This is a genomic window from Salegentibacter sediminis (assembly GCF_002078605.1).
In the GTDB taxonomy this organism is placed as follows: Bacteria; Bacteroidota; Bacteroidia; order Flavobacteriales; family Flavobacteriaceae; genus Salegentibacter; species Salegentibacter sediminis.
Map to the genome: position 1 here is coordinate 1 of NZ_MSJR01000001.1, position 56,604 is coordinate 56,604.

At 40.5% G+C, this 56,604-nt stretch carries 61 protein-coding genes and 1 tRNA gene (1 of these 62 only partly in view); 30 read left to right on the forward strand and 32 right to left on the reverse strand.

Annotated features, from left to right (window positions below; translation table 11 throughout):
* From BUW93_RS00005 to rseP, 9 genes are all read right to left on the reverse strand, one after another.
* Positions 1-503, reverse strand: a 503-nt coding sequence (locus tag BUW93_RS00005; protein ID WP_157893265.1) for a DUF3871 family protein, incomplete at its 3' end; no start/stop codon positions are given.
* Positions 484-1,344, reverse strand: coding sequence for an ATP-binding protein (locus BUW93_RS00010; protein WP_232778292.1), 861 nt, complete (start codon positions 1,342-1,344; stop codon positions 484-486). The genes BUW93_RS00010 and BUW93_RS00005, both read right to left, overlap by 20 nt.
* Before the next feature lie 104 nt (positions 1,345-1,448).
* Positions 1,449-1,760, reverse strand: a complete 312-nt coding sequence (locus BUW93_RS00015) for a hypothetical protein (RefSeq protein WP_081207972.1) — start codon at positions 1,758-1,760, stop codon at positions 1,449-1,451.
* Positions 1,757-2,947: a tyrosine-type recombinase/integrase gene (locus tag BUW93_RS00020; RefSeq protein WP_081207974.1), complete on the reverse strand. Its 1,191-nt coding sequence runs from the start codon at positions 2,945-2,947 to the stop codon at positions 1,757-1,759. The genes BUW93_RS00015 and BUW93_RS00020 overlap by 4 nt, the downstream gene beginning before the upstream one ends.
* Before the next feature lie 82 nt (positions 2,948-3,029).
* Entirely contained in the window at positions 3,030-4,307 is a 1,278-nt protein-coding gene (locus BUW93_RS00025) for a DUF3987 domain-containing protein (RefSeq protein ID WP_081207976.1), read from the reverse strand.
* 17 nt (positions 4,308-4,324) lie between these two features.
* Positions 4,325-4,573, reverse strand: a complete 249-nt coding sequence (locus BUW93_RS00030) for a helix-turn-helix domain-containing protein (RefSeq protein ID WP_157893266.1) — start codon at positions 4,571-4,573, stop codon at positions 4,325-4,327.
* A 129-nt stretch (positions 4,574-4,702) separates the two neighbouring features.
* Positions 4,703-5,425: a hypothetical protein gene (locus BUW93_RS00035; RefSeq protein WP_157893267.1), complete on the reverse strand. Its 723-nt coding sequence runs from the start codon at positions 5,423-5,425 to the stop codon at positions 4,703-4,705.
* Positions 5,426-5,624: 199 nt separating this feature from the next.
* Positions 5,625-5,698: transfer RNA gene (locus BUW93_RS00040), tRNA-Asn, on the reverse strand.
* Between the two features lie 98 nt (positions 5,699-5,796).
* Positions 5,797-7,113, reverse strand: coding sequence for an RIP metalloprotease RseP (gene rseP / locus BUW93_RS00045; protein WP_081207982.1), 1,317 nt, complete (start codon positions 7,111-7,113; stop codon positions 5,797-5,799).
* A gap of 158 nt (positions 7,114-7,271) precedes the next feature.
* Between rseP and BUW93_RS00050 the strand changes: the two genes are divergently transcribed.
* The 4 genes from BUW93_RS00050 to BUW93_RS14995 all read left to right on the forward strand — a co-directional run bounded on the left by BUW93_RS00050 (position 7,272) and on the right by BUW93_RS14995 (position 10,509).
* Positions 7,272-7,946, forward strand: a complete 675-nt coding sequence (locus tag BUW93_RS00050) for an SCO family protein (RefSeq protein ID WP_081207984.1) — start codon at positions 7,272-7,274, stop codon at positions 7,944-7,946.
* 74 nt (positions 7,947-8,020) lie between these two features.
* Positions 8,021-8,251 carry a FeoA family protein gene (locus tag BUW93_RS00055; protein WP_081209461.1) on the forward strand — a complete coding sequence of 77 codons (231 nt, stop codon included), beginning with the start codon at positions 8,021-8,023 and terminating at the stop codon, positions 8,249-8,251.
* Position 8,252: 1 nt separating this feature from the next.
* A complete protein-coding gene (gene feoB, locus BUW93_RS00060) occupies positions 8,253-10,355 on the forward strand; it encodes a ferrous iron transport protein B (RefSeq protein WP_081207986.1) in 2,103 nt (700 codons plus the stop codon).
* Positions 10,356-10,362: 7 nt separating this feature from the next.
* The gene (locus tag BUW93_RS14995; protein WP_198536964.1) at positions 10,363-10,509 is read left to right on the forward strand and encodes a hypothetical protein; all 147 of its coding nucleotides are present in this window, start codon (positions 10,363-10,365) and stop codon (positions 10,507-10,509) included.
* A 91-nt stretch (positions 10,510-10,600) separates the two neighbouring features.
* Here the strand turns inward: BUW93_RS14995 and BUW93_RS00065 are convergent, their stop codons facing one another.
* Positions 10,601-11,422: a ZIP family metal transporter gene (locus BUW93_RS00065; protein ID WP_081207988.1), complete on the reverse strand. Its 822-nt coding sequence runs from the start codon at positions 11,420-11,422 to the stop codon at positions 10,601-10,603.
* Positions 11,423-11,424: 2 nt separating this feature from the next.
* On the reverse strand, positions 11,425-12,078 hold the full coding sequence (locus BUW93_RS00070) for a metal-dependent transcriptional regulator (protein ID WP_081207990.1): 654 nt from the start codon (positions 12,076-12,078) through the stop codon (positions 11,425-11,427).
* Between the two features lie 99 nt (positions 12,079-12,177).
* Here BUW93_RS00070 and BUW93_RS00075 point away from each other — a divergent pair, with 99 nt between their 5' ends.
* Positions 12,178-14,436, forward strand: coding sequence for a TonB-dependent receptor (locus BUW93_RS00075; protein ID WP_081207992.1), 2,259 nt, complete (start codon positions 12,178-12,180; stop codon positions 14,434-14,436).
* A gap of 2 nt (positions 14,437-14,438) precedes the next feature.
* Here the strand turns inward: BUW93_RS00075 and BUW93_RS00080 are convergent, their stop codons facing one another.
* A complete protein-coding gene (locus BUW93_RS00080) occupies positions 14,439-15,170 on the reverse strand; it encodes a TerB family tellurite resistance protein (protein WP_081207994.1) in 732 nt (243 codons plus the stop codon).
* 178 nt (positions 15,171-15,348) lie between these two features.
* Here BUW93_RS00080 and BUW93_RS00085 point away from each other — a divergent pair, with 178 nt between their 5' ends.
* The 4 genes from BUW93_RS00085 to BUW93_RS00100 all read left to right on the forward strand — a co-directional run bounded on the left by BUW93_RS00085 (position 15,349) and on the right by BUW93_RS00100 (position 17,683).
* Positions 15,349-15,759 (forward strand): BrxA/BrxB family bacilliredoxin, encoded by a 411-nt coding sequence (locus BUW93_RS00085; protein ID WP_081207996.1) that lies wholly within the window; start codon positions 15,349-15,351, stop codon positions 15,757-15,759.
* An 83-nt stretch (positions 15,760-15,842) separates the two neighbouring features.
* Positions 15,843-16,217, forward strand: a complete 375-nt coding sequence (locus BUW93_RS00090; RefSeq protein WP_157893268.1) for a hypothetical protein — start codon at positions 15,843-15,845, stop codon at positions 16,215-16,217.
* 51 nt (positions 16,218-16,268) lie between these two features.
* Positions 16,269-17,000 (forward strand): lysophospholipid acyltransferase family protein, encoded by a 732-nt coding sequence (locus BUW93_RS00095; RefSeq protein ID WP_081208000.1) that lies wholly within the window; start codon positions 16,269-16,271, stop codon positions 16,998-17,000.
* Positions 17,001-17,029: 29 nt separating this feature from the next.
* The gene (locus tag BUW93_RS00100) at positions 17,030-17,683 is read left to right on the forward strand and encodes an HD domain-containing protein (RefSeq protein WP_081208001.1); all 654 of its coding nucleotides are present in this window, start codon (positions 17,030-17,032) and stop codon (positions 17,681-17,683) included.
* Here BUW93_RS00100 and BUW93_RS00105 read toward each other — a convergent pair.
* The 8 genes from BUW93_RS00105 to BUW93_RS00140 form a co-directional block, all read right to left on the reverse strand.
* A complete protein-coding gene (locus BUW93_RS00105; protein WP_081208003.1) occupies positions 17,680-18,756 on the reverse strand; it encodes a PA0069 family radical SAM protein in 1,077 nt (358 codons plus the stop codon). The genes BUW93_RS00100 and BUW93_RS00105 overlap by 4 nt on opposite strands.
* 73 nt (positions 18,757-18,829) lie before the next feature.
* Positions 18,830-19,612: an enoyl-CoA hydratase/isomerase family protein gene (locus tag BUW93_RS00110; protein ID WP_081208005.1), complete on the reverse strand. Its 783-nt coding sequence runs from the start codon at positions 19,610-19,612 to the stop codon at positions 18,830-18,832.
* A gap of 16 nt (positions 19,613-19,628) precedes the next feature.
* On the reverse strand, positions 19,629-21,083 hold the full coding sequence (locus tag BUW93_RS00115) for a sensor histidine kinase (protein ID WP_081208007.1): 1,455 nt from the start codon (positions 21,081-21,083) through the stop codon (positions 19,629-19,631).
* A gap of 21 nt (positions 21,084-21,104) precedes the next feature.
* Positions 21,105-21,656 (reverse strand): CopD family protein, encoded by a 552-nt coding sequence (locus tag BUW93_RS00120; protein ID WP_198536965.1) that lies wholly within the window; start codon positions 21,654-21,656, stop codon positions 21,105-21,107.
* Positions 21,657-21,749: 93 nt separating this feature from the next.
* Positions 21,750-23,096, reverse strand: coding sequence for an MATE family efflux transporter (locus BUW93_RS00125; RefSeq protein ID WP_081208009.1), 1,347 nt, complete (start codon positions 23,094-23,096; stop codon positions 21,750-21,752).
* Positions 23,096-24,130, reverse strand: coding sequence for a ferrochelatase (hemH, locus tag BUW93_RS00130; RefSeq protein WP_081208011.1), 1,035 nt, complete (start codon positions 24,128-24,130; stop codon positions 23,096-23,098). The genes BUW93_RS00125 and hemH overlap by 1 nt, the downstream gene beginning before the upstream one ends.
* A gap of 70 nt (positions 24,131-24,200) precedes the next feature.
* On the reverse strand, positions 24,201-24,974 hold the full coding sequence (locus BUW93_RS00135) for a ThuA domain-containing protein (protein WP_081208013.1): 774 nt from the start codon (positions 24,972-24,974) through the stop codon (positions 24,201-24,203).
* Positions 24,975-24,976: 2 nt separating this feature from the next.
* On the reverse strand, positions 24,977-25,876 hold the full coding sequence (locus BUW93_RS00140) for a helix-turn-helix domain-containing protein (protein WP_081209465.1): 900 nt from the start codon (positions 25,874-25,876) through the stop codon (positions 24,977-24,979).
* Positions 25,877-26,073: 197 nt separating this feature from the next.
* Here BUW93_RS00140 and hemA point away from each other — a divergent pair, with 197 nt between their 5' ends.
* The 14 genes from hemA to BUW93_RS00210 all read left to right on the forward strand — a co-directional run bounded on the left by hemA (position 26,074) and on the right by BUW93_RS00210 (position 37,417).
* A complete protein-coding gene (gene hemA, locus BUW93_RS00145) occupies positions 26,074-27,330 on the forward strand; it encodes a glutamyl-tRNA reductase (RefSeq protein WP_081208015.1) in 1,257 nt (418 codons plus the stop codon).
* Positions 27,327-28,238, forward strand: a complete 912-nt coding sequence (gene hemC, locus BUW93_RS00150; RefSeq protein WP_081208017.1) for a hydroxymethylbilane synthase — start codon at positions 27,327-27,329, stop codon at positions 28,236-28,238. Before hemA ends, hemC begins: the two co-directional genes overlap by 4 nt.
* Complete coding sequence (locus BUW93_RS00155) at positions 28,238-28,891, forward strand: uroporphyrinogen-III synthase (RefSeq protein ID WP_232778293.1); 654 nt, start codon at positions 28,238-28,240, stop codon at positions 28,889-28,891. Before hemC ends, BUW93_RS00155 begins: the two co-directional genes overlap by 1 nt.
* Before the next feature lies 1 nt (position 28,892).
* Positions 28,893-29,915: a uroporphyrinogen decarboxylase gene (hemE, locus tag BUW93_RS00160; RefSeq protein ID WP_081208021.1), complete on the forward strand. Its 1,023-nt coding sequence runs from the start codon at positions 28,893-28,895 to the stop codon at positions 29,913-29,915.
* 4 nt (positions 29,916-29,919) lie between these two features.
* Positions 29,920-30,414, forward strand: coding sequence for a DUF6973 domain-containing protein (locus BUW93_RS00165; RefSeq protein ID WP_081208023.1), 495 nt, complete (start codon positions 29,920-29,922; stop codon positions 30,412-30,414).
* Complete coding sequence (gene hemF, locus BUW93_RS00170; RefSeq protein ID WP_081208025.1) at positions 30,411-31,313, forward strand: oxygen-dependent coproporphyrinogen oxidase; 903 nt, start codon at positions 30,411-30,413, stop codon at positions 31,311-31,313. The genes BUW93_RS00165 and hemF overlap by 4 nt, the downstream gene beginning before the upstream one ends.
* A gap of 57 nt (positions 31,314-31,370) precedes the next feature.
* Positions 31,371-32,360, forward strand: coding sequence for a porphobilinogen synthase (gene hemB, locus BUW93_RS00175; protein ID WP_081208027.1), 990 nt, complete (start codon positions 31,371-31,373; stop codon positions 32,358-32,360).
* Positions 32,361-32,423: 63 nt separating this feature from the next.
* Positions 32,424-32,783 carry a hypothetical protein gene (locus BUW93_RS00180; protein ID WP_081208029.1) on the forward strand — a complete coding sequence of 120 codons (360 nt, stop codon included), beginning with the start codon at positions 32,424-32,426 and terminating at the stop codon, positions 32,781-32,783.
* 116 nt (positions 32,784-32,899) lie between these two features.
* Positions 32,900-33,358 carry a hypothetical protein gene (locus BUW93_RS00185; protein ID WP_157893269.1) on the forward strand — a complete coding sequence of 153 codons (459 nt, stop codon included), beginning with the start codon at positions 32,900-32,902 and terminating at the stop codon, positions 33,356-33,358.
* A gap of 140 nt (positions 33,359-33,498) precedes the next feature.
* Positions 33,499-34,623, forward strand: a complete 1,125-nt coding sequence (locus BUW93_RS00190; RefSeq protein ID WP_081208033.1) for a CNNM domain-containing protein — start codon at positions 33,499-33,501, stop codon at positions 34,621-34,623.
* Positions 34,577-35,050 carry a methylated-DNA--[protein]-cysteine S-methyltransferase gene (locus tag BUW93_RS00195; protein ID WP_081208035.1) on the forward strand — a complete coding sequence of 158 codons (474 nt, stop codon included), beginning with the start codon at positions 34,577-34,579 and terminating at the stop codon, positions 35,048-35,050. The genes BUW93_RS00190 and BUW93_RS00195 overlap by 47 nt, the downstream gene beginning before the upstream one ends.
* A 13-nt stretch (positions 35,051-35,063) precedes the next feature.
* Entirely contained in the window at positions 35,064-36,209 is a 1,146-nt protein-coding gene (locus BUW93_RS00200; RefSeq protein ID WP_081208037.1) for a serine hydrolase domain-containing protein, read from the forward strand.
* The gene (locus BUW93_RS00205; RefSeq protein ID WP_081208039.1) at positions 36,199-36,912 is read left to right on the forward strand and encodes a 3'-5' exonuclease; all 714 of its coding nucleotides are present in this window, start codon (positions 36,199-36,201) and stop codon (positions 36,910-36,912) included. Before BUW93_RS00200 ends, BUW93_RS00205 begins: the two co-directional genes overlap by 11 nt.
* 139 nt (positions 36,913-37,051) lie before the next feature.
* Complete coding sequence (locus BUW93_RS00210) at positions 37,052-37,417, forward strand: DUF6616 family protein (RefSeq protein ID WP_081208041.1); 366 nt, start codon at positions 37,052-37,054, stop codon at positions 37,415-37,417.
* 64 nt (positions 37,418-37,481) lie between these two features.
* Here BUW93_RS00210 and BUW93_RS00215 read toward each other — a convergent pair whose 3' ends face one another.
* The 6 genes from BUW93_RS00215 to trhO all read right to left on the reverse strand — a co-directional run bounded on the left by BUW93_RS00215 (position 37,482) and on the right by trhO (position 44,067).
* Positions 37,482-38,138 (reverse strand): CoA transferase subunit B, encoded by a 657-nt coding sequence (locus tag BUW93_RS00215; RefSeq protein ID WP_081208043.1) that lies wholly within the window; start codon positions 38,136-38,138, stop codon positions 37,482-37,484.
* Positions 38,139-38,140: 2 nt separating this feature from the next.
* On the reverse strand, positions 38,141-38,842 hold the full coding sequence (locus tag BUW93_RS00220) for a CoA transferase subunit A (RefSeq protein WP_081208045.1): 702 nt from the start codon (positions 38,840-38,842) through the stop codon (positions 38,141-38,143).
* 105 nt (positions 38,843-38,947) lie between these two features.
* Positions 38,948-41,260 (reverse strand): transglycosylase domain-containing protein, encoded by a 2,313-nt coding sequence (locus BUW93_RS00225; protein ID WP_081208047.1) that lies wholly within the window; start codon positions 41,258-41,260, stop codon positions 38,948-38,950.
* Between the two features lie 12 nt (positions 41,261-41,272).
* Positions 41,273-41,764, reverse strand: a complete 492-nt coding sequence (locus tag BUW93_RS00230) for a gliding motility lipoprotein GldH (protein ID WP_081208049.1) — start codon at positions 41,762-41,764, stop codon at positions 41,273-41,275.
* Complete coding sequence (locus BUW93_RS00235) at positions 41,757-42,917, reverse strand: PSP1 domain-containing protein (RefSeq protein WP_081208051.1); 1,161 nt, start codon at positions 42,915-42,917, stop codon at positions 41,757-41,759. The genes BUW93_RS00230 and BUW93_RS00235 overlap by 8 nt, the downstream gene beginning before the upstream one ends.
* 118 nt (positions 42,918-43,035) lie before the next feature.
* Positions 43,036-44,067 carry an oxygen-dependent tRNA uridine(34) hydroxylase TrhO gene (gene trhO, locus BUW93_RS00240; RefSeq protein WP_081208053.1) on the reverse strand — a complete coding sequence of 344 codons (1,032 nt, stop codon included), beginning with the start codon at positions 44,065-44,067 and terminating at the stop codon, positions 43,036-43,038.
* A gap of 310 nt (positions 44,068-44,377) precedes the next feature.
* On the opposite strand from trhO, the gene recA reads away from it, so the two are divergent.
* From recA to BUW93_RS00260, 4 genes are all read left to right on the forward strand, one after another.
* A complete protein-coding gene (recA, locus tag BUW93_RS00245; protein WP_081208055.1) occupies positions 44,378-45,391 on the forward strand; it encodes a recombinase RecA in 1,014 nt (337 codons plus the stop codon).
* Positions 45,392-45,511: 120 nt separating this feature from the next.
* Positions 45,512-45,976: a hypothetical protein gene (locus BUW93_RS00250; RefSeq protein ID WP_157893270.1), complete on the forward strand. Its 465-nt coding sequence runs from the start codon at positions 45,512-45,514 to the stop codon at positions 45,974-45,976.
* A gap of 38 nt (positions 45,977-46,014) precedes the next feature.
* Positions 46,015-46,557, forward strand: a complete 543-nt coding sequence (locus tag BUW93_RS00255; protein ID WP_081208059.1) for an RNA polymerase sigma factor — start codon at positions 46,015-46,017, stop codon at positions 46,555-46,557.
* Entirely contained in the window at positions 46,554-47,990 is a 1,437-nt protein-coding gene (locus BUW93_RS00260; RefSeq protein ID WP_081208061.1) for a hypothetical protein, read from the forward strand. The genes BUW93_RS00255 and BUW93_RS00260 overlap by 4 nt, the downstream gene beginning before the upstream one ends.
* 38 nt (positions 47,991-48,028) lie before the next feature.
* On the opposite strand, the gene BUW93_RS00265 is transcribed toward BUW93_RS00260, so the two are convergent.
* The gene (locus BUW93_RS00265) at positions 48,029-48,769 is read right to left on the reverse strand and encodes a lysophospholipid acyltransferase family protein (RefSeq protein ID WP_081208063.1); all 741 of its coding nucleotides are present in this window, start codon (positions 48,767-48,769) and stop codon (positions 48,029-48,031) included.
* Positions 48,770-48,844: 75 nt separating this feature from the next.
* On the opposite strand from BUW93_RS00265, the gene trpS reads away from it, so the two are divergent.
* On the forward strand, positions 48,845-49,813 hold the full coding sequence (trpS, locus tag BUW93_RS00270) for a tryptophan--tRNA ligase (protein WP_081208065.1): 969 nt from the start codon (positions 48,845-48,847) through the stop codon (positions 49,811-49,813).
* Here trpS and dprA read toward each other — a convergent pair.
* Complete coding sequence (gene dprA / locus BUW93_RS00275) at positions 49,810-50,910, reverse strand: DNA-processing protein DprA (protein WP_081208067.1); 1,101 nt, start codon at positions 50,908-50,910, stop codon at positions 49,810-49,812. The two genes, trpS and dprA, sit on opposite strands and share 4 nt — an antisense overlap.
* A 98-nt stretch (positions 50,911-51,008) precedes the next feature.
* Here dprA and BUW93_RS00280 point away from each other — a divergent pair, with 98 nt between their 5' ends.
* Together BUW93_RS00280 and BUW93_RS00285 are read left to right on the forward strand one after the other, a co-directional pair.
* Complete coding sequence (locus tag BUW93_RS00280; RefSeq protein ID WP_081208069.1) at positions 51,009-51,941, forward strand: HU domain-containing protein; 933 nt, start codon at positions 51,009-51,011, stop codon at positions 51,939-51,941.
* Positions 51,942-51,998: 57 nt separating this feature from the next.
* The gene (locus BUW93_RS00285) at positions 51,999-52,517 is read left to right on the forward strand and encodes an acyl-CoA thioesterase (protein WP_081208071.1); all 519 of its coding nucleotides are present in this window, start codon (positions 51,999-52,001) and stop codon (positions 52,515-52,517) included.
* Positions 52,518-52,526: 9 nt separating this feature from the next.
* Here the strand turns inward: BUW93_RS00285 and BUW93_RS00290 are convergent, their stop codons facing one another.
* The 4 genes in view from BUW93_RS00290 to BUW93_RS00305 are tightly spaced (at most 36 nt apart) and all read right to left on the reverse strand, a layout consistent with a single transcriptional unit that may run on beyond the window.
* A complete protein-coding gene (locus tag BUW93_RS00290; protein WP_081208073.1) occupies positions 52,527-53,750 on the reverse strand; it encodes a murein hydrolase activator EnvC family protein in 1,224 nt (407 codons plus the stop codon).
* Positions 53,747-54,517 (reverse strand): DUF4292 domain-containing protein, encoded by a 771-nt coding sequence (locus BUW93_RS00295; RefSeq protein WP_081208075.1) that lies wholly within the window; start codon positions 54,515-54,517, stop codon positions 53,747-53,749. The genes BUW93_RS00290 and BUW93_RS00295 overlap by 4 nt, the downstream gene beginning before the upstream one ends.
* Positions 54,518-55,882 carry a tetratricopeptide repeat protein gene (locus BUW93_RS00300; RefSeq protein ID WP_081208077.1) on the reverse strand — a complete coding sequence of 455 codons (1,365 nt, stop codon included), beginning with the start codon at positions 55,880-55,882 and terminating at the stop codon, positions 54,518-54,520. It abuts the gene before it with no gap.
* A 36-nt stretch (positions 55,883-55,918) separates the two neighbouring features.
* Positions 55,919-56,604: the 3' portion of a sugar phosphate nucleotidyltransferase gene (locus BUW93_RS00305; protein WP_081208079.1), read on the reverse strand. The gene runs 325 nt beyond the window's last position; only the last 686 of its 1,011 coding nucleotides appear in the window; its start codon lies beyond the right edge, outside the window; the stop codon is at positions 55,919-55,921.

The window sequence follows — 56,604 nt, forward strand, 5'->3', positions numbered from 1 at the left end:
ACCATCTTCTTTTTACTAAACAGATTTTCTCTATTGTAAGCTCTTACACCACCTATAGATAGAGATAGTTCATTCCCGTTAATGGTACTGGTTACACTGGGAATTCTAACCAAGAAAGCCATGCGCTCATAGTAGATGGTCTTCTGATGGTTCATGAGTTCCTTGGCGGGAATATGAATTGCATCTGGAGTCCTGCCTTTAATCTGGTGGCTTACCCTTATTTCTGGAATATCAATATTTTCACTGGGAAAAATACTTGAAGCGCATTCCAAAGCAACATCAATAAATTCCTGATGTGCTATTGTTTGCTCATTATCCTTTGCAAATACTGGAATTATGCAATCCTCCTTTAAATGAGAGAGGCTAACATCTGTTGTGTTAGCCTCTATAAATGGGGTTGTTCGGTTTTCCTCTCTCTCCCTGGTACCGGAGGAAGTGAGGGAATTAGTTGAGATATTACTTTCCCTCCGATGAGGTTGGTTGTTAATTACTTGTAGTTCCATTTTTGCTATGATTTTGAAGGTTAATAAAATTTTGATTTTTAATAAGGTTTTGCTGTTGAACAAAATCTGGGTTTAAATCATCTGCGTAGGCTGAAAGCTTTGCATATAATTCATTTAGTTGTTTATGGGTATTGCAACTTTTTATTTGCTCTCTCATTCTGCTAAAATTTACGCCAGAATTACACCAATCATATAGCTGTTTCCCAACTCCCGAAGTAATTTTAAATTCAGGCTTATCCATAAATAACCCCGTTCTATCCTTACTGGAATTAGCAAAATGTTTGATGTCCAGATCTAATATTAAAGTGAATTCATATTCCACTCCATCACGTTGAACAGCTTTTAGTCCCACCTTCTCAGGCACGTATTTACCTTCTTTTTGATTGAGCACATAATCCTGTTTTGTTCGCATAGTTGCAATGATGTGAGCATCACTATTGAGGATTTTATCCATAAAAGCTCGTTGACGAGGAGTTACTTTGTTCCAGTTGGTAAAGGAGTTTCCTGCAAGAGATCCGTGATAATGCAAGAGGAATTCCCAGGCGTGGGTAATGGAATCAATTATAATAACCTCCATGCCTTCCTTTTCGCAAAGTTCAATAGCCTGAATGTATGTTTCAGGACTAAAATTCTCCAGGGCAACAACATTATAATTACCCAGGTCTGCATATAGATCACTACTCCCCTTTTCACTATCAATAACGGCTACTTTTTCAAAATTTTCATTTACAAGGCCTTTTGCAATAAGCAGAGAGCTATAAGTTTTCCCACTTCCCGCTGGTCCCTGGAGAGCCATTTTAATTCTTGCCTGTCTCCTACTTGATTTTCTTAATTTCATCATTTATTATTTTTAAGTTAGAATTGAAGGTTTATTCATTTTAAAATGAAAGAGGCAGATATATTACCCGCCTCTTTTAAAAATTTTATATTTCTAATTATATCAGGTTATGATTCTGGAGGTAGAAGGTCATATGCCTCCAAAAGATCTCCAATCATCATTGTGCCAGGATAACTTACTACTATCTCTCCTTTACTTGATTCGGGCCATTTAATTAATCCTGCCATAAAAGATAAATAAGAGGGTTCTAGATCGGAATTAATTATTCCGTGCTTAATAAGAGTGGTATAGAAAAGGGTTTTTGCAGTATCGGTTACAAATCCTAATTTTTCTGCTACTGCATCTATACTGTATTCTCTTCCGTATTCAAAATCACAAATCTTTCTATTTTTCTGTGCTTCTTTGTAATACATTTTCATAATTCCAAAAGTTTTTTATGTTCATTGTCTATCAATTTATTACTGAATTCGTTCAAATAATTTTGCGTCACTCGGGGATTAGAGTGCCCCATTGATTCAGATATGATTTCCGTGGAAACCCCACTGTACTTCAAAATAGTAGCATAGGTATGTCGGATTGTATAACTTGTAATAGGTTTGTCTATTTCTGCAATTTTTGCAATTTCCTTTAGGTCAGAATTATATTTCCTCAGCATCTTATGCCTTCTATTTTCAATCTGCTGAGGTGAATTCAATCCTTCTGTTAAGATTGGAAAGAGATACCCCTTAGACCTATCCTCATATATTTTCACAATCTTTTTTGCTGGCTCAAGCAATTCCATTACATACTGCTTCTGAGTTTTTGATCTTGTATAAATCAGAATTTCCCCATCTACATTTTCTTGTCTTAGCAGCATCAAGTCAATAAAGTTGATTCCTCGACAGAAAAATGAAAACAATGCGTAATTATGTGAATCCTGAAGATCTGGCCGGTCTTCTAGGTTTACTTGTATAAAAGCCTTCATTTCCTCTTTCTTTAGGGCCTTTTTAATTGGTTTAGCTCGGAATCTGGAAAATTTAAAATGATTAAATGGATTTTTCTCTTTAGGGACAATTCCCCTTTTTGATGCTTCGTTCCAAACTGCCTTTAAATGGGTCATAAAGAATTTTATACCACCATCATTACTTCCTCGGTTCCTTAAATAAACGGAATACCGCTCCAGAAATTCAGTGTCAACTTTCTCGACAGGAAGTTTTTCTTGGTGAAATTTTTGAAGGGATCTTTTAGTATCCCGATATGCTTTTGCAGTCTTTAGTTTAATAAGTGACGAGTTGGCTTTATCATCAAATAACTCATAGATCGATAGAACCTTAGCGCCTTTCTTCTTATAAGCCTTTTCTAAATCGTCAAGACTGAAATCATATCCATTAGCTTCGAAGTCATCAATAATATCGTTAATCCGATTTTCATAGGATTCCAACAACTTATTTCTTTTTTTGTAAGCCCGATGTTTTCTTTTGAATCTCCCAATGTCAAATTCATCCTTTTTACATTTAAGGTTTAGAGTAATTATCTTTTTCTTTTTATCCTTAATCAACCTCATCAGAACACGATGATTTCCATCCGCCAGGGGTGTGTTTTTTAATATGAACTTTATGCTTATCATTTAGTTTCATTTTTATATTAAACTTTTTTAACTTGAATATTAATTCTGCAGAAACTGCAGAAAAGGAAGCCCCTGTCAGAAGCTACTTTTCCATTTTACGATATCTCCCATGGAAAACCTTTACAATCTTTTTGGCTCCTATCCATTTTTTTAGCTTGTCCGCAATAGTCCTTTCTGAAAATCCATATAGCTGACCTACATTCACTGCATCTGATGTTAAAAACACTTCCCCAAGAGAATCCAAAATCTTTTGTTCGTTTTGTGGAAGTTCAACCTTATTTTTAAGGTTAAATATGGTATAAGCGTGGTACAATAGGTTCTTAACCAAAAGGAGAGATGTTCTAAAATCCTGGTCTTCACAATGGACAATATCTTGTTCCGAAAGGAGTTCTCTCTTTCGAATAATTGTTAAGATCATGGATATTCTAAATAAGATTAAGCCATGCCTTTTGACCGTGGAAATAAATTCAAGCTCAAACTCAGTACAGACTATCTCGTAAATTGAAGTCATTTCAGTTTGAAAAGCAGCTATTTGATCCTTGGTCAATCGAAATTGAAGTCGCTTTTGTCTCTGAGCTAATTCTCCATATAGACCAAAAAGTGCATCTCCTGCCGCGTAGAATAATTTTACTGGATCTCCAGAAGACTCCGAGAAAACCTCTTTAAATTCACCAATCTCATTGAAGTAATAAAAGATCATTCGACTGAACAGACCATTGCTTGTACTTTTGATAAAGGGATCGAGCTGATCCGGAGTGCCAGAAATGAGCAGAGAAAGTTTGGGAGAATAGATCTTATCGAATTGCTTTTCGGTTTTTCTACTTATTGATAAATTTTCATGATGAAAGGCTTTACGAAGTACATCCGAAAAATCTCCAAAATCTTGCTTCATGATGGCATTCAGGGTGTCAGCTTCGGATTCTATTATTATACCGCCGTGGTGTGAGTTCTTAAGCTTGTCATAGAGATCCGCTGAACTAATATTTCCCGGAATTATCTTGAGTTTAATTGGTGTAATGGAACCCAGATCGTCTTCTCCTTTCTGCTTCTTTTTCTTCCAAGCCTTTTGGGCTTGCGTGCTCTTGTCAATTAGGTGCCGATCTATTTTTTCGATTAAATAGCGGGAATAATTCATCACACCTTTGCCCGAAGCCGGAGGTGCTAAGATCATTACATAAAGATTTGCACTAACTTCATCACCGGCGTATTTCCCATATACATTTGGAAAACTATTACTTAAGACACCTATAGAAGAAAGAAGAACAATATCTTTCTCACGACCTTTGAAAGGTTGAGTAAGTTTTTTTAGAAAATTTGGAAGGTTTGAATATACCTCCTCATTTAAAGGTTCAAAATCCATAAAAAAAAGAATTAAGATTAGTAATTGTCAATCTTGATTCCTTCAGATTTGTTCTGCTGAAGGAAATCATCTAAATCTTTTCTCTTAAAGAAAATGAGTTTACCGGAAGGTTTGTAATGAGTGATTTTACTTTGTGAGGTAAGCTGGTATAGGGTACTCAAGGAAATACCCATGTATTGTGCAGCTTCCTTTGCACTCAACGTCTCTTTGGTGTTTAATTTTGTGGATTGTAAGATACTTTTGATTTCCTGTAATAATTCTCTCATTTGCTCAAGATTTAACCGCATATTATTGACGGTAAAGATTTATGAGAGCAAATTTTAGGAATAACTATAGAGAAGGGTGGTACAGGGATTTCGCAGTACCTTTAAAATTCTGTCTTACAAAAATAGAAGCTATTTAATAAGGCTGTTTTCAACACGTTCCCTCAGCTTTCTGATATTATCAGGTGAAGTTTCTGCTAAGTTCTCTTTAAAAATTGGACTAAGTAGTGGGGCATTATCTTCTACTACCGGAATTTGTGCACAATTGAAAAAAACTCCAGTACAGGTGTCACGATATCTTTGACTCTCGCCCGGTATGATTTTTTGTAAATAATGATTAAAAGCTCTTGTAGAAAGACCCTTTACATAATGCTGTCTTTTAGAAAAAATAACGAAATTTGTTCTAGCAATCTCTTTTTCGGCAGCGGCATTAAAATCCTCCAAAGAATCAAGGCCCTCACCCAGATCCTTGAGCACGCTTTCCAAAATTCTGTGTAAAATCCAACTGTTTTTAAAATTTCCGATTGTAACATTATTAGGCCCCACAAACCTAATAGAATGAAGGTTTAAATCATTAGAAGAAAACTTATATCTCTTCACCACATTTAATAGCTTTTCTAACTCAACTCTTTCATTTTCAAAATCTTTTACCACTGGATCGGAATCGGTTTCTAAAGGTTGAGATCCAATAAAGGCATTTTGAGCACCACCTATAAGGGAGAGGAGCTTCTGTTGTGAAATATTACTTTGGTGGGAATTGCAAAAGTCACTGACAAGCTCCGAAATGGTGGCTGGGATTTCAATATGGTTGTAGAAAGGAAATAGTGAAAGGCTATCTACCCATTCTTGTTTCAAATCCAGGACAGGTTCAATTGTAAAAGATTCGTAATCTTCTTCAAAATCTTCGTATGAATTACCTCGAAGTTCTCTTAAACGAAAAATCCTGCTCACTTCTCATCATTTATATTTCGTGAATATAATAAAGGTTGCACTATAGTTGCACCCATAAGAAATAAAAAAAGCCTTACATCTCTGTAAGGCTTTCTGTGAGTTGCTCCCCCTCTTGGGCTCGAACCAAGGACCCTCTGATTAACAGTCAGATGCTCTAACCAACTGAGCTAAGGAGGAGTGTTTTACTCTTTTGCGGTTGCAAATATAAACCAAAATTTAAATCACCACAAAACAAAATATAACTTTTTTCAGGTAATTTTTTCAGGTCTTAATTACTATTCAAATAACCAGCGATATACGTCATTCCCATTGGCATAAAGAACCAGGGCAATAAGAATAAAGAAGCCTACCATTTGGGCTATCTCCATAAATTTATCATTCGGCTTTCTTCCCGTCACCATCTCATAAAGCAAGAATACTACGTGGCCTCCATCAAGGGCCGGGATGGGGAGGATGTTCATAAAGGCCAGGATAATGGAAATCAAGGCCGTGGTGTACCAAAAGCCCTGCCAGTTCCAGGTGTCGGGAAACAAGCCTCCAATGGCTCCAAATCCACCAAGCTGGCTGGCTCCTTTTGAGGTGAAGACGTATTTAAATTGATATACGTAATCCCGTAACGTCCAGTACCCATAGTCAAAGCCTGCTTTAATACTTTCAGCCAGGTTGTATTTTTGTGTTTTAATTTCAAAATTTGATTGTGGAGTAATCCCAAATTTACCATCCTCATCGGGAGTAACCATCACGCTCATAATTTCGTCATCCCGCTTAAATACAACTTCTATTTCCTTCCCTATATTTTCAGAAGCAATAGGAGCCAATTCGTGCCAGTATCCAATTTCCTGTTCGTTTATAGAGATAAGGCTATCTCCCTTTTTCAACCCGGCAATTCCTGCAGGATTTTCAGTGAGCACACTATCCAAAATTGGTCTTTGTATTGGGATAAAAGGCATCATGATCCCTTCTTCCCACATACTTTCTCCAATATTTTCAGGGATATTTATAGTTTCCTGCTCCCCGTTTTGATGCAATACCGTAATGCTATTGACATCACGCATAAACAGGTGCTTATTGACATCTATGCTATTCTGAAAATCTTTTCCGTTAACCTCTAATATACGATCCCCGTTTTCAAAACCATACTCTTTAAATTCATCGACAATTGCAAAACCTTCCGGCATTTCTTCAGGCCCCACATAATTCTCTCCCCAAACAAACATGATCATAATAAAAATGAGGAAACCAAGGATTAAGTTCACCGTAACTCCTCCAAGCATGATAATAAGTCGTTGCCAGGCCGGTTTACTTCTGAATTCCCAGGGTTCTGGGGGTTTTTCCATTTGCTCCTTGTCCATGCTTTCGTCTATCATTCCCGATATCTTCACATAGCCACCCAGAGGTAACCACCCAATTCCGTAGACGGTATCACCTATTTTCTTTTTAAAAAGGGCGAATTTTACATCAAAGAACAGGAAGAACTTTTCTACCCGGGTTTTGAATATTTTGGCGGGGATAAAATGCCCCAGTTCATGCAGCACAATAAGTAAGGACAGGCTCAACAATAATTGTATCGCCTTAACTAAAAATGGATCCATTCTTTACTCTTCAAATTTTTAAATCGCACAAAAGTAACCTTTTAAAAACTCCTAAAAAAGTTAATATGAAACAGCCGTAAACGAATTTCTGAAATTTTAATCTCAGACATGCGACTAATTGACCGCCAGCCTTTAATTTTGCATTCAATCTTGAGAATATGATCCAGTTTTTTGCCAAATTCAAAACCTTAGCTATAGTCCTGGCTATACTTTCGGTAATTATTATTTACGCTATCTATACCCTATTGAAACCTGAAGAGCGTCTCCCCGTCTTTCAACCCGATATGGTGAATGCCGAGCTGGTAGACACTACGGTGCAACACATCAGGAAATACCATAGCGTTGCCGATTTTAAACTGATAAATCAAAACGGGGATACCATCACCCAGGATTTTTACCGGGACAAGATCTATGTGGCCGATTTCTTTTTTACCACCTGTCTCACCATCTGCCCCGTTATGACCGATCATATGCTGAAGATTCAGGAAAAAATAAAGGATGACCCGGAGGTACTTCTACTCTCTCACACCGTTTTCCCTAAAACTGACAGCGTGCCTGTATTAAAAGAATATGCAGAAGAAAAAGGAGTCATTGATGCAAAATGGAATCTGGTTACCGGAGATAAAAAACATATTTACGAACTGGCCCGAAAGTCTTACCTGGCCTCAAAGAGCAATGGAGACGGCGGACCTTACGATATGATACATACCGAAAATTTTGTTCTGGTAGACAAGCAAAAACGCATCCGCGGTTTCTACGACGGAACAGATCCTGAAGCCATTGAAGAGCTTATGGATGATATAAGAATCTTAAAAGCAGAATACGCCGATTAAGTTTTTAAGGCTCAAACTTTTCTGCTTATATATTTTGCATTACTTTTGCCTTGTTTAAAATCAATCTAAATAAAGTGAAGCTAACTCTGGCTCAATTAAGATGCGGACAACGCGGGATTATCAAGGACTTTTCTACCGAAGATGTTCCGCTAAAACTTCTGGAAATGGGTTGTCTCCCCGGCAATGAAGTTGAGGTCCTGCAAACCGCTCCTTTTATGGATCCGATGTATCTTAATATGAATGGTAGTCACCTCGCCATTAGAAAAGAAACCGCTTTACATATAGAAATAGAGCTTATCGATTAATATGAGCAAGCAGATAAATGTCGCCCTGATAGGAAATCCCAATACCGGGAAGACTTCAGTCTTTAACCAACTCACAGGTTTAAATCAAAAGGTAGGGAATTATCCGGGTATCACTGTTGAAAAAAAAGAAGGGATTTGTAAACTCCCACGGGGTCTTAAAGCCCATATAATAGATCTTCCAGGCACATATAGCCTCAATGCTTCCTCTCTTGATGAAAATGTAGTCATTGAACTGCTGCTAAACAAGAATGATAAAGATTACCCTGATGTTGCTGTAGTGGTAAGCGATGTGGAAAACCTCAAAAGAAACCTTTTGCTTTTCACTCAGGTAAAAGACCTGGGGATTCCTACTATTCTGGTGGTGAATATGGCCGACAGGATGGAGCGAAAAGGTATCTCTCTGGATATTGAACGGTTGGAAGAAAAATTACGCACCAAAATAGCCCTGGTAAGCGCAAGAAAAAATACCGGGATCGATGAGCTTAAAGAGTTCATCATTAATTATAAGCATCTTTCTACCGAACCTTGTGTAAATGCTTCGGTAATAGACCCTGAATATTTTGAGGGACTCCGCAGTGCTTATCCCAACCAGTCCCTTTACAAGTTATGGTTGGTGATTACACAGGATGTGAATTTTGGGAATTTAAATCGCAATGAACTGGCAAAAACCTCAGGTTTTCAAACTAAACCGGAGAGTGACCTGAAAAGACTTCAGCAGAAAGAAACAATTTTGCGTTACCAATTCATCAACGGAGTTCTTAAAGAATCGATGAGTGTAGATGCAAGGGCGGCAAAAGACCTGCGTTCAAGATTAGACCGTGTTCTCACTCATAAAGTTTGGGGTTATGTGATTTTCTTTGCAATCCTGCTCCTCATTTTCCAGGCGATTTATAACTGGTCGAGTTATCCTATGGATATGATCGATGAAGCCTTTGCCCAGCTTAGTGAATGGGCGAAAAACACCCTGCCCGAAGGCGCCTTTACCAACCTTATCGCAGAAGGGGTTATCCCCGGCTTAGGCGGGATCGTAATCTTTATCCCCCAGATTGCCTTCTTATTCCTCTTTATCTCCATCCTTGAAGAAAGCGGTTATATGAGCAGGGTGGTATTCCTTATGGACAGGGTAATGAGACGTTTCGGTCTTAGCGGAAAAAGCGTGGTTCCCCTGGTATCGGGGACTGCCTGTGCTATTCCTGCCGTAATGGCAACAAGAAACATCGAAAACTGGAAAGAAAGGCTTATCACTATTTTGGTCGTGCCTTTTACAACCTGTTCGGCAAGACTGCCGGTATACCTTATCATAATAGCATTGGTGATCCCCGACCGAAGTTTCTGGGGTTTTAATCTTCAGGGATTGACTCTTATGCTGCTTTATCTCATTGGATTTGGTACCGCAATAGCTTCAGCTTGGATCCTGAATAAAATTCTTAAAATAAGGTCCAAAAGCTATTTCGTGATAGAAATGCCCAATTACAAACTTCCTATGCTTAAAAATGTAGGAATTAATGTGGTAGAAAAAACCAAATCCTTTGTCTTTGGAGCAGGAAAAATCATCCTGGCGATCTCTATTGTTCTATGGGTACTGGCCAGTTATGGCCCGGGTGAAAAATTCAATAATGCTGAAGAGATCGTAAGCGCTAATTATTCTGAAGAGAACCCCGTTTCAAAAGCAGATTTGGATGAAGAGATCGCGTCTTATAAACTGCGTAACTCTTATATAGGTATTATGGGGAAAGGCATTGAACCGGTGGTCGCTCCCCTGGGCTACGATTGGAAGATAGGAATTGCTATAATAAGCTCTTTTGCCGCCCGGGAGGTGTTTGTTGGTACTTTGGCTACTATTTACAGCGTTGGGAGCGACGAAGAAGAAACGATTAAAAACCGTATGGCGGCTGAAACGAATCCCATTTTGGGCGGGCCCCTGTTCACCTTTGCAAGTGGGATTAGTTTACTGCTGTTCTATGCTTTTGCCATGCAGTGTATGAGTACCCTGGCAATTGTTAAACGGGAAACCAATACCTGGAAATGGCCCTTATTTCAGCTTGTAGGGATGAGTGCATTTGCTTATCTTGTAGCTTTAGCAGCATTCCAGCTATTAAAATAATTGTATTATGGAACTACTTCAAAATATACTGGTTTTATTAAGCTTCCTGTATGCTTTGGGATATTTGTTCACCAAACTTATCTGGAAGCCCTCCTTCCTAAGCAAAAAGAAAACCACCAAATCCTGCGGGGTTTCGGGCTGCGGTTGTGATTAGGCTATATTTCTCAGGTGCTTAGACTTCGATATGCCTATTCATAAGGACATTTTGTATAAAAGACGCAAGCCTATTCCTGATGTTGCAAGTATTAACCCAAACCTACGTCAAGGGTCATCATAACCATAAACCCAATGATAAAGCCCATAGTGGCAATATCGGTAAACCGTTCCTGTTGCGACTCGGGAATCACTTCCTCAACCACCACAAAAATCATGGCCCCGGCGGCAAAGGAAAGCGCATAAGGCAGGATAGGTTCGAAAGTCATAACGGCCCAGGCTCCCAGCACTGCGGCAAATGGTTCTACGATGGCCGACAGCTGCCCAAAGTTAAAACTCTTCCACCGGCTTAACCCCTGCCGGCGTAAAGGCATTGCCACAGCAAATCCCTCTGGAAAGTTTTGAAGTCCGATCCCTATTGCCAGGGCCACGGCCCCACCAATGCTGGCTCCTTCAAAGCCCATGGCTGCCCCTCCAAATAAGACCCCTACAGCCAAACCTTCCGGGATGTTGTGTAGCGTAATAGCAAGTGTGAGAAGAGTAGATTTATGCCAGGGAGTTTTAATTCCTTCCTTTTCACTCATTTGAAAATTAACGTGCAGGTGAGGCAGAATTTTGTCTAATCCGAAAAGAAATAATGCTCCCAGACCAAAACCTACAAGCGGGGGAACGGTTTTTTCAAATCCTTCTCCCGGACTCATTTCTATACCCGGTGCCAGTAAACTCCAGAAACTCGCCGCAACCATTACTCCCCCGGTAAAACCCAACATCCCGTCAAAAAATTTACGGTTCATATCCTTGAACAAAAAAACCAGGGAAGCTCCCAATGCGGTTAAAAGCCAGGTGAATAAAGTTGCTAAAAAGGCCGCTAAAACGGGGTCTATACTTTCAAAATAATCTATAATATTATTCATAATCACATTTTAATAAAAAGGTTTCCGGAGATTAACTGAGAGATCCTAAGTTCTTCTCCATCTATAACTATCAACATAGAATTATCAAAATTTTCTATATCCTTTACTGTTATCGTTTTGCCAAGTGCGATTTTGTTTTTATCGAGATACCTCAGAAAATCGGCCGAGGTATCTTTTACTCCTATACAAATTCCGGTTTGGTCTTTTTCAAGTTCAGCAAGCAACAGCTTATTGGAAACCGAAAAATTACCTTCAGCATCGGGAATGGGATCTCCATGGGGATCGCGTTTTGGAAAGCCCAGAAATTTATCAAGTTCACGGGTTAGCTTTTCAGATTTTATATGCTCGAGTTGTTCGGCAACATCGTGAACCTCATCCCAGTTAAAATTTAGTTTCTCAACCAGGAAAAATTCCCAAAGCCTATGTTTTCGAATTACCTCAATGGCCGTGGCCCGGCCTTTTTCGCTAAGCTTCACCCCCTGGTATTTCTTGTAGATCACCAGCTGCTTATCCGATAGTTTCCTAATCATATCGGTTACCGAAGAAGCCTTGGTCTCCATTTCCTCTGCCAGGGCATTAGTGCTTACGCCTCCTTTATAACGACGCTCCAAATGAAAAATAGCTTTAAGGTAATTCTCTTCTGAAAAACTAAACATATATATTTTTTAAAGAAGCAAAAATACATTTTTTATTTGATCTTATCAATTTTTTAGACTCATCTAAATATTATTATTAGATTTGCCAAAAAAAGTATAATGAAAGAGATTTTTATTTTAATTCTTCTTTTGTGCGGAAGTAAGGCCACGGCTCAAACTATTAGTGGTAAGGTACAGGACAGATCTGACAAGCCTATCGCTTTTGCCAACATCTACCTGGAAGGAGAAGAAAGAGGTACCACTAGCGGAAAGAACGGAAAATACATTTTGAAGATCATTGAACAGGAAAGCAAACTCGTGGTAAGCGCCCTGGGCTACCAGACCGTAAAAAAAGAAATATCAATTTCAGAAGATCAGGTTATTAATATTACTCTGGAAGAATCAAAAGATCAGTTGGAAGAAATTCTTATCGTAGATACTCAAACCGGTTTAACCAGAAAAACACCTTATAATGTTTCTACGATTAGTATGCAGGGTATAGAAAATAAAGGAAACCCTAACGGAATGATGGGTAGCCTCAGGGAACTTCCCGGTCTTTACGGCGCCGAATTCGGACAGGGAATCATAAAACCCTTCATTCGCGGACTTGGTTTTTCCCGCATTGTCACTATTTACCAGGGCAACAAACTGGAAAATCACCAATGGGGTGCCGATCACGGTTTGGGAATAAATGATCTTGGAGTAAAACGAGTAGAAGTAGTTAAAGGGCCGGCATCGGTTTTATATGGATCGGGCGCTCTGGGAGGAGTGCTACTGGTTAAGGATGAAGATGATTTTATGAATTCAGAAAAAATCACAGGGAGCATTGGAAGTACCTATAATAGTGTTTCCAGGGGGATTAGAACTTATGCCTCGGCGGGGAGATCTTTTAAAAATGACCTCTTCTTTGCCGCGGATATGGCTATTGAGAAACACGCCGATTATCAAAATGGAAACCAAAGAATTATTGGCAATAGCAGATTTAATTCAAAAAGCCTTCGCTTGCATTCTGGATGGAAAAAAGAGAATTTTGAGAATAAATTAGCTTTCACCTATAATGACCAGAACCTGGGTATAATACATGATCAAGAAATGCTAGTTGCAGAAAGCCTTGCCACCACGCGCAATGATCGTAAAATGCAGTTGCCATTCCAGGAAGTTACCGATTATCTATTCTCCTATAACCAGGAAACAAAAAATGAAAATTATGAAACTTCCTTCCACCTTTCTCATCACTTCAATGAAAGGCGTGAAATAGAATCGGCGAGGGAGCTTATCGATCTCGGGTTAAAGCAAAATCACACCTTCTTCAATGCCCGTTTAAGCCTATCTAAGCAAAAAGTTAACCACAGTTTTGGAGTCCAGGGTAGTTTTGTGAAAACCAGAAATTTTGAGGATTCTGAAGATTTCCTGATCCCGGATGCCGATGTTTTTGAAAGCGGAATTTACTACCTCGCCAGCATTTCTCTAAATTCCTGGTATCTTCAGGGGGCCCTGCGGTATGATTATCGGCAGGTTACCGCAGATGCCAGTGCAGCATATCTCATTGCCGATGATTTTATCCTGCCCGGGAATCCCGAAAACCGCAAGCTCACAAGAGAATTTGGAGGTTTTACAGGTTCCCTTGGAGCAACAAAGACTTTTAATAAACAACAGCAACTTAAACTTAACTTTTCCACTGGATTTCGCGCTCCGGACCTGGCCGAACTTTTTTCCAATGGCCCACATCCCGGAACCAACCGGTTTGAAAAAGGTAATGATACATTTGGACGGGAACAAAGTTACCAGGTAGATGCAAGCTATTCTTTTAGAAAAAATAAGTTTCAGGCTAATGTTTCGGTTTTTGGAAGTATGGTAGAGAACTACATTTTCTTTACAGCTTCCTTAGAGCAAACGCCTGAGAATAATCAGGAAATATGGAGTTATCGCCAAACAAATACAGGTTTCTATGGGCTGGAATTCGATGCAAAATATAATTGGTTAAACGAAAACCGACTGGAGACATCGGTTTCGGGAGCGATTGTAAGAGCAAAAGACCTGCACACCAACAAGAATCTTAGTTTTATCCCTCCGGATAATTTTAATCTGGAAGCCACCTATTATGCGCTTTCAGACAAAAGTTTGAGCATTTTCTCGAGACTTCGAATTATTAAAGATCAGGATAAGGTGGGTTTAACCGAAGAAAAAACTCCGGGTTATAGCCTTTTGAATTTTGGTGCTAATAAAAAATTCAGCTTCGGAAAGAATTCTCTGGATGCTGGTTTTACCATTCACAATGCCTTAGATAAAACCTATGTAGATCATATGTCTTTGCTACGGGCTTTTGAGGTAAGCAGTCCCGGTAGAAATATTATGCTCAATTTAAAATATAACTTTTAAGGCTACATTCCGCGTTCCTTCTGGATTTGTTCATAGGCTTCCTGTACTTTATTAAATTTTTCCTGCGCACCTTTCCGGTAGGCTTCGTCCATATGCCCCAGCTTATCTGGGTGGTATTTTTTCACCATATGACGATAAGCTTTTTTTACCTCATCATCACTGGCTGATTTTTCGATTTCCAGGATTTTATAAGCATTATCGGCCGATTTGAAAAACATAGCTTTCAAACTTTCAAAATCCATCCGGCTTATACGCAGGTATCCGGCAATCTCCTGGATAGAACGAGCTTCGGCTTCACTCACCCGGCCATCGGCCTGGGCTATTCCGAAGAGAAAATGGATAATCTGTAACCGGGCGGGATATCTGGTTCTGGCAGCAAGATATTGTGAAATACGCTGGGCCGAAATCTCACGGTCCTTTATAAGATCGTTAAATGTTCTAAAAGTGGCATTAGCGTGCTCCTTTCCATAGGCCTGCACAAAATAAGAACGCACGTAGTCCAGTTCTTTTTGGGTTACATTGCCATCGGCTTTTATCACTATGGAACACAGCGAAAGCAGGTTAAGTTCAAAATCCCCTGGAGAAACCTTTTTTTCTTGCTGGCCAAACACTCCCTGCATCCCAGACCCCGAGCGCCTCCAGTTATCTATTACCGACCCAATTATAAAGCCCAGGATGGCTCCACCAAAGCGGAAATACATATAACCTAATACCGCAAGTATCCATTTAAACATTAAGCCTAATTTTAAGTAAGCGTCAAAGATACTATTTTACCAAAGTTTAACCGAATACCTGCCTTCTGAATGTAATTGGCATAACCTATTCAGTCATAATAAATTGAAATATGCTCAGCTTAAGTTAATTTGGTATCTTTGCCATTCGTAAAAAGTTTAATACCAAAATAAGTAATATATGTACCCAGCAGAGTTAGTAAAACCAATGCGTGAAGATTTAACAAGCATAGGTTTTGAAGAATTGCACAGCGTAGAAGATGTTGATGCCGCAATGAAAAAAGAAGGAACTACCCTGGTGGTAGTAAATTCGGTTTGTGGCTGTGCCGCTGCAAATGCCCGTCCCGGTGCAAGGCTATCCTTACAAAACGCGAAAAAACCAGATAATCTTTATACCGTATTTGCCGGAGTAGATAAAGAAGCTACTACCCAGGCCCGTGATTATATGTTACCTTTTCCTCCCTCTTCGCCATCTATGGCTCTTTACAAGGATGGAGAATTAGTTCATATGCTGGAGCGACACCACATTGAAGGTCGCCCTGCAGAGATGATCGCCGAAAATCTTATTGCTGCCTATAACGAATTTTGTTAGTAGGCATTGAGTTTTACAAATAAGGCCGTTTGCAATGCAGGCGGCCTTTTTTCGTTTTATATTTATGCTGAAATCATTTCCTTATGAAAACGCTAATGATATTTTTTTCCATCATGCTGGCCATTTCGGGCTGCGAAAACCCCGAAAATTCACAGCAGATAGACCGGAAAGAACTAGATCGTCAACTAGAAGAAATAAAAGATCTTATCGCCAAAGAAGCCTGTGATGGAGTTAACAGCTGCGATTATATAGCTGTTGGCAGCAAGGCCTGTGGCGGTCCAAAAACCTATTTGCTCTTCTCTTCCTCAATAGACAGGCAAAACCTGCAGGATTTAGTGGAAAACTATAACCAGGCCGAAGCCGATTATAACCAAAAATACGGGATCGTATCAGATTGTATGTTCGTTACTCCTCCCGACAGTATAGAATGCGTGAATGGAAAATGTGAGGCGTATTAGAATTTGCAGCTTTTGGACTGAAATATGTACTTTAGCCCAATAATTTTTAAGATGAAAAAAATACTTTCTTACCCGTTATCGGTACTGTTTTATATCTTCTTTTTTATAACCCTATTGGTTTTTCATCCTATACAATGGTTATGTCTAAAACTTGGGGGTTATCAGCCGCATAAAAAAAGCGTAGATATCTTTAATTTGTTCCTAATGAGATGTCTTAACCTTCTTGGCACGCGTTTCACCTTCGATAATCCCTATGATATTCCTACAGATAAGCCCTGTATAATTGTGGCTAATCACCAGGGGATGTATGATATCCCTCCTATAATATGGCATATGCGCAAGCATCATCCAAAGTTTGTAAGCAAGAAGGAATTAGGCCACGGGATTCCTAGTATATCCTTTAACTTAAGGCACGGTGGTTCAGTGCTTATTGACCGGAAAAATGGGCGGGAAGCCCTCGTAAAAATGGCGCAATTTGCAAAATATCTTAACAAGACTAAGCGCTCAGCTGTAATCTTTCCTGAGGGGACCCGAAGCCGAACAGGCAAACCGAAAAAATTTGCGGTAAGCGGGCTTCAGTTGCTTTTCAAGCAGATGCCCGATGCTCTAATAATTCCCGTGACTATCAATAATTCCTGGAAACTCTTTAAGCACGGCAATTTCCCTATGGAACCAGGCGTGCATGTGAAATTGAAAGTTCATGAACCTATAGCTGCCAATTCAGACGACCCCGAGAGTCTGGTAGCAAAAGTTGAGCGCAGTATTACCGCCGATATTAAATAGAATTGTGTGATTTTCCCAAATCTCTTTTTATGAACAAATCAGAAGTAATCAGGAACACCGTCAAATTTGTACAAAAAACACTTGCCAATGCTGAGGGAGGTCACGATTGGTTTCATATAGAAAGGGTATACAAGAATGCTAAACTAATTACCAAAAGAGAAAATGCCGATTTATTTATAGTTAAACTCGGTGCTCTCCTACACGATATCGCAGACTACAAATTCCATAACGGCGACGAGAGTAAAGGCCCGGAGATAGCTGCTGAATTTCTTAAAACCCAGGATGTTTCTGATCAAGATACTGCTCATATCATAAAAATTATAGAGAATGTCTCCTTCAAGGGCGGAAATGAAAAGCAAATCTTTAACTCCATCGAATTAAAAATTGTGCAGGATGCCGATAGGCTTGATGCTTTAGGCGCAATTGGAATCGCACGTACTTTCAACTACGGTGGTTTTAAAGGCCGCGCTTTGTATGACCCTAGGATTGAACCCAACCTGAATATGACCAAAGAGCAATACAAAGCTTCTACTGCGCCTACAATTAATCATTTCTATGAAAAACTGCTTTTGCTTAAAGACCTAATGAATACCGAAACCGGCCAGAAAATTGCTGAAGAACGTCATAGGTTTATGGAGAATTATCTCCACCAGTTTTATAGGGAGTGGGAAGGCCTCGCTTAGAATAATTTCATTTGCCCATCCTTAAAGTTTTCGTGCAGCTTGCAGTTTAATTTTATTCTTTCTTTATCTGAAAAATATATCTTTCGGGCCAGTCTGAATTGCTGTGCCACCTGGGTGGCGAATTCCCCCTCCCCTTTCATACGCGTTCCATAGCGGCTATCGTTAAGATTTCCACCATGTATACTTTTAATTTGATTTAGCACCTTATCTGCTCTATCGGGCATGGTTTTTTTTATCCAGTCGGTAAAAATTTGTGCTATTGCTCCGTTTAGCCGGACTATGGTGTAGCCCAGGCTCAATGCCCCTCTTTCTGATATTTCTTTTGCCAATGGCATTATTTCATGGGAGTTTATTGCCGGAATTATGGGTGCCATCATCACATTCACCGGAATATTGGCCCGGGAAAGTTTGTCTATAGTCTCCAGGCGCTTTTTAATACTGGCTGTTCGAGGCTCCAGGATGCTTCGGGTTTCCTCAGAAAGAGAAGTTACAGAAAGTGTAATGCTTACCAGATCATCTTCTGCAAGCTCACGCAAAATATCCATATCCCGTTGTACAAGGGCATTCTTGGTAATAATCCCTACCGGATGTTTATACTTTAGAAAGGTTTCCAACAACTGCCGGGTAACCTTCAGTTTTTTTTCAATGGGTTGGTAACAATCGGTATTTCCGGAGAGAATAATTGGTTTAGCCTCCCATTTTTTACTTCGAAGCCTTTTTTCGAGCAAATCCACAGCATTGCGTTTTACCAGGATTTTTCTTTCAAAATCAAGGCCAGCACTGTAACCCCAGTATTCGTGTGAATTTCGGGCATAGCAGTAAATGCATCCATGTTCGCAGCCCTGGTAAGGATTAAGAGAATATTCCATCCCAACATCAGGACTGCTTACTTTATTGACAATAGTTTTTGGAAAAGTCTCAATTAAAACGGTTTTGTTTTTCTGTACCTCATCCCCTTCCGAAGCGCAATAATTCAGAAAATCATCCCGAAATTCATGTTGGTGGGCCTCGAACTTATTAGACACATTAAGTTGTGCTCCTCTTCCCTTAATAAAATTACCTCCTTTGGACATTTTACAAATATATGGAATATATCCAATCGGGAAAGACAAGAAAGAAGTTTAACAGGAATTTCCAAAAAATGGATTATTCTCCCGGAAAATCGGCTTTGCGTTTATTCAAAAAGGCATCAGTTCCTTCTTTAAAATCTGCGGTACCAAAGGCATGGCCAAACTCGCCTATTTCCACTTCAAAGCCATTCACCCCATCCTCGTAATTCGCATTAATCGCTCTAATGGCACCACTGATGGCAACCAGCGAATTTTTCATTATTTTTTGTGCAAGTTCCTGGGCCAATTCGGGTAATTCATCTAGAGAAGTAACATGATTAACCAAGTTATATTGAAGCGCCTGGTTGGCATCGATCATTCCTGCAGTCATGATCATTTCCATTGCACGCCCTTTTCCTACCAACTGAGGAAGACGCTGGGTGCCACCATATCCCGGAATAACTCCCAGGGAAACTTCAGGCAAGCCCATTTTGGCATTATCGCTGGCAATTCTAAAATGTGCTGCCATGGCCAGTTCTAAACCACCACCAAGGGCAAAGCCATTTACAGCGGCGATCACAGGTTTTGGAAAATTGGCTACGAAATCAAAAAGAGAAGCCTGGCCCCTGGCAGCAAGCTCGCGGCCTTCCTCGGGAGAGAAATCAGCGAATTCGCTAATATCGGCGCCTGCCACAAAGGCTTTCTCCCCGCTACCGGTAAGAATAATCACCTTTACCTCATGATCTTCCTTGGCATTGGAAAAAGCTTCGTGTAGTTCTTTTATGGTAGCCCTGTTAAGGGCATTGAGTTTTTTTGGACGGTTTATAGTAATATGTAAAATCCCGTTCTGTTCTTCGGTTAAAATATTTTCGTAATCCATAATATATTTATTTTTTCTACTTCGGAAATCGCACCTTAAAGATAGTGCCTTTATTTTGTTTTGAGCTAAAACTAATAGTTCCCTGGTAGTTTTCAACAATATTTTTTACCATAGCAAGCCCAAGCCCCATTCCGCTGCTTTTCGTGGTAAATTTAGGTTCGAAGACCTTGTCTTTATTCTCTTCGGCGATTCCCGTTCCATTATCAGACACCGAAATGCAAACCATCGTATCTTCATCCTGAACACTCACCAAAATTTGAGGGTTTTCAAGATTATGCACAGCCTGGATGGCGTTTTTAACAAGGTTTGTAATCACTCTTATGAGCTGGGTTCGATCAAATTTAGCCAGAATTTCTTCTTTATCTGTGGTGAAGTTTATATAGCTTTCATTAAAAATATCCAGCCCCAGTTTAACGATTTTCGGCACGTTAAGGGTCTCATTTTTTTGCGCCGGCATTTTTGCAAAATTAGAGAATGCCGCAGCTATAGAGCTCATCGTATCTATTTGATTGATAAGGGTTCGGGAATATTCATCTACCTTATGCTGAATATCGGGATCATCGGGTCTAAAGTTTCTCTGAAAACTCTGCACGCTAAGTCGCATTGGAGTGAGTGGATTTTTAATCTCATGAGCTACTTGCTTGGCCATTTCACGCCAGGCCTGTTCCCGCTCACTTGTGGCAAGCTTTACCGCGCTTTCCTCAAGCTCATCGATCATACTATTATATGCCGCGACAAGGGCATAAATCTCTTCAGATGCATTGCTGATCTCAATCTTTTGGTTGCGCTTATCTAACCTGGTCTGGTTGATTTTATCTGAAATTATTTTCAGGGTCTTGGTGATGTATTTCGAAAGAAAATAAGACAGAATAATCGCCAATACCAACATCAATAAATAGACCTCTCCCATACGCATAAGGAAATTATTGAGGTCCCGATTCAACAAACTATCATCCTGAAGATAGGGCAGGTATAAAATAGCAAGCGGTTTAAATTTATTGTCGGTGATATAGGAATAAGAAGACTGGAATTTATCTCCATTCACCTCAGTATGCTGTGAGATTCTTTTTGAAGATGAACTATCCAGCCTCTTCAACAGTTTTTTATCTAACTGCACATCGGTAGTGTCCTTAAAAAAAGATTCGTTTGATTTCACCAAAAGACGCCCTTCCAGATCATAAATATTGATCTGCATCTCGTGAACCTGCGCCATTTCATAAATCTTTCCGCGTTCCTTGAAGATTTCATCAATATTTTCGGTGCTCACAAAATAGGTAGTGCTTCCAAGAACAAAACGAATATTTTCCATTATAGCCTGTTCTTTTCTTTCCAGTCGCTCATTATGGTACTGTTCTGCCTCCTTCTTATACTGAAACACAGTTACTCCCACGATAAGGATGGAAGTCCCTAATACCAGCAATAGCATAGAGAAGAAAATACGGGAACGCAATGAGAGTTTCAACAAATTCATACAGCTCTATTTAAGCAAATATCAGGCCTTAGGGTTTCCAGCCCGTATTCTCTTGTAAATTTTAATGCCCAGCATCAACATCCCCGCAAGCAAGAATATTCCCAACACGCCAAAGATCCAATTGAGCGAATCCCGAAGGATTACCAGAAAAACAACTGCAAATAGGATTAGGGTAGACACTTCATTCCATAATCTCATTTGGTTGGAAGACCATTTAACAACATCTTTTTGCATTTCCAGGAAGATCAAATGGCATTTATAATGATAGACATATAATAAACCCACAAAGGCCAGTTTAATAAGCATCCAGTTCATTTGCAAAAATGAAGGCATCAAAAATAGCATCCAGAAAGCGAATAAACTCGCAAGAATAGCCGAAGGCCAGGTGATAATGTACCACAACCTCCTGGTCATAAGTTTTAATTGTTCAGTAAGGATATGGTTTTCCGGTTCGGGCTTCAGGCTGGCTTCAATATGGTAAATAAATAACCTGGGGATATAAAAAAGTCCGGCAAACCAGGTTATCACAAAAATAAGATGAAGAGCTTTAATGTACTGGTAATATTCTATCACAAATTAAGTGTTTGCTGGTTTTTACTTATCGCTTTAAAAGCTTGCATTCCTAACAAAGGTAACTAATTGTTTTAGGAAATTGAGGCATAAATCTTAATCGGGTTTTAGCTTCAATTTTATTTCCCGGTGTAAAAAATAGCCGGTTACAATGGTCGATAAAATATCGGCCAGGGGAAATGAAATCCAAACTCCTAATTCTCCCAAATAGTGAGGCAGAATAAGCACCAGGGGAATAAAGAAAAAGCCCTGCCGGGAAAGCGTAAGCAAAAGTGCAGGCAGCGCCTTCCCCACCGCCTGAAAATAGGCAGCTCCTATTAACTGAAGTGCAACAATTGGCGTGGCCGCAAAAACCCAGCGCATAGCCGAAGGTGTTGCCGCGATAATCTGCTCATTTCCGGTGAAAATTTTCACGATATCTTCAGAAAAAAACATTATTCCGGCAAAAACCAGCAAGGCCAGCCCGCTGGCATAGATTACGGCTGTGTTAATACTTTTTTTAACCCGGGTAAACTCTCTGGCTCCATAATTATAACCTGCAATTGGTAGAAACCCCTGGGTTACACCAAGCACAGGAAACAAAGCGAACATCAACATACGGGCAATTATAGCATAAACCGTTACGGCATTTTCCCCACCCAGGTCAAAGAGAATATTATTCATTAAAAGATAGATTATGCTTACCACGGCCTGTCGGGCCAGGGTCACGAAACCCAGGGAAGAAATTTCCCTAAGGATTGGTAGCTTAAAACCAAAATGACTTAAGCTTATCTTTAATTCTGAATTTTTTGAAAGGAAAAACCACAGCACATAGGCAAAACAGAAAATATAGGAAGCCGTTGTGGCTAAGGCGGCCCCCAACATTCCCATCTCCATAACATTTATAAGAAGGTAATCCAGAAAAAGGTTGATCACAGAGGGGATGATCATCGCGACCATGGCAAATTTAGGCTTGCCTTCAGCTCTTATTACGGTATTCCCCATCATACAAAGCGCTAGAAAAGGAACCCCGCTAACAACCACCTGATAGTAAATTTTTGCGGGTTCAAAAATAGCTCCCTTTCCGCCAAAGGCGGGAATAAGGAAATCGATAAAAAAGAGACCAAGGCCAACTAATAGTAGGGTAAGAATAAGACTCAGGCTAATCATATTGCCAAAAGTCCTTAAGGCCCGTTCCTGGTTATTAGCGCCCAAAGCCCTTGAAACCACCGAAGAGCCTCCAACGCCAATGGCCATTCCCAAAGCGGCAATAAAAAATGAAACAGGCAAAACCACATTAATGGCTGCAATGGCCACAGGGCCTATCCAGTTTCCTACAAAAATGGTGTCTACCAGGATATTTAGGGACATCACCAAAATCCCAACCGATGCCGGCACCGCCTGCTGAATAAGAAGTTTCCCTATCGGCTTATTTCCCAGTTCGGCAGCGGTGATTTTTGACATTATACCTCAACCGCCTTTTGATGTGCCCATTCATCAATCCAGCGGGACAGGATTTTAACCCAATCATCGCGATCGTTCAAACAGGGCACAACGTTAAAATCCTTTCCTCCTACCTCATGAAATATTTCTTCTCCTTCCATGGCTATCTCCTCAAGCGTCTCCAGGCAATCTGAAACAAAAGCCGGAGTTACAATGGCAAGTTTTTTCATTCCCTGTTTCCCGAAACGCTCTATGGTACGATCAGTGTATGGTTGGAGCCACGGGTCGAAACCAAGCCGGGACTGGAAGGATACACTATATGAATTTTCTTTCAACTCAAGGTATTCCGCTACTAAGCGGGTTGTTTCAAAACATTGATGCCTGTAGCAAAACTGGTGGGCTTCTGAGGGGGTCTGGCAACAACTTCCATCAATTTTACAATGAGACTTAGTGATATCGCTTTTACGAATATGCCGTTCGGGCACTCCGTGATAGGAAAACAATAAATGCTGAAAATCTTTTCCTTTTAAACTATCAGAAATACTTTCGGCAAGTACTCGTATATAATCTGGATGATTGTAAAATGGCGGTACGGTAGTGAATTGCATCTCCGGAAAATGCTTTTGCCTTAGGTTTTCGGCTAAAACCAGGATAGTTTCGGTGGTAGCCATCGCAAACTGAGGATAAAGCGGAAAAAGCAATACTTCATCTACCCCTTTATCATGCAATTCCTGCAAGCCTTCTTTAATAGAAGGTTTCCCGTAACGCATGGCTAAAGCGATTGGCACCGAAGTTAGATCGTCTATTTTAGACTGTAGTCTTTCTGAAAGCACTATTAAAGGCGAGCCTTCTTCCCACCATATCTTTTTATAGGCTTCAGCAGATTTTTTTGGCCTGGTATTCAGCACTATTCCTCTAACAAGAAGCACTCGTGCCCAGTAAGGCACATCTATTACCCGTTCATCCATAAGGAATTCATCGAGGTATTTTTTCACATCTTTCGGATCGGTGCTATCAGGGGATCCCAGATTAACCAGTAATACGCCTTTGCTCATAAGTTTTTTAATTTCGGCACAAAAATATAACTATAAAACGGGCGGTGAAAACCGCCGCTATTCTGAATCTTTATTGTTCAATAATCAATTCGGTATCGACCCCTTTTCCCAGGGCAAAAAGAATACTTCTTAATATATGCTCCTGAAATCCCGGTTCCATATAAGACTGGATCCTGTGGCCACCTCCGGTGTAAATGCTAACACCGCCACCGGGGAGGTCACGATACCAGGCAATAGGATGATTTTCTCCGTTCTCCCCTCCATTATAAGTCGATTCATCAAGACTCAGCAAAACCTTATTTTTGGGGTTAAGGTTTTTATAGTTATACCACTCATCTATCCTCGACCAGGGATTGGGAAGATGAGAAACACTTGGGTGACCGGGCATTTCAACGATTACATTTGCCCGCTGTACCTTAGGGTGATCTACAAAATATGCCCCCACCAGCTCACCATACCAGGGCCAATCGAATTCGGTATCGGCGGCGGCGTGAATTCCGAAGAAACTTCCACCATTGGCAATATATTTTTCGAAAGCGGCCTGTTCTTCATCATTCAGCACGTCTCCGCTGGTATTTAAGAACACTACCAGCGAATATTTTTTAAGGTCTTCTTCGTTAAAGTCATCGCTATCATTGGTTTCTTTCACCTCAAATCCGTTTTCTTCGCCGAGATCTTTTATAATTGCATGCCCGGCAGGAGTGGATTTATGCCAGAAACCTTCGGCTTTGTGAAAAACCAGAATTTCTTTTTCCTCTTCTTCCTCTTCTTCCTCCTGAGCAAACATATTTGTTGAAATCAGCAGGACCAAAAACAGTATTAATAAATACTTTAAGCTTCTCATTTCTAAAGATTTTTTGATAAAGACATAATATATTTTTTCGGGGTTGTCCCGAATTTCTTTTTAAAAGCGGCTATAAAGTGACTGGCAGTGCTATAACCCAGTTTCAGGCCCACTTCATTTACATTATATTCTCCGGTATCCAATAATTTACGGGCATATTCCATTTTGTAATCAAACAGAAAACTATACACCGAAGTGCCATAAATTTGTTTAAACCCATCTTTTAATTTTTTTAAACTCAGGCCAACCTCATCGGCCAGTTCCTGCAGCGATGGTGGCTCAGCCAGTTTTGAGATCACAATTTCCTTCGCCCGGCGTATTTTCTGAATATTTTCCTCGTCGATCAAAAATGGACATTGTTCCAGATCGGGATCTTCGGTTCTATTAAAATACAGGCTCAACAATTCATAGGCCTTGCTTTTAAAATAAAGATTTTTGATACTTGGCGTTAGGCTGAAATTTAAGAGCTGGTTAAGCACAATAGCCATGGACGGGGTAATTGGTGTCTCTTTGTAGTATTTTTTATCCCTGTTTTCTGAACTCAGGAAAGGAATATAATCGGCTTCCTGAGAGAAAAGAGAGTGAAATTTTTTAATAGAAATCACCAGGGATACCACCCAGGAATTAGGATCAAGATTTAGGTTTAAAGGAAGGGCTTGCTGCGGATTATAAAGCAGCAACGAATTTTCTTCCTCAAGCGGCAACTCATACCCGCCAGCGTTAAACAAAAACCTGCTACTCCCTTTTACATTGAAATGAAACTGGATAAAACTGCTGTCAATTTCACGAACAAAGTTCTGAGTATCAGCAGAGTCATTAAGGAACTTAAAAATGTAAAAGCCCTCCTCTATGGGAGTGCTCATTATCGTTCCTCCAGCGATATTTTTGCCATTTGTTTTCATCATAAAATATTTCTCCCTTTCTTCAGCACCTATAAAGAAGCCTTTCAAGTAATTGAATTTACTATTATTTCGGCTATTTTTCAAAGTTAGACCGATTTTAACTGATATTTATCAGGAATCGACACATTTAGTACTTTCAGCGTTATATTTTCTTTAAGCTATGTTTTACTTTTGTCCACGCAATCCTAATAAAATACATGGAAAATTTTCATTTTTCTGGAGGTAAACATTTTTATACCATCGGATTAAGCTATAAAAAAGCTGATGCCGAGATAAGAGGTCATTTTAGCCTTGGGGAAGAAGCCAAACAGCACCTGCTGGAACAGGCACACAAAGAAGGAATTGAAGCTATTTTAACCACCTCTACCTGTAACCGTACCGAGATTTACGGTTTTGCTCACCACCCTTTTGAGCTCATCAAATTGCTTTGCGAACATACCCATGGTACCGTAGAAGAATTTGAAAAAGTAGCCTATGTGCATAAAAACAAAAAGGCAATCGCTCATATGTTCCAGGTGGGCACCGGATTGGACAGCCAGATCCTGGGGGATTTTGAGATTATAAGCCAACTCAAAAATTCCTTTATCCAGTCTAAAAAACTGGGACTCACCAATGTTTTTCTTGAGCGTCTTGTTAACGCGGTGATCCAAGCCAGCAAACGCATAAAAAATGAAACTGAAATCTCCAGCGGAGCGACTTCTGTTGCCTTTGCCTCTGTTCAATATATCCTGAACAATATTGAAAAGGTTTCAGAAAAGAATATTCTTCTCTTCGGAACAGGAAAAATTGGCCGAAACACCTGTGAAAACCTGGTTAAACATACCAGGAACAACCATATTACCTTAATAAACCGTACCAAGGATAAAGCTGAACGTGTTGCGGGAAAATTTAACCTTATCGTTAAAGATTACGCCGATTTACAAGCCGAAATACGAAATAGCGATATTTTAATCGTGGCAACCGGCGCGCAAAATCCTACCATCTCTAAGGAGCTAATCTATTCTAAGAAGGATTTGCTCATACTTGACCTTTCTATTCCGAAAAACGTGGCCGATGATGTGGCAGAACTCTCCAATGTAAAACTGGTGCACCTCGATCAGCTTTCAAAAATGACCGATGCCACCCTGGAGCGACGCCAGCAGTTTATCCCTCAGGCAAGGGAGATCATAATGGAAGTGGAAGCAGAATTTAACAAGTGGCTGGAAACCCGTAAATTTGCCCCCACCATCAAGGCCCTGAAAAGGAAATTGAAAAGCATGAAGGATGATGAATTGGATTTTCAACGCAGGAAAATAACCGATTTTAATGACGAGCAGGCCGAAATAATAAGTAATCGCATTATTCAAAAGATCACCAAACATTTTGCAAATCATTTAAAAAGCGATTCTGAAACCACTGATGAAAGCCTGGAACTCATCCAGAAAGTTTTTCAGTTAGAAGAGCTTCAAAAATGAAAAAAACGATACGAATAGGTACCCGGGATAGCGAACTTGCTCTTTGGCAGGCAAAAACTGTACAAAATGCCCTGGAACATTTAGGTCATCCCACCAAACTTGTTCCTGTAAAATCTACCGGAGACCTCAACCTGGACCAGCCTCTTTATGAAATGGGGATCACGGGAATTTTTACCAAAACCCTGGATGTGGCAATGATAAAAGGCGAGATAGACATCGCCGTTCATTCCATGAAAGACGTCCCTACCGCGTTGCCTAAAGGAATAGTAGAAGCCGCGATCCTAAAAAGAGCAAACTCCAAGGACATTTTAATTCACAAAGGCCTTGATTTCCTGAATTCTGAAGGGACCATCGCCACGGGAAGCCTCCGCCGCAAAGCCCAATGGCTCAATAAATATCCTTCTCACCGGGTAGTAGATTTACGCGGAAATGTAAATACCCGAATGAAAAAGTTGAAAGAAAACGACTGGAACGGAGCTATTTTCGCTGCAGCCGGCCTGGAGCGCATCGCTTTGAAACCCGAAAATTATATAGACCTCAACTGGATGATCCCAGCTCCTGCCCAGGGAGCAATGCTCGTGGTGGCTATGGAAGACGACGAATTTTCGAGAAAAGCCCTTGAACCCCTTAATCATCAGGAAAGCAAAATAAGTGTTCATATCGAGAGACAGTTCCTTAAAACGCTGGAAGGTGGTTGTACCGCCCCTATTGGCGCTCTGGTTACCATAGAAAAAGATATTGTTTACTTTAAAGGTGCACTTTTCAGTCTTGACGGAAAGCAGAAGATCGAGGTTGAAAAAACCACCAGAATCGATGAAATTCAAGGTTTTGGAAACAGCTGTGCCCGTGAAGTGCTGAATAGAGGTGGGAAAGAACTTATGGCTGAGATAAGAAAGGTCTTGAAATAATGACAAGCCTTTCTACTAAAAAACTAAGCTTAAGCCAGAAAAACCTTTTTCTGAATTCGGGGCTGAGTCTTGTAGAATACGATGCTATTAAAATTGAATTCCTGGATTTTGAAATTCCGGAAAGCGAGATCAAAAATGCCATTATAACCAGTAAAAACGCTGCAAAAGTTATTGTAAAGAGACAGCTCAAAATCCAGAATTGCTTTTGTGTAGGAGAAAAAACTGCCAGCTTTTTAAAAAACAATAATTTTAGCATCAGAGAAGTTTCAGATTATGGGAGTGATTTGGCTGAAATGATAACCGAAAATTATCTGGAGGAGAAATTCACTTTTTTCTGCGGAAACCTGCGCAGAGAAGAATTACCTTCAGCATTAAAAAAAGAAGGTGTCGTCTTTAAGGAAGTTGAGGTCTACAAAACCCATTTAAACAAACAGAGATTTCCGCAGGAGTTTGATGGAATCATGTTTTTTAGCCCCAGTGGGGTAAAGAGTTTCACCTCAAAAAACAAAATAAAGAACAGCACTGCCTTTTGTATAGGTAAAACCACCGCAAAAGAAGCCAAAAAACACACCCAAAATATTGTAATTGCCACCAAACCCAGCATTGAAAATCTGATTGTAACTGTGGTGAAATATTTTAAAGAAAAGAACTAAAATGATAAAAAACGATTTATTTTTAAGAGCCTTAAAAGGAGAGACAGTAGAACGGCCACCGGTATGGATGATGAGACAGGCAGGGCGTTACCTGCCAGATTTTATGAAGCTCAAGGAGAAATACGATTTCTTCACCCGCTGTCGCACCCCGGAATTGGCCACTGAGATCACTGTGATGCCAATCCACCAGGTTGGAACCGATGCAGCAATTCTTTTTAGCGATATTCTGGTTATACCGCAGGCGATGAATATTGAAGTTGAAATGAAGCCGGGCGTTGGACCCTGGCTACCAAACCCGGTGAGAACACAACAAGATGTTGATCGTGTAATTGTTCCAGATGTTCAGGAAACTTTGGGCTACGTGATGGAAGCGATAAAAATGACAAAACAGGAACTTAACGATGAGGTTCCGCTTATTGGCTTTGCAGGTTCTCCCTGGACGATCCTATGTTATGCGGTACAGGGACAGGGCTCTAAAAATTTTGATATTGCAAAGAAATTCTGCTTCACTAATCCTGTAGCAGCACATCAATTGCTTCAAAAGATAACCGATACCACCATAGCTTATCTAAAAGCCAAGGTTGCTGCCGGTGTAGATGCAGTTCAGGTTTTCGATTCCTGGGGAGGGATGCTTAGCCCCACCGATTATGATGAATTTTCCTGGAAATATATTCAGCAGATCATCGATGCCTTAAAAGATGTTATCCCGGTAATCGCCTTCGGAAAAGGTTGCTGGTTTGCACTACATACCATGGCAAGATCTGGTGCTGCAGCCATTGGCGTTGACTGGACCTGTAGCCCAAAAAATGCACGTTATCTCACCGGCGGGCAGATTACCCTGCAGGGTAATTTTGATCCTTCAAGGTTATACTCCCCTCCAGCTGAGATCAAAAAAATGGTTCACCAAATGATCGATGAATTTGGCAAAGACCGCTATATCGTAAACCTGGGACACGGAATTTTACCCGATATCCCTGTGGAAAATGCCATCGCTTTTGTTGAAGCGGTGAAAGAATATAAATAACAGCATGGCAATCTGGGGGCGTTTGGTAAATATGAGTCCGCGGGAAGTTTTTCGACTTTTTAAGGTTTTTATCAAACAGCCCCGTTTTATTATTCCAACAATTGAAACCACCAGGCAATGTATTAATATTTGTGATGAACTTTTTGAAGATGACCACCACAAAAATAACCCTACGAACGCCTTTAGGCACGCGCTTTGGAATTATTTGCTATGTGAGAATTATTTTGACATCTGTAATTCTGTAGCGAAGTCGGTGGAATGGAGCAAAAAGATAACCGATCTGCATGAAGAACTTGCTCCTAATAGCAGGTTTGAAAAAACAATGGATTTACATAACAACCTGATGGGGCGCAAGCTCTTTGAAAAGTTTCATTTGGAAAAAAATTTAGATGTTATCAAGCTTTTACAGGAAGAAATGAGAAAGGCCGTTCTGGTTAACAAAACAGAAGAAATAAGCACCCGGCAAAATCATCTGGTATATATTGAAGAAAGAAAATGAGAGAAAAATTTTACGCATATATTGAAGAATTACAGGACAGGATCACCACGAAACTTGAAGAGGTAGACGGAAAGGCTAAATTTCAGCAGGATCTCTGGAATCGCCCAGAAGGTGGTGGAGGTAGAACAAGAGTGATCGAAAATGGTAATGTATTTGAAAAAGGGGGAGTGAATATTTCTGCAGTGCACGGGCCTTTACCCCCGGCGATGCAAAAATATTTCAAAGTTGGAGATGTAGATTTCTTCGCCTGTGGCCTTAGCCTGGTACTTCACCCTAAAAACCCGATGGTCCCGACCGTTCACGCTAATTGGCGCTATTTCGAAATGTATGACAAATCGGGAAAAGTAATAGACCAGTGGTTTGGCGGGGGCCAGGACCTTACCCCGTATTACCTGTTTGAGGAAGATGCCATTCATTTTCATAAAGTCTCCAAGCAGGCCTGCGATAAACACAATCCTGAATTCTATCCCGAATACAAGAAAAAGTGTGATGAATATTTCTGGAACTCCCATCGTGACGAAGCTCGTGGTATTGGCGGACTATTTTTCGACTATTTAAAAGCTTCCGAAGAGATGAGCATCGAGGCATGGTATGATTTCGTCACCGAAGTGGGCGATAGTTTTCTCGAAGCTTATGTGCCCATCCTTGAAAAAAGAAAAGATTTATCCTATACCGAAGCGCAGAGAACCTGGCAGGAAATAAGACGTGGCCGTTACGTAGAATTTAATTTGGTGCACGATAAAGGAACACTTTTCGGCTTAAAGACCAATGGCAGGATAGAGAGTATTTTGATGAGCCTGCCCCCACACGTGCAATGGGTTTACGACCAGCATCCCGAGCCGGGAAGCGAAGAAGAAAAATTATTGAAGGTTCTGGAAAACCCGAAAGATTGGGTATAACTGATGCCTTAATCCGGCTCCTCAAAAACTAAATACTGACTACAAAATTTCAAAATTATGTACCCATTAAACAGAAATAGAAGATTACGAACCAATGAGGCCGTAAGAAGCCTGGTAAGGGAAACCGCTATCACTCCAGACGATTTTATAGTACCGCTCTTCGTGGTGGAAGGAAAAAATATAAAAGAGGAGATTGCTTCCATGCCTGGTTATTACAGGATGAGCTTAGATCTTTTAAAAAAGGAGGTAAAAGAGGTGTGGAAATTAGGTTTAAAGTCGGTTTTGCTTTTTGTTAAGGTACCCGAAAACCTGAAAGATAATGCAGGTACCGAAGCTCTAAATGCCGAAGGTTTGATGCAACGTGCGATTAAAACGGTAAAAGATGCAGTTCCCGAAATGTTGGTAATGACCGATGTTGCCCTGGACCCCTACTCTTCTTTTGGTCATGACGGCATAGTTTCGGAAGGAAAAATTATCAATGACGATACCACAGCTGTTCTAGCCGAAATGGGCCTTTCTCACGCAAAAGCCGGCGCCGATATACTTGCGCCCAGCGATATGATGGACGGGCGCATTTTTGAAATTAGGAGCCTCTTGGAAGACGAAGGTTTTTACGACACCGGGATTATGAGTTACAGTGCGAAATATGCTTCTGCTTTTTATGGCCCTTTCCGTGACGCTTTGGATTCAGCACCTGTTGATGCTGAAAACATTCCGAAGAACAAAAACACCTACCAGATGGATCCTGCAAACAGGGATGAAGCCATTCGCGAAACCCTGATGGACATCGAGGAGGGCGCCGATATCGTAATGGTAAAACCGGGACTCTGCTATCTTGACATAGTACGTGACATTAAAAACGCGGTAAACGTGCCGGTTGCCGTGTATCAGGTAAGCGGGGAATATGCTATGATAAAAGCTGCCTCAGAGAAAGGCTGGCTCGATCACGATGCAGTGGTCCTGGAACAACTAACCGCCATTAAACGTGCAGGGGCAGCTATGATTGCCAGTTATTTTGCAAAAGAAGCCGTGAAACTTATCTCTTAGGCTCGTAATTTGATAGATTTAAAATGTTTAAAAAGCAAGCTGCTTTTTGCATACTTTTGAGAAATGAAAAAGTTTCGAAATAAAGGCTTTATAGCTTTTACTATTATCGGTTTGTTGGCGGTCTATGGCCAGCAGGCTTTTGCTTTTTCACCCGGGCAATTCATTAAGGAAGACTCTGGAGATCGCTTACTTACTCAAACCTACCAAAATACTGAAGGCTTACTTTTTCAGGAAATTTCTTTTGGCAATGCAAGTGAGTATTCCGAAGATACCCCGGGATATCACTTTGGTGGTGGCGCACAGACCAACACCGATAATTTTCACTTCAGGACATCCCAGCGTCTAAAAAAACCAACCGCATATCTTCAGGATCATAGGAATGACCTGAGGCAAAAGATCTTTCCTTTCCATTTTTTTTGGTGAATATTTTCAGGTTTATCTGAATAATTAAAAGGCTTTGAGGAAAAGCCCGGCTGCAGGTGCGCCTTTATTAGGCCGTGCGGCCACCCATAAATCATATCACCATAAAAAATAAAGAAATGGATACAGCTTCAAGCTTAATTGGTTTAGGCCTACTCTTAGTGTTTATAGGCCCAATCCTTATATTAATTCTTCAACAGAAGAAACAGGAAAAAAACACACTCAAAAAAATTGAAACTATCAGTAAGGATAATAATCTCAATCCTGAAGTTACTGAACTTTTAGATAACCTACTATTAGGTCTGGATTCAAAAGCTCGTAAACTGCTTATTGTAAACCCGGGCAAGAATCCTGAATACAACATCCTAAACCTCAAGGAGGTAAAAGAAAGCAGGTTATCCACCCAAAATCATAAAATTTCTGAAGGTCGTTTTAACTATATCAGCTTAAACCTGTTTGGAACGAAAAACAGGAAAATAGATGAAATTGTCTTCTATGATGAAAAAGATAAAAATTCTTCAGATGCTGAGACCAGCTTAGTTCTGGCCAAAAAATGGGAAAAGCTAATTAAAGCTTAACCAGGGGTTAAAAACCATATAAATTTCCGGAAGGCAACCAGGAAAAGCAACATCCAATAGCTTTCCGGAGGTTTATAATTTCTTTTTATTTTTTTCTTTAATTTATCCCTAAATTAGATTATTCAATAACTAACCGCGCAATGGGATTACTATTATTTTATGCTTTTATTTCCATTTTCTTTTCCTTTCTCTGTTCAGTCCTGGAAGCTGCTCTTCTAAGTTTTACACCTTCTTATATTAAAATTAAAAAACAGGAAGGAAAAACCTATGCTGATACCCTTGCGCATTTCAAACAGGATATAGACCGCCCCTTGATTGCGATTTTAACGGTTAATACTGTTGCCCATACCGTTGGAGCAATACTCGTGGGGGTACAGGCCGAGAAAACATTTGGGGACGGGAACAATTCTGTAGGGATTGTTTCGGCAATTATGACCCTCGCTATTTTAATCCTTTCTGAAATTATTCCGAAAACCATAGGAGCAACCTATTGGCAAAAGTTAGGAAGTTTTACGGCAAACTCTTTAAAACTTATGATTTTCCCTCTTAAATATACCGGGATACTTTGGCTTATGATGCTCACCACAAAATTAATAGGAAAATCGGCCCACGTAAGTTCCATGAGCCGGGAAGAATTTGCGGCAATTACCGATGCAGCAAAGGAGGAAGGGGTTTTTGAGGAAAGTGAAACTACCGTAATCAAGAATTTACTGGTTTTTAAATCGGTGGAGGCTAAAGATGTGATGACCCCATACTCTGTTGCCGTTACCGAAGATGAAGACACTTCTATCGCAGATTTTCATCAAAGTCACCGAAACCTTAAATTTTCCCGAATTCCCATCTACAAAGCGAAACCCAATAATATTACAGGATTCATCCTTAAGGATGATGTACTTGAAGAAATAATAAATGAAAAAGGAGAAGAACCTTTAAGCATTTTAAAAAGAGAAGTCTTTATGACTCCTGCTAACACCCCCATACCTGAATTATTCGAAAAATTTATTCAGCATAGAGGCCATATAACTATGGTAGTAGATGAATATGGGAACACCGTAGGCCTGGTCACTATGGAAGATATCATAGAAACCTTGCTGGGGCTTGAAATAATGGATGAGAGCGACAGCATAGAAGACATGCAGCTGCTTGCCCGTCAAAACTGGGAACGTCGCGCAAAACGACTGGGATTGATTAAGCGCGAGGAGGAACAAGATAAAAAAGATGATGAAGATACATCTAAAGACTCCACTGGGAATAGCCAGGATTAGAGGGAGTGAAGAAGGCGTTTCAGAAATAAAAATTCTCGATGAAACCCCGCAACCTACTTCTGAAATTCCAGATTATCTATTGCCGGTTGTAGAACAGCTTGAGGCCTATTTTAGAGGTGAGTTAAAAGCCTTCCATTTGAAGCTCGATTTAGAAGGGACCGAGTTCCAGAAGAAGGTTTGGCGTGCCCTGTTGGAAATTCCCCATGGAAAAACAGTGTCTTATTTAGAACTATCGAAACAGCTTGGTGATATTAAAGCTATAAGAGCCGTGGCCTCGGCCAACGGCAAGAATCCGGTTTGGATCCTGGTGCCCTGTCACAGGGTAATAGGCAGCGACGGCTCCTTAACCGGGTATGCCGGGGGAATTCCCCGTAAGAAATGGCTATTGGAACACGAAGGCGTTTTAACACAAAAAAGTCTTTTTTAAATATGTGATTGACATGAAGAAGTTTCTAAGAATTCTTGGTATTAGCCTGGCGATATTGTTGTTGGGCCTTGTTCTTCTCTATATCTTCAATTATGAATATGTTTTAAGAGCGGCCAGAATCACCTATTTAAACGGACATAATTCAGCTTTTATCGCCGACTATCATGCCTTCGACAACAGAATTATTGAAGCCGCCGATAACGGCCAGGAATGGCCCAAACACCCTGATTATAATTCAGAAGAAGCTACCGAAGCTTTGGAAAAAATAAATAAAGAATTAAAAACCGTGTCTTTTTTAATGATAAAGAATGATAGTATATGGTTTGAAAAATATTACCAGGATTACACCCCCGCCATCAGGTCTAACTCCTTTTCGATGGCGAAAAGTATTGTAGTAGCCATGGTAGGTAAAGCTATTATGCAGGGGCATATTGAAAGTCTGGATCAACCGGTAGCCGATTTTTTCCCTCAATTTGATAAAGAACTTAAAGTGGGTGACCTGGCCTCGATGGCGTCAGGGCTAAACTGGGAGGAGAATTACTACAATCCCTTTGGAATGACGGCCAGAGCTTATTATGGCAATGATCTTAAAAAACAAATCCTGAAGCTCAAGGTCACCGAAACCCCGGGAGAAGCGTTTAAATATTTAAGCGGAAATACCCAGTTGCTGGCTATGGTATTGGAAAAAGCTACCGGAGAAAACCTCTCTGATTATCTAAGTGGGAATTTCTGGGAACCCATGGGAATGCAAAGCAACGCTTTCTGGCAACTAGACAGCGAAAAATACGGCATGGAAAAAGCTTTTTGCTGCATTGCTTCCAATGCCCGTGATTTTGCCCGCTTCGGCAAATTGTTTAAGGATAAAGGCACCTGGAACGGTCAAACCCTGCTGGATTCCAGCTTTATTGAAAGAATGACGCAGGCTCGCTTTGAAGAGAGCCCGGAATACGGCTATGGATTATGGTTAACCAATTACAGGGAAAAAGAAATCTTTTATATGCGGGGGGTGCACGGTCAATATGTGATCGTGATTCCTGAAGATGAACTGGTGATCGTAAGATTAGGAGAAAAATTTATCAGAAAAGATGATGAAAAGCATTATCCCGATTTTTTCAGGTATATTGATGAAACTTATAAAATGTTAGAAGATGCTTCATAAGATAAATCTGGAAAACATACTTTTTCTCGATATAGAAACTGTTCCCGAAACTGCCTCCTTCAACGAGTTAAGCGAGGAGAAAAAGATTTTGTGGGAGGATAAAACCCAATACCAACGTAAAGAGGAATATACCCCGGAAGAATTTTACGACAGGGCAGGAATTTGGGCAGAATTTGGCAAAATCGTATGTATATCGGTGGGGTTTTTCAATTATAAAAATGAAGAGCGCAACTTCAGGATAACCACCTTTAGCGGCGAAGAAAAACAATTGCTTAAAGATTTTAGTGAGCTATTGAAAGGACATTTTTTTCAACCTTATCATTTGTTATGTGCCCATAACGGGAAGGAATTCGATTTTCCCTTTATAGCACGAAGAATGCTCATCCACAATCTGCCGCTTCCATCTAAACTAAATCTCTTCGGAAAGAAGCCCTGGGAGGTCCCTCATCTTGATACTCTTGAGCTATGGAAATTCGGGGATTATAAACATTTTACTTCTTTGAAGTTACTCACTAATATTCTTGGGATTCCCTCCCCAAAAGACGACATAACCGGCAGCGATGTGTGCAAGGTTTTTTATGAAGAAAACGATCCACAAAGAATAATTACCTATTGCGAAAAAGATGTGGTGGCCATCGCCCAGATCATTCTTAAATTCAGACAGGAAAAATTACTTGAAGAATCGGAAGTTATTTCGGTTTAATCCGAAGAGACTTCAATCTTATTCCGCTAAACTTCAGTTAAAACACCCCATTTACCTCTTTAAAAATTTGTAACTTTAAGATGGCTGATTTTTATGAGAACTTCGGCGATTAAATATTCTAACCAAAAACCCGAAAATTATGTATTTATACGTAGAAATGTGGAACGTTACCCGAAAATGGCTGGACCTTTCCACCGAAGAGCGGCGCAATGTTTTTAATAAAATGGAAGATAGAATATCTGAAATGAAGTCTCGTGGCGTAAAAAACCTTGGCTGGGCCCGAAACGATGAACATACCCCTTACCGCAGCGACTACCGTTATATGACGGTTTGGGAAATGCCTTCAAAAAAAGAAGTGAAAATGTTGGAAGAAAACTTAACAGATGCTGGTTGGTATAATTATTTTTCACAAGCTAATTCAAGAGGGGAGGTAATATCCCGTGAAGAGGCCATGGAATTCTTAATCAATATCAAGGAAACATCTACCTCTTTTCTCGATTCCTGAAAAAAATAACTGTCTGAAAAATTCCCTGAATTCCGGTTCTGAATTTTTCAGACAGTTACCACTATTATAATTTCATTTCAGGAATATCTCCTTCTACAATTAATTTGCCTTCCGTGGCTTGTTCTATTTCTGCTACACTTACGCCGGGAGCTCTTTCCAAAAGTTTAAACCCATCTTTAGTGACTTCTATGACTGCAAGATTGGTCACGATTTTTGTTACACAACCTACGCCGGTAAGGGGCAAAGTACAACGTTTCAGCAATTTAGATTGCCCTGCCTTATTGGTATGCATCATGGCCACGATAATATTATCGGCGCTGGCCACCAGGTCCATAGCTCCTCCCATACCCTTTACCATTTTACCCGGAATCTTCCAGTTGGCGATGTCGCCGTTTTCGGCAACTTCCATCGCCCCAAGGATGGTTAAATGCACATGTTTCCCCCTAATCATTCCAAAACTCATCGCTGAATCAAAAAAACTGGCTCCGGGAAGTGCTGTAATAGTTTGTTTACCTGCATTTATAAGATCGGGATCTTCTTCGCCTTCAAAAGGAAAAGGCCCCATTCCTAAGATTCCATTCTCACTCTGAAATTCTACTTCTATATCATCGCGTACAAAATTGGCCACCAGGGTTGGAATACCAATTCCCAGGTTGACATAGTAGCCGTCCTTAACCTCTTTTGCAATACGTTGTGCTATTCCGTTTTTATCTAATGCCATATTTATGATTTTTGTCTAAACGTGCGCTGTTCAATTCTTTTTTCGTAGTTTTTCCCTTCAAAGACCCTTTGCACGAAAATCCCTGGAATATGAATCTCATTTGGATCAAGTTCTCCGGGTTCTACGAGTTCTTCAACTTCTGCAACCGTGATTTTAGCTGAGCCGCACATTACCGGATTAAAATTTCTTGCTGTTCCTTTAAAGATCAGGTTCCCGGCTTTATCCCCTTTCCAGGCTTTCACGAAAGCAAAATCGGCTTTAAAGGCTCTTTCCAGCACGTACATTTTTCCGTCGAATTCACGAATTTCCTTGCCTTCTGCAACCTCAGTTCCGTATCCTGCGGGAGTAAAAATAGCAGGAAAACCCTGTTGAGCAGCCTGGCATCTCGCAGCCAGAGTTCCCTGCGGAATCAGCTCTACATCGAGTTCCTCACTAAGCATCTGCCGTTCAAATTCTTCGTTCTCCCCCACATAGGAAGAAACCATTTTTTTGATTTGTTTTTTGTGAAGCAATAAACCCAGGCCAAAATCGTCTACCCCGGCATTATTGGAAATACAGGTAAGTTCTTTAATATTTAAGCGAACAAGTTCTGAAATTGCGTTTTCAGGAATTCCCGAAAGGCCAAAGCCCCCAAGCATAAAAGTCATGCCGTCTTCAACACCCTTTAGGGCCTCCTGAACATTCTCTACAGTTTTTCGAATCATCGGTATAATTTTACCGAAAAATACGAAAATTAACCGCTAAGGGCAATGCTTTTGCGGCCTTAAATTATCTTATTCAGAATAATTTCAGGGAAAATTTATTGAATCTTAAAAATCAAGCTCATCAGGAAGGCTTTCTGAATTTTGTCGGTTTTCCTGTTTATAGTTTTCACAATTAACCTCTATAGAAAGATTCTCTGGCCTCGGAAAATCTTCCTGGGAAATCTCTAATTCCTCGTCGGCATACAGATCTTTCATATACATGCCCCAAATGGGCAAAGCCATAGTAGCACCCTGGCCATAAGTTATAGTAGGAAAGTGCACCGAACGATCTTCAGCACCAACCCATACCCCGGTTACCAGATTAGGCACAATTCCCATAAACCAACCATCACTCTGGTTTTGGGTGGTACCCGTTTTTCCCGCAATGGGATTTTTAAAATCATAAGGATAACCAGTTACCCCACGTTTGTAATGTTCGAGGTCTTTGGCATAAGTACCTCGTAAACGCACTCCAGAGCCATACTGGGTTACCCCTTCTAAAAGATTTACCGTGATATAGGCAGCCTCTTTACTAAGCACGTCGCGGGTTTCCGGAACGTTCTGGTAAAGCATAGTCCCATTTTTATCTTCAATACGGTTTACAATAACCGGCTTGATATAAACCCCTTCATTGGCGAAGGTACTGTAGGCCGAAACCATCTCAAACAAACTCATATCCTCAGTCCCCAAGGCAATTGCAGGTCCTGTAGAAAAGTTTTCGGTATCAATCCCAAGTTTACGAACCAGGTCCACTACAGGCCCCGGCCCCGTCTTATCAATAAGCCTGGCCGTAACAGTATTCACCGATTTTGCCAGGGCATTTTTCAGGGAGATCATCCCTTCATATTCATCACCCACATTTCTTGGAGACCAGTCCTTGATATTCCCGTATTTACCAGCTTCAATAGTAAAAGGATTAAGCGGTAAGGTATCACAAGGCGAAAGTTTTAACTGGTCTATAGCCGTAGCATACACAAATGGTTTAAAAGTAGAACCAACCTGTCTTTTTCCCTGTTTAACATGGTCGTACTTAAAATGCTTAAAGTTGGTGCCACCCACCCAGGCTTTTACCTCTCCCGATTGGGGCGTCATAGACATTAACCCTGCCTGCAAGAAACCTTTATAATAAAAAATGGAATCTTTTGGGGTCATAACGGTGTCCTTAGTACCATTCCAGCTAAACACCCTCATTTTTCTTTCCTTATCAAAAGAGGCCAGGATTTCTTCCTCCGATTTTCCCTGCGCTTCCATTTCTTTCCAGCGTACCGAGCGATGCATGGCGCTTCTCACAATTCTGTTAACCTCATCCTGGCTAATATCTCTGAAAGGAGCTGTTTTATTATTTTCATTTTGACGGTCGAATTCTTTCTGAAGATGGGAAATATGTTTTTTCACAGCTTCTTCGGCATACTCCTGCATTTTTGAATCTATGCTGGTATATATTTTAAGTCCGTCGCGGTAAATATTGTATTCTGTGCCGTCTGGTTTTGGATTTTTCTTAATCCAGTCTTTCATAAAGCCCTGAAGATAAACCCTAAAATATGTTGCCATACCCTCATCGTGGCCTTCCGGTGAGAAATCGAGGTTTAGAGGGAGTTTCTGCAGCGAATCCTTTTCCTTTTCTGAAAGGTATCCGTTTTTATACATCTGGACAAACACCTGGTTACGGCGTTGTTCAACCAATTCAGGTCTTCTTACCGGATTGTAAAGTGCCGCATTTTTAAGCATAGCCACCAGCACTGCAGATTCTTCTATATTCAGGTCTTTGGCTTCTTTTCCAAAATAGATTTTCGAGGCAGACCTGATTCCTACAGCCTGATACACAAAATCATATTTATTGAAATACATCGTGATGATTTCTTCTTTGGTGTACTGCCGCTCAAGACGTGTGGCAATAATCCATTCCTTTACTTTTTGCAAAACCCTGGCCATGGGATTGTTAGAAACCTGTTCGGTAAAGAGCAGTTTAGACAGCTGTTGGGTTATGGTACTTGCGCCACCGCGTGTTCCCAGGTAAACTGCAGCCCGAAGGGTGCCTTTAGCATCGATCCCGGCGTGTTTATAAAAACGCTCATCTTCAGTCGCGACAAGAGCTTTCACAAGGTGGTCGGGTAGATCGTCGTATTTAATTGGGGTACGATTCTCGCTGTAATACTTCCCAAGAGTTTCCCCATCAGAAGAAAAGATTTCTGTAGCGAGATTAGTTTCGGGATTTTCAAGTTCTTCAAAAGTTGGCATTTTTCCAAAAGCGCCCCAACTGGCTAGCAGAAAAATGAAAATAACAATTAATATCCCTAATCCGAAGAGGGTCCAGAACCCAAGAATGTAAGAGGATTTGCTTCGGGTAGTCTTTTGTGGTTTTTTAGGTGACTTGGCCATTTTATGCTGAAGTTATTCTGAAGTGTTTTCTATTCTGAAGCCAACGTGTGTGATTCCCCGTAGGTTGTCTATTCCGTCTACCTCGCCGTTTTTACGCATAGCGTGTCTAATATGTACCTGATATTTGCCCGGTTCATCAAAACGAACATTTTCCTTATACCAGAGTTTGTTTTCCTTTACATCACCAAAACCCTTGCCAAGCCATTCGCCCGAAGGTGTTGCCATCTCATATTCAAGAGTGTCGGTGATCACTTTTCCCTGCGGAAACCTAATTTCGGTTATCAGGAACAGGTTACTATAATTAAAATCGTTGTTATTTCTAATATTGATAAATAAATTATACGACCTAAGGGAATCTATTTTACCCAATTCAAAATTTATAACCGAGTCTTTATGCCACTCCCCTTTTACGGGCTTGTAATCATCAAAAACCCGTTTTTTATCACAACCGGCAAACATGCTAAAAACAAGTAATACTATTAAAAAAACGCTTATTTTATGCATTTTTAGACGGTTTACCCTTACGCTTCTTTTTGCGGTTCTTTCCGCGTGGTTTTTTCCCTTTAGGTTTATCGAAACGCGTTAAACTGTCCTGACCAACAACATTGTTGAAGTCTGGTTGTTTTTCGGTTTCTATTAACTGAACTTCAAATTCCTCCAGGCTGGCAACATCTTCCTTATTCTTATTGGATTGGATGATCTTATTAGCCTGCTGGGCAGTAATCTTATACCAGTTCATCCACTCCCCTTCATAGGCATACCAGAGAAAGCCCTGGAAAATATCTATTTTCTGGCAAACGGCCGTTCCTTTTTTGGTATAGAGCTTAGTATCTGTTCTGGGGAAGGCTTTAAGGGCTTCCAAATAAGTGTCCAGCTCGTAGTTAAGGCAACATTTTAGTTTACCACATTGCCCGGCAAGTTTCTGCGGATTAAGCGATAATTGCTGGTATCTGGCCGCCGAGGTACTCACCGACCTAAAATCTGTTAACCAGGTAGAACAGCATAACTCCCTGCCACAGGAACCAATTCCCCCCAGCCTTGAAGCTTCCTGGCGAAGACCTATCTGCCGCATCTCTATACGGGTATTGAATTCGCGGGCAAATTCCTTAATTAACTGACGGAAATCTACCCTATCATCGGCGGTATAATAAAAGGTAGCTTTAGAGCCATCTCCCTGAAATTCCACATCGCTTATTTTCATGCTGAGTTTAAGCCTGATAGCGATTTCCCGGGCGCGTTTTTTAATTGCTTCTTCCCTATTACGGTATTCCTCCCAAACATCGATGTCTTTTTGGGTCGCTTTTCTGTATATTTTAAGGACCTCCTCACTGTCGGGAGCTACTTTTTTCTTTTTCATCTGTACCCTAACCAACTCTCCAGCAAGACTTACCATTCCCACATCGTGGCCGGGCGAGGCTTCGGTGGCTACTACATCCCCCATACTCAGGCTAAGGTTTTCGGTATTTCTAAAGAAGTGTTTTCGACCATTTTTAAATCTCACTTCTACAAAATTGAAAGCTTCTACCCCCTGAGGGAGAGACATATTTGAGAGCCAGTCGAAAACACTGAGTTTATTGCAGGAATCTGTACCACAGGTTCCGTTATTCTTACATCCTTTAGGTTGACCGTCTTTGGTTGAGCAACTGCTGCAAGCCATAAATTATTTTATATATAGGAAGCCTTGCTAGTTTAGTGCTGCAGGCTTGTAGGTTTATAATTAGTTCTAAAAACGTAAATATACCAATATTAATTGGCTCTGTTAAAAGAACGCAGGCTTAGCTTTTATATTTTAAAACTTCAGAGCGTCCTTTTTTAAAGATCTTGTTGCTGTTGCCTTTACCTTTTCGTAATCTCTTCTGTTCCTCGTAGGGCAGGGCATTGATCTCCATACATTCTTCAGAACAGCAATTATTCATTTTCTCTGCGCATTCAGGGCACTGAATAAAAAGCAGGTGACAGGCTTCATTAGCACAATTCACGTGGGTATCGCAGGCCTTACCACATTGGTGACAACTGGCAATAACTTCTCCCGAAATACATTCGGAGCGGCGATGGTCAAAGACAAAATTCTTTCCTAAAAATTTATTTTCCAGCTGTTGGTTATTTACCTGTCTCGCATATTCTATAATGCCCCCTTCCAGTTGGTAAACGTTTTTAAAACCCTTGTGTTTATAGTAAGCGCTGGCTTTTTCGCAACGGATACCACCGGTGCAATACATCACCAGGTTTTTATCCTCCTTGTGTTCTTTAAGATCTTCTTCAATGATTGGCAGAGAATCCCTGAAAGTGTCCACATCTGGAGTTACCGCCCCCTCAAAATGCCCAATCTCACTTTCGTAATGATTTCGCATATCTACCAAAACCGTATTCGGGTCGCTGATTAACTCATTGAATTTAGCCGCATCAACGTGTACTCCTTTGTTTCTAACATCAAACGTATCATCGTTCAATCCATCAGCTACTATCTTTTTACGCACTTTTACCTTCAGCTTAAGGAAAGATTTCAGATCGTGCTCAATAGCGATATTAAGCCTCACTCCTTCGAGGAAATAAATGCCATCAATAAATTCTTTAAATTCATCAAAGCGTTTAGCAGGTACAGATAACTGTGCATTAATCCCCTCATGAGCCACATAAATTCGCCCGAGGACTTCCATTTGATCCCAGGCGATAAAAAGGTGATTTCTGAAAAGATGAGGATTTCCAATTTTTGCATACGCATAGAAAGAGAGTGTTAAGCGGTCTTCACCGGCCTCTTCTAACAAAGCTTCTCTTTCTTTAGCGCTTAATTTATTGTACAGTTGCATGCTATACTAATTTTATAAGGTTAAAGAAAATTTTTGCAAAGATAAACTTTAAACGCAGCAGAAAAAATGTTGTAATCTTAATTAAAACCAAAGGCTTTTTGGGGTTTGGGTTGTATTTTTTAGCCTTGTTTTACGGGTTCCGGGAATTAAATATTATTCCTTAGTAATCTCAGTTGCTAAAAAAACCAAGCTTTTATTAACCAGGAATTTATTGAGATTCTTATTCAACGTGAAAATGCTCCGAATTTAAAATTGTGATGCACCAAAACTTATAGTAATTTAGCAACTTTCATTTAATATTATAAAAATCATGAGCAACGATAAAGAAAAAGAAGCTAAGTTAAAGGCTCTAAAGCTTACCCTGGATAAAATGGACAAAACCTACGGAAAAGGTACGGTGATGAAAATGAGCGACCAGGCCGTAAGCGATGTAGATGCGATATCTACAGGATCCCTGGGGCTGGATCTGGCACTGGGCGTTGGAGGTTATCCGCGCGGAAGAGTGATTGAAATTTACGGACCAGAATCTTCAGGTAAAACTACATTAACTCTGCATGCAATAGCCGAAGCTCAAAGAGCCGGCGGCATCGCGGCCTTTATTGATGCCGAACATGCTTTTGACCGTTTCTATGCTCAAAACCTGAATGTAGATATCGAAAACCTCATCATCTCTCAGCCCGATAACGGGGAGCAGGCACTGGAAATTGCGGATAACCTTATCCGTTCTGGAGCTATTGATATAATCGTGATAGATTCGGTAGCCGCACTTACCCCAAAAAGTGAGATAGAAGGTGAAATGGGTGATTCTAAAATGGGGCTGCACGCCAGATTGATGTCTCAGGCACTAAGAAAACTTACTTCCTCGATTAGCAAAACCAATTGTACGGTAATTTTCATCAACCAGTTAAGAGAAAAAATTGGGGTGATGTTCGGAAATCCCGAAACTACTACCGGTGGAAACGCCCTTAAATTCTATGCTTCAGTAAGACTCGACATAAGACGTTCTACTCAAATTAAAGATAGCAACAGCAATGTGATGGGTAATAAAACCCGTGTAAAAGTTGTAAAAAATAAAGTTGCACCTCCGTTTAAAACCGCCGAATTCGACATTATGTATGGCGAGGGAATTTCTAAAATCGGAGAGGTCATTGATGTGGGAGTAGATTACGAGATCATCAAGAAAAGTGGCTCCTGGTTTAGTTACGAAGACACTAAATTGGGCCAGGGACGCGATGCCGTAAAGATCTTGCTGAAAGACAATCCCGATCTTATGGAGGAACTTGAGGTCAAGATAAAAGAGGCCATAAAAATCGCCAACGAGTAAAAAATAAAATCCCTTTTTTTAAGGGATTTTTTTTATTTCAATACGCAACCATTTGAAGTTAATTGCATCTACTAAGTAGATCTAAAACATTAACATCTAATTCAAAAAATAAAAATTGAAATGAAAAAATTTGCATTTTTACTAATGATTACTTTTAGCCTGGCTAGTTGCAGCCTAGAAGACGATGGCCCTAACACATTGCTGGAGTTCGCTGAAATCACCGAGGTAGATTTACCGGAATATTTCGAGAGCGGAGAGTCATACGATATTGTTGTTACATATTTATTACCTTCAGCCTGTCATACTTTTAATGGTTTTGATGCCCGCCAGGGACAGGGGTCAAACAGCAACGAAATATTCATAGGGGTGGTAACTTCCTATGATGCTAACTTGGCCCAATGTAACAAAGAGGAGGATAATCTCTCAAGGGAAGCTACCTTAAAGGATGTAACCATCACTGGAGAAGTTGGCACTGTGTACACCTTCAAATTCTGGGTGGGCCAGGATTCTTCAGGAGAAACGCAGTATTATACTGTAGAGGTACCGGTGGAAGACCCAGATGCTCCGGGCGAAGAAGAGGAATAAAAAATAAAGCTAATAATGCGTAACACCTCAGCAAAAAAGTGGGTTTAGACAAACTCATACGAAAGTGTAAAAAACAGGATATAAAGGCACAGGAGGAGCTCTACCGCTTATACGCGGGAAAGCTCTTCGGGCTGTGCCTTAAATATTCCAACAATTATCAGCAGGCACAAGATAATCTGCAGGATGGTTTTGTAAGCATATTTAAAAAAATATCACAGTACCAGGATAAAGGTTCCTTCGAAGGTTGGATGAAACGCATTATCATCAATACCGCCCTTCAGAAACACCGAAAGGAAAAATTCCTGGATATTATTAATGAAGATCTGTTAGAAGAGCAGGAAATTGAGATCGAGGAAGAAGACCTGCCTGTAGATTTTCTTCTAAAACTCATACAGGAACTGCCGCCGCGCTACCGCGAAGTCTTTAACCTGTATGTTTTAGACGGTTATTCCCACAAAGAAATATCTGCCTTACTGAGTATTTCCCAGGGAAGTTCCAAATCTAACCTTGCCAGAGCCAGGGGAATTTTGAAAGAACGAATTGAAAACCACCAAAATAACAACTCGGTGCGCTCATTATGAAAGAGAATAAGAACATAGACCGGCTTTACCAGGAGAAATTCAAAGATTTTGAAGCTACTCCCCCACCTGAGGCATGGAAAAATATCGCTGATCGCCTGGAAGAGGATAAACGAAAAAAGCCCTTAATTCTCCCTATCTGGTATAAAATAGCAGGAGCTGCAGCGGTCCTGGCCATACTTTTATCTGGGGGATATTTTATTTATCAGAATAATTTCTTCGGAAATACACCGGGGCTGGTCTTGGAATTAGAAGATATTAAACGCCCTTATATTAATACTACCTTCGAAAATAAAACCCTCACCGAAACGGGCAATCTTCTTCAAAAAATAATTTCAGATAAGCGGGAACACAAATCCTCCAGTCATCCTCTGGTATCTGAAAACAAAGGCCTTGTAGCTTCCAGGCCGGAAACTAAAAATGAAAAAACTTCAGGAGATAAGTCTTCGGAAATAGGGGAAAGTAATGAAAAGCCTATCGATCAAAACACAAGTCTCGCTGAAACAGAAGATTTTTCAGAGAAAGGCATAAATGAACATTTAGAAGACAGGGAGAATTCAACTTCAAACAATGCTTCAGGCTCCACCAGTCTTATTGCTGGCAAAACTGAACCCGAGGCTCAAAAAGAGAAAGACACTATCGCTAATAATGCTTTCGCTTCTCTCGAAAATGAAAATAAGGACGGCGAAAAAGAAAAGGATGAGATGGAGACGGGAAAAAGCAGGTTGAGTCTAAGTACTTTTGCAGCGCCTGTAGTTTATGATAATTTTGGAAAAGGTAATCCTATAGACCCTCAATTTGCCGGGAATCCTTCGAGATCGAATTTAACGATGGCTTATGGTGTAAATGTTTCCTATCAATTATCTGATAAATTAAAGATAAGATCAGGGATAGGAAAAGTGGCTATGAGCTATGATATACAGGAGGTAATGTTTTCGGCAGCACTTATCCCTAATGCCATTGCCAGTATAGACTATAGCCCCGAAGGGAGCAATTTTCAAATACAAGGTAATTCGGGAAGAGACAGTTATTCTTCAGTAGAAAATTCATTCGCCCCCGAAAGTGCTTCCCTGGCAAGGTTAGGAGAGCTCAAGCAAGAGTTTGGTTATATTGAAATTCCCCTGGAAATAGAGTATAAACTTATTGATAAAAAAGTGGGGCTAAATATTATTGCAGGAGGTAGCAGTCTAATTTTAGATGAAAACTCGCTGTTGCTCAATTCCAATAACCAAAGTGCTCATTTAGGTAAAGCCAATAATATTAATGATTTGAGTTTTAGTGCCAATATGGGAGTAGGGGTGGATTATAAACTCACAGAAAAACTTAAATTAAACCTGGAGCCTATATTCAAATACCAGATCAATACTTTTAATAACACCCAAAACCTCCAACCTTATTATTTTGGGATTTATTCTGGTTTAAGCTATAAATTTTAATTTTTACTCCTTTGACGAACCGGAAACTCGCAGAGCTTTTACTTCTGCATAGATTGCAGATCTTCCAGGATAAGTTGGCGTGTTCGCATCTTAAGTTCACGGCGATCTTCCTGAGATTTCCCTACAGTAGAAATTAGATCGTGAACCTTAACTCTTAATGGTCCCGGAGCACCAATAAAAAACCGGTAAGGAAAGCGTTTCTTATTATCATAAAAAGTAAAAGGCACAATAGGGATCTGGTAATCGATGGCGATCCTGAAGGCACCATCTTTAAAATTATCCAGTAGCAAGGTATAATCATCCGGCACCCCTCCTTCCGGAAAAATACAAATACTATTTCCTTGATTGAGGCGACGTTGAGCTTCACTAAAGACCCTGTGCTTACTCTGGTTGCAACTACGATCTACCAAAATACAGGTTCGGCGGTAAAAAAAACCGAACAGGGGTATTCGGGCCAGTTCCTTTTTTCCTACAAAAATAAACGGGTGTTTAATCACAGCCAACATCAGCATAATATCTATCATAGAAGTATGGTTGGCCACCAGCATATAGCTATTCCCGTTTGTAAGTTTAACCGGGGATTTGCAAACCGGGTAAAGCCCCATTCCGTATAAAATGCTCTTTGCCCATATTCTCGCACAAAAATAGTACTGAGGATAAAACCTTTCTGAAGCGGTAAAAATGAGCAAAAAAGGTAGCATTATGACTATTGGAACAACCATTAATACATAAAACCAAATTCGCCAAAGGGCAATTGCCGTTCTTTTAAGTATACCCATGGAGGTCAAAAATACTAAATTGAAGTGAGTGTCTTCCCCAAAAAAATTATCTTTGTGAAAAATCAGAAAAAGACAATGTCCAGAATACTTACCGGAGTTCAGAGCACAGGAACTCCTCATCTTGGAAACCTGTTAGGTGCCATTCTTCCTGCCATTAAAATGGCTAATCAGCCTCAAAACGAATCTTTTATTTTTATAGCCGATATGCATTCGCTCACACAAATTAAGGATGCTGAAACACTTAGGCATAACACCTACTCTGTTGCTGCAACCTGGCTTGCCTGTGGAATAGACATTGAAAAAACTGTTTTTTACCGCCAGAGCGATATTCCCCAAACCGCAGAACTAGCCTGGTATTTAAGTTGCTTTTTTCCATACCAACGCTTAACCCTGGCCCATTCTTTTAAGGATAAATCTGACAGGCTTGAGGATATTAACGCTGGACTTTTCTCCTACCCAATGTTGATGGCCGCTGATATTCTTCTTTATGATGCTGAAATCGTGCCCGTAGGAAAAGATCAGTTACAGCATCTGGAAATAACCCGCGATGTGGCCTCAAGATTCCATAATCAAATGGGGGAAGCTTTCGTAATCCCTGAAGCCAAAGTACAGGAAAACACTATGTATGTTCCCGGCACGGATGGCGGAAAAATGAGTAAATCGCAAAACAATACCATCAATCTTTTTCAACCCGATAAAAAGCTTAGAAAACAAATTATGGGCATAGAAACCGACAGCACCCCGCTGGAGGAACCAAAAAACCCTGATTCCTGCAATGTTTTCGCACTCTATAAACTTGTAGCCTCTGAAACACAAATCGCTAAAATGCGTGAAAATTATGAAGGCGGGGGCTATGGATACGGTCACGCAAAGCAGGAACTTTATGAAGTTTTAACCGATAGATTTAAAGAAGTAAGGGAGAAATATGATTATTATATGAATAACCTTGAGGCCATTGACAAAGCGCTGGCAGTAGGCGCCGAAAAAGCATCTGTAGTTGCTAATGAAGTCTTAAACCGGATTAGAAAAAAACTGGGTTATTAAATAAGTTCAAATAGCTTTCCGGGCAAGGGTCTTATCACGCCTTTCAACTCAAGATTAAGCAAAATTCCTGCTGCTTTAAAAGTAGGGAAATTGCAATTGAGGGCAATACTGTCTAATTGTGCTTTTCCGCGATCTTTAAGGAAATTATAAATACTCTTTTCGTCCCCTTCCAATTCAACGAACAGCTGCTTTTGGACGGGTGGGACTTTGGTTTCCAATTCCCAGTTCAGCATATATAAGAGATCTGCCGCAGAGCTTAATAAGTGTGCATTCTGAGATTTTATTAGGTTATTACAACCTTTGCTAAATGCATCGGTTGGGCGGCCGGGAACGGCAAAAACCTCCCGGTTATAGGAATTTGCAATATCGGCTGTTACCAGAGAGCCTCCTTTTTCCGCACTTTCAATCACGACTGTGGCTTCGCTCAAACCCGCTATAATCCGGTTGCGTTTTAAAAAATTATTACGATCAAATTTATCGGTACTCCAGAAATCGGTAAAAAATCCCCCGTTTTCCTCAATTGGTTTTACATATTTTTTGTGCACTTTAGGATATATTTGGTTTAAACCGTGAGCGAGACAGCCTATGGTTTGGAGATTATGCTGAAGCGCTGCTTTTTGAGCTGCAATGTCAACCCCATAGGCAAAACCCGAGACTATCACCGGATCTAAGGGGCTAATTTCTTCAATGAAATTTTCGCAAAATGCGAGAGCCTGTGCCGTAATTTGTCTGGTCCCAACTACGCTAATAATTCGTCTGTTAGTTAGGTTGATATTTCCCCTGGAGAAAAGTAGCACTGGGCCGTCTAAGCAATGCTTTAATTTATCAGGGTAATTTTCTTCCTGAAAATAATGCGTATTTATCTTATTATCCTCTATGAACCTTAACTCCTCTTCGGCAGCCTTCAAATGATTTTCACTTCTAAACTCATTCAGCTTAGTCCTGCCTATTCCTTCAATTTTTAGAAGGTTTTGGGTTTTCTCTTTTATCACCGCTTCCGCAGAACCCAGACGTCTTATTAATTTCTTGGCGCTGCTATCTCCCAGGTTAGGAATATGTTGCAAGGCCAGAACGTATAATAAATCTGAAGCGTTCATAAATTCATTTTCAACTAAATTTACAGAAAAAAGATTTGTTAATAAATATTCTTTAGGTAACTTTAGGAACCCTCATAAAACCTGTTATTTTTGCGCCAATGAATATAATAAACCACATCCAGGACTTACTTTATCGTTACGAATGCGTGATCTTGCCCGGTTTCGGGGCTTTCCTTTCCCAGAGACAACCGGCCTATATCAAAGAAGATACGGGAGCATTTTACCCTCCTAAAAAGCTTGTTTCCTTTAATGGGCAGCTCGTAAAAAGTGATGGTTTACTTGCAAATTATATCTCTGAAGCCGAAAATATCTCTTACCCTGCTGCGGTAAACCGCATTGCAGTTTTTGTGGATACCCTGGAAAAATCTTTGGTTAGCGATGGGGTGGTAGAACTTGAGAACATTGGTAAGTTCAGCTATTCCAAAGAGGATAATCTTCAGTTTGAACCGGTTCAAAAACTTAATTATCTTACGGATTCTTTTGGTTTGGAAAGCATTAATGCTGGAAAGATAAATCGTGAAGTCTATAAAAAACAGGTGGAAGAAATAGAGGAAAAAGCTCCAATTAATTTCACCCCGGAAAGAAGAAAAACACCTGCTCTCCTTAAATACGCCGCCGTTGCTGTAATAGCACTTGGTCTTGGAGGCTTTGCCGGTCTTAACATCTACAGTGATCAGGTAACAAAACATAACCTGGCAGAACAGCAGGAAGCCCAGGATCAACTTCAACAGCAAATTCAACAGGCAACTTTTGTAATAGACAACCCCTTACCTGCTATTACCTTTAACATAGAAAAGCAATCGGGTAATTACCATGTGGTTGCCGGAGCCTTCAGAGTAGAGGAAAATGCCAGGAAGAAAGTTGAAGAGCTACGAAAGGAAGGTTATAAAGCGAGGCTAATAGATGTCAATAGATTCGGTTTACATCAGGTAGTTTATCAAAGTTTGCAAACCCGCAGTGAAGCTTTAAAAACACTACGGGAAGTTAAAAAATTCAATGAAGCCGCCTGGCTGCTTATTCAGGAACTTTAATAGGATTTTAGGCTTTAATTGATCGAAGCACCTTATTTTTGCCGAAAATTTGGCAATATGCAAGCAAAATATCCTAAAGAATCCCGTACTACGCTTACCGATCTGGTTTTACCCAGTGAAACAAATCCGTTAAACAATTTATTTGGTGGCGAACTACTGGCCAGGATGGATCGTGCCGCAAGTATTGCCGCCCGCCGTCATAGCAGGCGAATTGTAGTTACCGCCTCGGTAAATCACGTAGCTTTTAATAAAGCAATTCCTCTTGGAAGCGTAGTAACTGTAGAAGCAGCCGTCTCCCGGGCATTTAAATCTTCTATGGAGATCTTTATTGATGTTTGGGTGGAAGACCGGGAAAGTGGTAATCGCACCAAAGCCAACGAGGCTATATATACTTTTGTAGCGGTAGATGAGACCGGGGCTCCTGTGACTGTGCCTCCACTGGAACCAGAAACCGAGCTCGAGAAGCAACGTTATGATGCCGCTCTTCGAAGAAAACAACTCAGCCTGGTACTTGCCGGCAAAATGAAGCCTCAGGACGCTACAGAGCTTAAAGCGCTGTTTGAGGATAAAAAGTAATTTATTAGGTTACATTTCAACGATCCAGTCGGCAGGATTCATTTTCTGGGTATTTTTATAAATCAGGAAATGCAATGTTGTTTTACCGGTGCTACGGCTGGTAGCTACTTCGCCTAATTCCTGTCCTGTACTTATTACATCGCCGCGTTTCACAAATACTTTAGATAAGTTGTTGTAGATGGTTAAATAATCGCCGTGACGAAGCATCACCGCCTTATTGGCTCCTTTTACCGCCTGCACCTCACTTACTGTCCCATTAAAAACTGCCCGGGCCTTACCGTTATTATCTGTATCAATACGCACACCATTACTGTTAATGCTAATAGATTTCACAACCGGATGTGGCTGCCTACCAAATTTCAGGGTCACAACCCCTGTGCGCACAGGCCAGGGTAGTTTTCCTTTATTCTTAATAAAATCGGCCGCCAGAGCCTTTGCTGCCGGGGTTAACTTATAGGTATCCCTGGATTCTGAACCGCTCTCTTTATTGTCTTTAGCAATAGAAGCTCTAATCATTTCTTCTATCTGCTGGTCTATTTTATTAATTTCCTGTTGCTTTTGCCTAATCTGCGACGCGAACTGGCTTTCCTTACTTCTAATGGTTTTCATTAACTCCCGCTGCGCTATCCGGTTTTTTTCTAGCTCGGCGCGGGTTTGCCTGTTCTCGGCTATAAGTTTATCCTTTTCTTGCTTTTGATTAACCAGATCTTTATTTAATTGCTGAAGCTCGGCCGCACGTGCCTGGATCTCGTCTCCCTGTTGCTTTCTATATGCCGTGTATTGCTTCATATACTGAAGCCTTTTGTAGGCCTGAAGAAAATTCTCTGAAGACAGGAGAAACATTATCCTGCTGTTGGTAGATTTACTCTTATATGATTTTTCGATCATACGGGCATAATCTTCCTTTAGCGCCTCGAGTTCTTTGCGCAAGCGCCCTATCTTGCTCGTGTTTGAGTTGATCTCACGGGTAAGCAGGTTCGCCTGCTGATTGGTAACTCTTATTAAATTTTCGGTGCTTTTTATCTGTTGATCGAGAACCTGAACCTCGCTTAAGACCGAACGCTCTTTTTGCTTATTACTGCTCCTTAATTCGTTGATCCTTTTTATTTCACTGCGCAATTCCTGCCGGCGCTTCTCGAGGTCTTCACGAGAGGTTTGAGCATTTGCAGGCAGATTCAACAAAATTATACATCCGAAGATCAAAAAGGAATATGTGAACTTTTTTAGCTTCATTCTACACTTATTTCTTCATAGCCTGAAGGAATTTCAAAAGGAAAACTAACAGCTGTGTTAACTTCCAGAGAGCGGTAAGTCAATTCAATATGAGTGCTATTAGCCCCTTCGTTGGCGATAATACTAATATCACGGGGAAAAAGTTTTCCTGAAACTTCCTGGTAACCGGAATAGGTGACGGTTACGCTACGATTTTCTCCCTCCTGGGCCAGTTGCTGCGCTTCTGCCTTCAAATTCCCGGTATTGAGCAAAAACATTTTTTTTATTAGATCGTCTTTAACCGGTAAGAACTGATAACCTCTTGGCGTTTGGGAAAATTTGTACTCCTCTGTTCGCAGATCATATATAGCCTGACCCAGTAACAGGTTTTGAAGTTTTTCGAAATCCAGGGGAGTTCCCAGGATATCACTAAGCAAGCTGAAATCACCTTCAAAATAGGTCTTCCCGATTTTTTCGTAATAGCTTACACTACTTGGGGTTATATAGGCCTTGGCCATTGGAAAACCTAGAACTGTCGCACTAATCCAAATCTCCTTATCCTTGGCCATTCTGAAATTTAAGTTGACTGTTTGAGTCTTATCTTCAGTTTGATAGACAGTACGAAGCCTTGCAGTTAGTGTCTCAAAATCAGGTTCATTTTCGTAATGCTTCGCTATAATTCCTGATGCCTCTGCGTTTTTGGTAGCTATCCCTTTTTTTGCACGCCCGCTTCCGCAGGAGATCACAAAAGCACTTAATAAAATTAATACAACTATCCTTCTAATCATTTATTCCAATTCTTTTAATAATTCTTCCGCCTTTTGTTTATATCGGGTTGCTTTTTCATCATTTCCCAATCCGCTATTTGCTATGGCGAGTTGGTTATAAAAATCAATTTCCTGCCTTGTATTGTCAATTAAATAATCGAGACCAAATGTAAGTATTTCTTCTGCTTCGGCGTACTCCTCCAGATTATTTAGGGCAACCCCCTGTAGGAGATAGAAAAAGGGCTGAGCCGGAAAAATCTCCATAGCCTCCTGGCTAAGATCCCTCGCCTTTTCATTCTGACCTGCTTCAATTTGTATAAGCAGGGTGTTTTTAATAAGTTCGAAGTTATCAGGATTCTGGGCAATTCCTTTTTCAAAAAACCTTAAGGCTTCTTCTTTTTTATCATTTTTCAGATAAAATTTTCCGAGCTGCTCGTATAATTTAGGAGCATCTTCCCATTCGATAAGGTTTTGGCTCACCTCCAGTAATTCCTGTTCATACCCGGGATTATCTTTCACAAATAGCAAAAAGTCATTAAGGACTTTAAATTTAGACTCAGGGTCTATCTCTTCGCTTTCAAAGACAATCTTCATGGAATTTACCGCTGCATCAGGTTTGTTTCGATCCAGATAAAATTTGTAAAGTGCCAGGTGTACCAGGCGGCTCCCCGGATTTGTCTCCAGCAGTTCCATCGCGGTTTGAAAAGCTTCTTCCTCATTTCCCTGTTCACTGTAAATATAGATCAGGTTAAGGTAATTTTGTTCGTTCTCAGGATCCTGTGCGATCCCTTCCTCTAGATTTTCAATTTGTGCCTCGGTGTTGCCGGTTCGGGCATAAATTTGCCTACGCATGATGGTTCTGTAGTCATTAACTCCCTCTTCTTCGTCGAGTTCATCAAGAACCTTTAATGCTTCCTCATATTCTTCATTGAGCATATAAAGATTGGCAAGATCTTCCTTATAATCGGGATTGAATTCCATCAATTCCCTCACACTTTCAATGGCCAGTTCAAAATCCCCGGTACTGCGATAGGTATGAAAAAGCTCCACGAGGATGTCTTCCCGCCGGTCCAGTTCCAGCGCTTTTTTATAGCTGTCCAGCGCCATTTCAAAATCTTCCAGCTCGCGATAATTTTTACCTAATTCAAAATAGACCACGGCATTATTGGGTTCTAAATCAAGGCAGGCCTCGAGGGCAATTATCGCTTTTTCATAGTTTTCAATGGCTTTTTGTTTAAGAGCTTCAAAAAAATGTTCCTGAAATTCATCGGTGACATTTCCGAGATCATCCTCATTTACCTCCTCTACGATAGCTTTCTTATCCTGAGCCATCACCGGCTGAAGAAAGAAAATACACAGCAGAAGCAAGTAAAGCAGATTTTTCATAACATTTTTTTGAAGCCTCAGGCTTTTTAAAAGGAGCTACTCTAAAACTGAATAATCTCCAATGCTAACCTGGGTAAACTCCCCGTTGAATTTAGCATGATTTCCTATCATAGCATTATCCAGATTTGCATTTTTTATTTCTGAAAAATTCTGAATAAGACTGTTTTTTATTGTTGAATTCTCAATTTTAGTGCCATCCCCTACTGAAACATTTGGGCCAATCTTAGCATTGAGTAATTCCACATTCTCCCCAATGAAGCAGGGTTCGGTAATTTCAGAATTTTTGATTTTAACATATTTAGAGACGAGGTCCTTTCCTTCCTGATGAAGGAAATTTAGCATCCGGCCATTAGTTTCAACCGTCACGTTTTTATTGCCACAGTCCATCCACTCATCTACCTGGCCGGGAACAAAGCGAAGGCCATTGGCTCTCATCGCCTCAATTCCATCATTGATCTGATATTCGCCACCACGGGTTAATTTTTTGTCCAATACCCCCTGTAGTTCATTTTTAAGTATCGATACATCCTTGAAGTAATAGATCCCAATCACCGCCAGGTCTGAAACAAAGGTTTCTGGTTTCTCTACAAGGTCAATGATCTCGTTGTTCTGGTTAAGTTGTACTACGCCAAAAGCTTCAGGATTTTCTACCTTTTTGACCCAAATTACGCCATCGGCTTCTTTATCGAGGGTAAAATCTGCTTTAAAAAGCGTATCTGCAT

What these genes read in the sequence shown, in the direction of transcription:
- BUW93_RS00020 (WP_081207974.1), bottom strand. Translation starts at nt 2,947, where the DNA reads ATGATAAGCATAAAGTTCATATTAAAAAACACACCCCTGGCGGATGGA.
- feoB (WP_081207986.1), top strand. Translation starts at nt 8,253, where the DNA reads ATGAGCAAGCAGATAAATGTCGCCCTGATAGGAAATCCCAATACCGGG.
- BUW93_RS00265 (WP_081208063.1), bottom strand. Translation starts at nt 48,769, where the DNA reads ATGGGTATACTTAAAAGAACGGCAATTGCCCTTTGGCGAATTTGGTTT.
- BUW93_RS00295 (WP_081208075.1), bottom strand. Translation starts at nt 54,517, where the DNA reads ATGATTAGAAGGATAGTTGTATTAATTTTATTAAGTGCTTTTGTGATC.
- BUW93_RS00210 (WP_081208041.1), top strand. Translation starts at nt 37,052, where the DNA reads ATGTATTTATACGTAGAAATGTGGAACGTTACCCGAAAATGGCTGGAC.
- hemC (WP_081208017.1), top strand. Translation starts at nt 27,327, where the DNA reads ATGAAAAAAACGATACGAATAGGTACCCGGGATAGCGAACTTGCTCTT.
- BUW93_RS00220 (WP_081208045.1), bottom strand. Translation starts at nt 38,842, where the DNA reads ATGATTCGAAAAACTGTAGAGAATGTTCAGGAGGCCCTAAAGGGTGTT.
- BUW93_RS00025 (WP_081207976.1), bottom strand. Translation starts at nt 4,307, where the DNA reads ATGGATTTTGAACCTTTAAATGAGGAGGTATATTCAAACCTTCCAAAT.
- BUW93_RS00155 (WP_232778293.1), top strand. Translation starts at nt 28,238, where the DNA reads ATGACAAGCCTTTCTACTAAAAAACTAAGCTTAAGCCAGAAAAACCTT.
- BUW93_RS00285 (WP_081208071.1), top strand. Translation starts at nt 51,999, where the DNA reads ATGCAAGCAAAATATCCTAAAGAATCCCGTACTACGCTTACCGATCTG.
- BUW93_RS00200 (WP_081208037.1), top strand. Translation starts at nt 35,064, where the DNA reads ATGAAGAAGTTTCTAAGAATTCTTGGTATTAGCCTGGCGATATTGTTG.
- BUW93_RS00050 (WP_081207984.1), top strand. Translation starts at nt 7,272, where the DNA reads ATGATCCAGTTTTTTGCCAAATTCAAAACCTTAGCTATAGTCCTGGCT.
- BUW93_RS00080 (WP_081207994.1), bottom strand. Translation starts at nt 15,170, where the DNA reads ATGTTTAAATGGATACTTGCGGTATTAGGTTATATGTATTTCCGCTTT.
- BUW93_RS00250 (WP_157893270.1), top strand. Translation starts at nt 45,512, where the DNA reads ATGAAAAAATTTGCATTTTTACTAATGATTACTTTTAGCCTGGCTAGT.
- BUW93_RS00205 (WP_081208039.1), top strand. Translation starts at nt 36,199, where the DNA reads ATGCTTCATAAGATAAATCTGGAAAACATACTTTTTCTCGATATAGAA.
- BUW93_RS00110 (WP_081208005.1), bottom strand. Translation starts at nt 19,612, where the DNA reads ATGGATTACGAAAATATTTTAACCGAAGAACAGAACGGGATTTTACAT.
- BUW93_RS00190 (WP_081208033.1), top strand. Translation starts at nt 33,499, where the DNA reads ATGGGATTACTATTATTTTATGCTTTTATTTCCATTTTCTTTTCCTTT.
- BUW93_RS00100 (WP_081208001.1), top strand. Translation starts at nt 17,030, where the DNA reads ATGAACAAATCAGAAGTAATCAGGAACACCGTCAAATTTGTACAAAAA.
- BUW93_RS00280 (WP_081208069.1), top strand. Translation starts at nt 51,009, where the DNA reads ATGAATATAATAAACCACATCCAGGACTTACTTTATCGTTACGAATGC.
- BUW93_RS00230 (WP_081208049.1), bottom strand. Translation starts at nt 41,764, where the DNA reads ATGCATAAAATAAGCGTTTTTTTAATAGTATTACTTGTTTTTAGCATG.
- rseP (WP_081207982.1), bottom strand. Translation starts at nt 7,113, where the DNA reads ATGGATCCATTTTTAGTTAAGGCGATACAATTATTGTTGAGCCTGTCC.
- BUW93_RS00290 (WP_081208073.1), bottom strand. Translation starts at nt 53,750, where the DNA reads ATGAAGCTAAAAAAGTTCACATATTCCTTTTTGATCTTCGGATGTATA.
- BUW93_RS00010 (WP_232778292.1), bottom strand. Translation starts at nt 1,344, where the DNA reads ATGATGAAATTAAGAAAATCAAGTAGGAGACAGGCAAGAATTAAAATG.
- trhO (WP_081208053.1), bottom strand. Translation starts at nt 44,067, where the DNA reads ATGCAACTGTACAATAAATTAAGCGCTAAAGAAAGAGAAGCTTTGTTA.
- BUW93_RS14995 (WP_198536964.1), top strand. Translation starts at nt 10,363, where the DNA reads ATGGAACTACTTCAAAATATACTGGTTTTATTAAGCTTCCTGTATGCT.
- BUW93_RS00085 (WP_081207996.1), top strand. Translation starts at nt 15,349, where the DNA reads ATGTACCCAGCAGAGTTAGTAAAACCAATGCGTGAAGATTTAACAAGC.
- hemB (WP_081208027.1), top strand. Translation starts at nt 31,371, where the DNA reads ATGTACCCATTAAACAGAAATAGAAGATTACGAACCAATGAGGCCGTA.
- BUW93_RS00215 (WP_081208043.1), bottom strand. Translation starts at nt 38,138, where the DNA reads ATGGCATTAGATAAAAACGGAATAGCACAACGTATTGCAAAAGAGGTT.
- BUW93_RS00065 (WP_081207988.1), bottom strand. Translation starts at nt 11,422, where the DNA reads ATGAATAATATTATAGATTATTTTGAAAGTATAGACCCCGTTTTAGCG.
- recA (WP_081208055.1), top strand. Translation starts at nt 44,378, where the DNA reads ATGAGCAACGATAAAGAAAAAGAAGCTAAGTTAAAGGCTCTAAAGCTT.
- hemH (WP_081208011.1), bottom strand. Translation starts at nt 24,130, where the DNA reads ATGAGCAAAGGCGTATTACTGGTTAATCTGGGATCCCCTGATAGCACC.
- BUW93_RS00075 (WP_081207992.1), top strand. Translation starts at nt 12,178, where the DNA reads ATGAAAGAGATTTTTATTTTAATTCTTCTTTTGTGCGGAAGTAAGGCC.
- BUW93_RS00135 (WP_081208013.1), bottom strand. Translation starts at nt 24,974, where the DNA reads ATGAGAAGCTTAAAGTATTTATTAATACTGTTTTTGGTCCTGCTGATT.
- hemA (WP_081208015.1), top strand. Translation starts at nt 26,074, where the DNA reads ATGGAAAATTTTCATTTTTCTGGAGGTAAACATTTTTATACCATCGGA.
- BUW93_RS00070 (WP_081207990.1), bottom strand. Translation starts at nt 12,078, where the DNA reads ATGTTTAGTTTTTCAGAAGAGAATTACCTTAAAGCTATTTTTCATTTG.
- BUW93_RS00125 (WP_081208009.1), bottom strand. Translation starts at nt 23,096, where the DNA reads ATGTCAAAAATCACCGCTGCCGAACTGGGAAATAAGCCGATAGGGAAA.
- BUW93_RS00195 (WP_081208035.1), top strand. Translation starts at nt 34,577, where the DNA reads ATGATGAAGATACATCTAAAGACTCCACTGGGAATAGCCAGGATTAGA.
- BUW93_RS00095 (WP_081208000.1), top strand. Translation starts at nt 16,269, where the DNA reads ATGAAAAAAATACTTTCTTACCCGTTATCGGTACTGTTTTATATCTTC.
- BUW93_RS00300 (WP_081208077.1), bottom strand. Translation starts at nt 55,882, where the DNA reads ATGAAAAATCTGCTTTACTTGCTTCTGCTGTGTATTTTCTTTCTTCAG.
- BUW93_RS00225 (WP_081208047.1), bottom strand. Translation starts at nt 41,260, where the DNA reads ATGGCCAAGTCACCTAAAAAACCACAAAAGACTACCCGAAGCAAATCC.
- BUW93_RS00235 (WP_081208051.1), bottom strand. Translation starts at nt 42,917, where the DNA reads ATGGCTTGCAGCAGTTGCTCAACCAAAGACGGTCAACCTAAAGGATGT.
- BUW93_RS00115 (WP_081208007.1), bottom strand. Translation starts at nt 21,083, where the DNA reads ATGAATTTGTTGAAACTCTCATTGCGTTCCCGTATTTTCTTCTCTATG.
- dprA (WP_081208067.1), bottom strand. Translation starts at nt 50,910, where the DNA reads ATGAACGCTTCAGATTTATTATACGTTCTGGCCTTGCAACATATTCCT.
- BUW93_RS00140 (WP_081209465.1), bottom strand. Translation starts at nt 25,876, where the DNA reads ATGAAAACAAATGGCAAAAATATCGCTGGAGGAACGATAATGAGCACT.
- BUW93_RS00105 (WP_081208003.1), bottom strand. Translation starts at nt 18,756, where the DNA reads ATGTCCAAAGGAGGTAATTTTATTAAGGGAAGAGGAGCACAACTTAAT.
- BUW93_RS00185 (WP_157893269.1), top strand. Translation starts at nt 32,900, where the DNA reads ATGGATACAGCTTCAAGCTTAATTGGTTTAGGCCTACTCTTAGTGTTT.
- BUW93_RS00090 (WP_157893268.1), top strand. Translation starts at nt 15,843, where the DNA reads ATGAAAACGCTAATGATATTTTTTTCCATCATGCTGGCCATTTCGGGC.
- BUW93_RS00030 (WP_157893266.1), bottom strand. Translation starts at nt 4,573, where the DNA reads ATGAGAGAATTATTACAGGAAATCAAAAGTATCTTACAATCCACAAAA.
- BUW93_RS00015 (WP_081207972.1), bottom strand. Translation starts at nt 1,760, where the DNA reads ATGAAAATGTATTACAAAGAAGCACAGAAAAATAGAAAGATTTGTGAT.
- hemF (WP_081208025.1), top strand. Translation starts at nt 30,411, where the DNA reads ATGAGAGAAAAATTTTACGCATATATTGAAGAATTACAGGACAGGATC.
- hemE (WP_081208021.1), top strand. Translation starts at nt 28,893, where the DNA reads ATGATAAAAAACGATTTATTTTTAAGAGCCTTAAAAGGAGAGACAGTA.
- BUW93_RS00180 (WP_081208029.1), top strand. Translation starts at nt 32,424, where the DNA reads ATGAAAAAGTTTCGAAATAAAGGCTTTATAGCTTTTACTATTATCGGT.
- trpS (WP_081208065.1), top strand. Translation starts at nt 48,845, where the DNA reads ATGTCCAGAATACTTACCGGAGTTCAGAGCACAGGAACTCCTCATCTT.
- BUW93_RS00165 (WP_081208023.1), top strand. Translation starts at nt 29,920, where the DNA reads ATGGCAATCTGGGGGCGTTTGGTAAATATGAGTCCGCGGGAAGTTTTT.
- BUW93_RS00260 (WP_081208061.1), top strand. Translation starts at nt 46,554, where the DNA reads ATGAAAGAGAATAAGAACATAGACCGGCTTTACCAGGAGAAATTCAAA.